Raw genomic sequence first — 57,671 nt, forward strand, 5'->3', positions numbered from 1 at the left:
CACGGCCTCCAGGCCTGGTTTACCGTCAATGGTGGTCACGCCAGCGAGCCAGGTATCGAGCACCTGTGGGTTCTTTTTCAGCCAGGCCTTCGCGGCTGCGTCAGGCTTCATCTTGTCGTCCAGGACGTTGCCCATCAGCGTGCTTTCCATGTCGAGGGTGAAGACCAGGTTTTTGAGCAGCTGACCCACGTTGCTGCATTCCTGGGCGTAACCCTTGCGGGTGTTGGTGTAGATGGTTGCCTGGCCGAAGTTGGGGCCGAAGAACTCGTCGCCACCGGTCAGGTACTTCATCTTGAAGCGTGTGTTCATCGGGTGCGGTTCCCAGCCCAGGAACACCACTGCGGTGTTGCGGCGCTGGGCGCGATCGACTTGCGAGAGCATGCCTGCCTCGCTGGACTCGACCACCTTGAAACCGGCGTCTTTCAAGCCGAAGGCGTTCTTGTCGATCATGCTCTGGATCAGACGGTTACCGTCGTTACCCGGTTCGATACCGTAGATTTTGCCGTCCAGTTCTTTCTTGAACTTGGCGATGTCGGCGAAATCCTTCAGACCTTTGTTGTACAGCTCTTCCGGTACGGCGAGGGTGTATTTTGCGTTTTCAAGGTTGGCGCGCAGGGTGTCCACGGTGCCGGCATCGCGATAGGGCTTGATGTCGTTTTCCATGGTCGGCATCCAGTTGCCGAGGAAGATGTCCATGTTCTTGCCATCGGCCAGCGACTTGTAGGTCACTGGCACGGAAATCATGGTGGTTTTGGTCTTGTAGCCCAGGGCATCGAGGACGACGCTGGTAGTGGCGGTGGTGACAGTAATGTCAGTCCAGCCGACATCGGAGAAGTTTACGGTGCTGCATTGGGCCGGTTCGGCGGCTTGCGCCAGAACCGGCAGACTAAGCATGGCGGCCAACAACAACGACGGGGAACCTTTCATGGATGGACTCCTTGGTGTTTTTTTTGGCAGTGTTCCGACTGGACCACCGCACTTATAGAGTTGCGGTTGGATGGCGTTTTGGAGACAGCTCTACCACGGCGCCTTGCAATCGAGTCGATATGATCATGTACCAGTGAAAATCTGACGCCTACAGGGTGCGTCGTAACCAGTACAGGGATGGTCGCATCCAGTGTCAGTGACGTCGTTTACAGATTTTTTCAGCCCCTTTTCCCCCTCTGCATCGCAAAAAAACGCCGAAAACATGGCGTAAAACGCCCACGGCGTTAGTGGACATGAGTGCGTCGGTTAGAGACGTCGAACGACATGACAAAAGCCTGATGATGTAGTCATCTCGGCGGATTGCAGCTTGAGCGTAGCAGCTCCGCCACCGGGCGTTTTTGCGCCTGGAGTTGGCTCATCCAGGAGTTCGGCAGTAATGGCTATCAGTGTTTTCGACCTGTTCAAAATCGGCATCGGCCCTTCCAGTTCGCACACCGTGGGACCCATGCGGGCAGCGGCTTTGTTTGTACAAGGTTTGCGTGAACGGGGTCTGCTGGAGCAGGTGCGCAGGGTCGAAGTTCAGCTCTATGGTTCGTTGTCGGCCACCGGCATCGGTCACGGCAGCGACAACGCGGTGATCATGGGCCTGATGGGCGAGTGGCCGGATGCGATCGATCCGTCGCAAATCGGCATCCGCATCGCCACCCTGCGCGAAACCGACACCCTGTTGCTCGACGGTCGCTTGTCGGTGCCGTTCATCTGGGCTCGGGACATGCGGCTGATCGACGAAAACCTGCCGTTCCATCCCAATGCCATGACCCTGATTGTCGAAGGCGATGACGGCGAGTTGCATCGCGACACCTACTATTCGGTCGGCGGCGGTTTTGTCGTCGACGAGGCCCAGGCCTCCAGCGGTGTGGTCGACCTTGACCGCACCGTGTTGCCCTATGATTTTTCCTCTGCCGCGGAGCTGCTGGAGCTGTGCAAGAAGCACAATCTGCGCGTAGCCGAACTCATGATGGCCAACGAGAAGGTCTGGCGCAGCGAAGAGGAAATCCGCAGCGGCCTGATGAAGCTCTGGCGCGCCATGCAGGATTGCGTCGATCACGGCCTCAAGCACGAAGGCATCCTGCCCGGTGGCCTGAATGTGCGCCGGCGTGCGGCCAAACTGCATCGCAGCTTGCAGGAGTTGAACAAACCCAACGTGATCGGCTCGACCCTCAGCGCCATGGAGTGGGTCAACCTGTTCGCCCTGGCGGTCAACGAAGAAAACGCCGCCGGCGGGCGCATGGTCACGGCGCCGACCAATGGCGCGGCGGGGATCATTCCCGCGGTGTTGCACTACTTTATGAAGTTCAGCGAGGACGTGACCGACGCCAACGTCGTCGACTACTTCCTCGGTGCAGCATCGGTGGGGATTCTGTGCAAGAAGAACGCCTCGATTTCCGGTGCCGAAGTCGGTTGCCAGGGTGAAGTCGGTTCGGCCTGCGCCATGGCGGCGGCAGGGTTGGCGGAAATCCTCGGTGCCACGCCGGAGCAACTGTGCAACGCGGCGGAGATCGGCCTGGAACATAACCTGGGGCTGACGTGCGATCCGGTGGGCGGTCTGGTGCAAGTGCCGTGTATCGAGCGCAACGCGATTGCCGCGGTGAAAGCGATCAATGCGGCGCAGATGGCATTGCGCGGCGATGGCCAGCACTTTATCTCGCTGGATCGGGTGATCCGCACCATGCGTGATACCGGTGCCGATATGCATGACAAATATAAAGAGACATCGCGGGGTGGGTTGGCTGTTAGCGCGGTGGAGTGCTGATACCGCGTCGCCCTTATCGCCAGCAGGCTGGCTCCCACAGGTTTTGTGGTCGATTCAAATTTACTGTGGGAGCCAGCCTGCTGGCGATAGGGCCGGACCAGTCAAAACTGCGCGTAAACTGAACACTCGATCCAAACCGCGCCACCTTTTGGCGCGTCGCTAACAGATAAATAGCCTCACCGGCGGTGAGGTATCATAGGTTCTCTGACCGCCCGTCACCCGTGCCTGCGGTGACACTCTTTCCGGGCTGCTCGCAGCCCTGTTCCCACAAGTGCTACCGATTTGCTCACACGCAACGGGGCAGAGCGCTTGTCGCCACTGATGGCACTTATAACCCCTACTCGCCGCGCGTCATATATAGACACATTCCGACGTCGTTTTTAGGAGTTATTGAACGCACATTCAAATTTAGGCATGGCAATTGCTCTGTCATTACAAAGCCCGTCTCCCACGCGAGAACGATGGCAATAACAAGAGCCTCCGCCTGAGGCCATCACCCGCTTTGTGTGAGGAGATACCGCGATGACGACGTTCAACTCCGGGGCTCAACCCCAGAACCGTGCGCCTCAATCCATCGGCTTTCTGCTGCTGGACAATTTCACGCTGATTTCCCTGGCCTCCGCAGTCGAACCTCTGCGCATGGCCAACCAGTTGTCCGGCCGCGAGCTGTATCGCTGGACCACCCTCACCGTCGATGGCGGTCAAGTCTGGGCCAGTGACGGTCTGCAGATCACCCCCGACGCCTCCATGCACAAAGCCCCTCCGATGGACACCGTGATTGTCTGCGGTGGCATCGGTATCCAGCGCACTGTTACCCGTGAACACGTTTCATGGCTGCAAAGCCAGGCGCGTCAGTCCCGCCGCCTGGGTGCCGTCTGCACCGGCAGCTGGGCCCTGGCCTGCGCCGGCCTGCTGGACGGCTTCGATTGCAGCGTGCACTGGGAATGCCTGGCGGCGATGCAGGAAGCCTTCCCGCGGGTGGCCATGAGTACCCGCCTGTTCACCCTCGACCGTAACCGTTTCACCAGTTCCGGTGGCACCGCGCCGCTGGACATGATGCTGCACCTGATCAGCCGCGATCACGGCCGTGAACTGTCCGCCGCGATCTCGGAAATGTTCGTCTACGAGCGCATCCGCAACGAACAGGATCACCAGCGCGTGCCGCTCAAGCACATGCTCGGCACCAACCAGCCGAAATTGCAGGAAATCGTCGCGCTGATGGAGGCCAATCTCGAAGAGCCGATCGATCTGGACGAACTGGCCGTGTATGTCGCCGTGTCCCGTCGTCAGCTGGAGCGGTTGTTCCAGAAGTACCTGCACTGCTCGCCTTCGCGTTACTACCTGAAGCTGCGCCTGATCCGTGCGCGGCAGCTGCTCAAGCAAACGCCGATGTCGATCATCGAAGTGGCGTCTGTGTGTGGCTTCGTATCCACGCCGCACTTCTCCAAGTGCTACCGCGAGTATTTCGGCATTCCGCCACGTGACGAGCGCGTAGGCTCCAACACCACGCAGCAAGTGGCGATGATGCCGCTGCCGCAAGCCCTGGTGCTGTCGCCGCTGTCCGGGCCGTTGTCGGCGCTGAGCCAGGCGCGTAATGAGTCGACTTTCGCTAGCGTAAGACTCTAAAACGGAGTCGACCCCATCGCGGGCAAGCCCGCTCCCACAGGTTCCGAGTCGACGCATCAAATATGTGATCGACTTAGAACCCTGTGGGAGCGGGCTTGCCCGCGATTGGATTTAACGGGCGACGTGGCTTTGTTGGTATTCCGCCAGGGCTGGCAGCAATTGCTTGTCGATAGCCTGGCGCACAGCTGGCAGGATGGTCGCGCTGCTGGTGTACATCTGCTTGACCATGGTGCGCAGCACGATGGCCCGCTCGTTGTTCAAACCTCGCACCGCGCACTCGCAAGCCTGCTCGGCTGTGGCGCCGTTCGGCACTTGAAAGCCCAATGACTTGAGCTGGCCCAACAAGTCTTCCTGATCAATCAAATCGGCGTGCATCATGACGCAAATCCTTCTTCTGGGAATGGAGTCGTGGCTCGATTCTGGTAGGGGGGCAGGGTGGCGGCAAGGGCGATTTGTCGCAATGGCCGCATTGGCTATGAAAGCGTCGTTTTCGGGCTATTTACCCGCGAGAGGAGTCGGCACACTGGACTCAGCTCGCTTCACGAAGGTTTGGTCACCCTCGCACGGCAGCTCCTCAACAGTACCTATTGCCTCGATCCTGTCACGGCTTGATCGGGGCTTTTTTTTGTCTGTGAATCAGGGATGTATCAGGTGTTTGGAATGACGCCTTCGCGAGCTCGCTCCCACAAGGATCGCGTAAAACCTGTGGGCGCGAGCCTCCTCGCGAAGAACGATGACGCGGTTTACCTTTGCAATACCAAAATGCGCGACAACAACTCATCCCGGTCGACATAGCACCCCTGGAAATGCCGGGCACCGGTAGCGGGATCGAAGGCGTTGCGGGCGTGCAGGGTACGGCGGTTGTCGAAGCACCAGAGTTCGCCGGGGTTGAGCCTTTGCATCAGCCTGAACCGGGGCTCGCGGGTCATCGCGATAAAGCGGCGATAGGCGCGATAGAGCCTGGGCATCTGCTCCACCGACGCATCGAACGGCCCGCGCAGAAAATTCGCCATGCGGATTTCCGACACTTGTCCCAAGGCGTCCAGGGCGATGATCGGTGCAAGGCAACGGTAGTCGCTATGACGGTCCTTGTTGCGAAACTCCACGGGGATCTCGCAGAGGCTTTTGAATGACTCAGGGTCCTCCCGGCGCAAGGCGTCGGCAATGGCAAAACCGTCGACAAAAATACTCTCGCCACCCTCGGCGTCATTGACCAGGCAATGCAGAAATTGCAGTCCCGGTTGCAATTCCCGGGTCGGCAAATCGCTGTGCAACGGCAGGTTGAAAGCGGTATAGGCGTTGCTGTCGGCATCGGCTTTGGATTGCACGTTGAACAGCACGCCGAAATTGCTCTCGCGGATGAAGGAAATGCGCTGCGCGATCAGCTTCAATGAACCGGGTTCGGTGGGCACGCCACGCACTTGGGTCAGGCCGGTGTCCCGCACGGCCAGCAGCCATTGCAACAGGGCATCGTTGTCGTTCATCAGTACTCGGTACTCGAACACCGGCAACTGCAAATCGCTATGCCAAAGACTGGCTTTTGGCTTGCCTGCCAGGCGCTCGGCGCGGGATTCGTCGTCATAGGCGTGGGCACGCAACCAGCCAGGGTCGAAGCGGCTGTGGTGGCCGTCTTGCCATTGGACGCAGAGGCAACCCTCAGCGTCGATGCTGGTTTTGACGGGCAGCAGGTTTTCGGGGACATCGACGATTTCCAGCACTTGCTCGCGGGTCACCGTGTAGACGCATTGCGGGCACGGACAGTTGTCCCGCAGCCATTGATGGTGGAAGGGGCTGACGCGGTGGTCGGCCCACTTCACCAGCACACGATCCGCCATCGCCTGCACGCCTTTCAGCGCGCTGATCAACGGATAAGTACGGAAGTCGGCAAAAGCAGCGGCGGTGTTCATGCGATCTCCTTGTTATTTTTTTGGCGGTAATGCGATCACTCGGCCAACATAGGCGGGGGTTGGCAGGTCGGTCTGTTCGGCGACGATGGCTTGCAATTTGCCCAGGGTCACTGCGCTGAACGGTGTGGAACTTGGCCCGGCGAGGTCGACATGCAGCAGCATTTGCTCGTTGCCCGCCAGCTCCTTCGCGTCACCCACCAGGTGCAGGCTGTGGTAGAGGTGCAAGCGTTTGCTGTCGTGGGCGATGATCTGCGTATGCACTTCGACTTCGGCATCGAGCTTCACTTCGTGCAGGTAGTTCAGGTGCAGTTCCAGGGTGAACAGCGAGTTGCCGCTGGCTTCGCGGTTGTTGCTGTCCATGCCCAGGCGATCCATCAGCGCATCGGTGGCATAGCTGAAGATCAGCAGGTAGAACGCGTCGCGCAGGTGGCCGTTGTAGTCGACCCAGTCGGGGATGATTCTGGTTTGGTAGGTGGTGAGGGTGGGCATGATGGCTGATCCAGAACAGATTGTGATTGGAATGCCGTCATCGCCAGCAGGCTGGCTCCCACATTGGAATGCATTCTCCTGTGGGAGCCAGCCTGCTGGCGATGGGGCCAGTCCTGATAGTCGATTACTCGCTAAACGCCATCCCATGTTTCTCTTTGGTGGTCTTCACCGCCTCCAGCACCGCCAGCAGGCAGTCATCGCGATAACGCTCCAGCGCCGAAATGCTGTGCTTGCCCAACTGATCGCTGGTGCCATCCACCACATCGTCGATCAGTTTGTCGGTCAGTTCCGGCGCCGGCAGGTAGGTCCACGGCAACTGCAGGGCCGGGCCGAACTGTGCCATGAAGTGACGCATGCCGGCATCGCCACCGGCCAGAGTGTAGGTCAGGAATGTGCCCATGAACGACCAGCGCAGACCGGCGCCAAAACGGATCGCGTCATCGATTTCGCCGGTGGTCGCCACGCCGTCATTGACCAGGTGCAACGCCTCGCGCCACAACGCTTCGAGCAAGCGGTCGGCGATGAATCCCGGCACTTCCTTGCGTACGTGCAGCGGGCGCATGCCGAGGGATTCGTAGACTTTCATCGCCGCCTGCACGGCTTCTGGGGCGGTGTTCTTGCCGCCGACCACTTCCACCAGAGGCAGCAGATAAACCGGGTTGAACGGGTGCCCGACCACACAGCGTTCCGGATGGGTCGAACTCTCGTAGAACTCGCTCGGCAACAGGCCTGAAGTACTGGAACCGATCAAGGCGTCGGGCTTGGCTGCGGCGCTGATTTTGCTGTGCAGTTCCAGTTTCAGTTCGAGGCGTTCAGGGGCGCTTTCCTGGATGAAATCGGCGTCGCGAACACATTCTTCGATGGTGGTGACAAAGCGCAGGCGATCCTGCGAGGCACCTGGCGCCAGGCCTTGTTTCTCCAGCGCGCCCCAGGCGTTGGCAACGCGTTTGCGCAGGGCGGCTTCAGCACCGGGCGCCGGATCCCAGGCCACCACGTCGAGGCCGTGGGCAAGGGCGCGGGACACCCAACCGCTGCCGATGACACCGCTGCCCAGGGCTGCGAAGGTTTTGATTTCGGTGATAAAGCTCATGGTGATTTCCTAAAGGATTCGGTGATGTCCTTGTGGGAGCGAGCAGGCTCGCTCCCACAGGGGTAAAGAATGAGTCGTGATTAGCCGCGCTGTTTCAGGCCCATTTTCTTGCGGCCTTCAGCCGGGGTGAGCACCCGGGCACCGAGGCGGCTGAGGATTTCGCCGGCGCGCTCGACCAGTTGGCCGTTGGTCGCCAGAACGCCCTTGTCCAGCCACAGGTTGTCTTCCAGTCCGACACGCACGTTGCCGCCGAGCAGCACGGCCTGCGCGGCCATCGGCATTTGCATGCGACCGATCCCGAAGCCGGCCCAGACCGCATCGGCTGGCAGGTTGTCGACCATGGCTTTCATGGTTGTGGTGTCAGCCGGGGCGCCCCACGGGATGCCCAGGCAGAGCTGGAACAGCGGGTTGTCGAGCAGGCCTTCCTTGATCATCTGTTTGGCGAACCACAGGTGACCGGTGTCGAAAATTTCCAGCTCGGCCTTCACGCCCAGCTCTTGAATGCGTTTGGCGCCGGCACGCAGCTGCGCCGGGGTGGACACATAAATGGTGTCGCCATCGCCGAAGTTCAGGGTGCCGCAATCGAGGGTGCAGATTTCCGGCAGCAGTTCTTCGACATGGGCCAGACGGGTCAGCGGGCCGACCAGGTCAGTGTTCGGGCCGAATTCCATCGGGTTCTCGCCCGCGCCGATTTCCAGGTCGCCGCCCATGCCGGCGGTGAGGTTGACGATGATGTCGACGTCGGCTTCGCGGATGCGTTCCATCACTTCGCGGTACAGCGCCACGTCGCGGCTGAACTTGCCGGTTTGTGGGTCGCGAACGTGGCAGTGAACCACAGTGGCGCCGGCCTTGGCGGCCTCTACGGCGGCGGCAGCGATTTGTTTCGGGGTGACCGGCACGTGTGGGCTCTTGGCGGTCGTGTCGCCAGCACCGGTGAGTGCGCAGGTGATGATGACGTCGTGGTTCATTTTTCGGTTCCTTGCAGGCGTAGTGGTCCCGTTCGCAGCCCGGTCGGGCTGCGAATCGGTGGTTCGATTGAGGGTTATTTGCTGGTCAGCTTCAGGTTTTCAGCCGCCGGCTTGCCATCGAAGGTGGTCACGCCTTCGAGCCAGCGCTGCTTGTCTTGCGGGTGATCCTTGAGCCACTGTCTGGCCGATTCGAAGGCGTCCTTGTGATCCAGCAGCGGCTGCATCATCCGGCTCTCGTCTTCGGCGGTGAAGGTCAGGTTGCTAAGCAGTCGGCCAATGTTCGGGCACTGCTCGGAATACTTCGGCGCGGTGACGGTCCAGACCGTGGCCATGCCTTCGTTCGGGCCGAGGGCGTCTTCACTGCCGGTGAGGTAAGTCATCTGCACGTTGACGTTCATCGGGTGCGGCGCCCAGCCGAAGAACACTACGGCTTCCTTGCGGCGCACTGCGCGATCCACCGCGGCGAGCATGCCGGCCTCGCTGGATTCGACCAGCTGGAACTTGCCGAGGCCAAACTGGTTCTTGGTGATCATCGCCTTGATCTGGGTGTTGGCGCCCGAGCCAGGCTCGATGCCGTAGATCTTGCCGCCCAGCTCTTTTTCGAACTTGGCAATGTCGGCGAAGGTTTTCAGACCCTTGTCGGCGAGGTAGGTCGGAACGGCAAGGGTGGCGCGGGCGTCTTTGAGGCTTGGTGCTTCAAGCACTTTGACCTGATTGGCGTCGACGAACGGGGTGATGGTCTGGGTCATCAGCGGGTTCCAGTAACCCAGGAACAGGTCCAGGCGCTGATCGCGGATGCCGGCGAAGATGATTTGCTGGGAGGCGCTGGTTTGTTTGGTGCTGTAGCCGAGGCCGTCGAGCAATACCTGGGTCATTGCACTGGTGGCGATAACGTCAGTCCAGTTCACTACGCCCATGCGCACGTTCTGGCACGACGCAGGTTCGGCTGCCATGACACTGGCGCTCAGCAAAGCGGTACCGCTGAGTGCAAGAACACAGCTGCTGATCAGTCGTTTCATCTCAGGATTCCTCGGCAGTTTCGTTGTTGTGGGTCCGGTCGTCTTTGTGCGCCGGTGATGTCACGTTACGCAGCAAATCAGCCATGAAAGCGCACTGCGGCGACCGACTCTTGCACTGCAGCGACCTGCCCTCTTGAATGCCGCCTGCAAGTGGCGTATCAACGTCGACACGCTACCCGTCCTCTGGTTATCCGGCTTTTCGTTACCTGGCTTTTCGTTACTTGCCTATCGAGTACACTCCATGTCCCAGGATTTCTATTTCTTGTTGATGCCGGGTTTCTCGGCCATTGGATTTATCTCGGCCATCGAGCCGTTGCGGGTCGCCAATCGCTTTCGCGGCGAGCTTTATCGCTGGCATGTATTGAGTGCCGATGGCGGGGCGGTGCTGGCCAGTAACGGCATGTCGGTCAACGCCGATGCGGCGCTGGAGCCGCTGAAGAAAGGCGCGACGCTATTGGTGGTCGCCGGCTTCGAACCGCTGAAGTTCGCCACCCCGGCCCTGGAGCACTGGCTGCGTCGTCTGGACAACGAAGGCGTGACCCTTGGCGCCATCGACACCGGCAGTTTCATCCTCGCCGAAGCCGGTCTGCTCGATGGCCACCGCCTGACCCTGCACTGGGAAGCCATCGATGCCTTCAAGGAGTCCTATCCGCAGCTCAGCGTCACCCAGGAACTGTTCGAGATAGACCGTCGACGCATCACCTCCGCCGGCGGTACCGCATCGATCGATTTAATGCTGGATCTGATCGCCCAGGCCCATGGCCCGGAACTGGCGATCCAGGTCAGCGAACAGTTCGTGCTGGGCCGCATCCGCCCGCGCAAAGACCACCAACGCATGGAAGTCGCCACGCGCTACGGCATCAGTAACAAGAAATTGGTGCAAGTGATCGGCGAGATGGAGCAGCACAGTGAACCGCCGCTGAGCACGCTGGAACTGGCAGAATCGATCAAAGTGACGCGCAGGCAGCTTGAACGGCTGTTTCGCCTGCATCTGAACGACACGCCGAGCAATTTCTACCTGCGGCTGAGGTTGGAAAAGGCGCAGCAGTTGTTGCGTCAGACCGATATGAGTGTGCTGGAAGTGAGTATTGCCTGCGGCTTTGAATCGCCGTCGTATTTCACCCGTAGCTATCGAGCGAAGTTCGAGCGGTGCCCGAGGGAAGACCGGCGGACCGCCAAGGTATAAAACCCCGAGAAACCTGTGGGAGCGAGCAGGCTCCCCACAGTTGATCTGCTTTGTCTGGAGGACGGGGATTACTTTTTCGATAGCGCCGAACACGCCGTTTTGTAAGCCTCATGCTGATACTTGTTCAGCGTCCCCGGCAGCTCAAAACCGTGCTTCTTGGCCTGCGCATTGATGGTCTGCGGCGACAACAATGTCACCTCGCAACTCTCCAGCAACTGGAACACACCCTCGATCTTGAACGTCGTCGGCCCACCCGCGAATTCGCCTTTCTTGCTGCGCTTTTTGATCGCGATCCGATCTATCGAATTCTCGCGAACAAACGACGCGACCTGAGCAGCAAAGACTTTGACATTGGCGGCCTCGTCGTCATCGTCCAGGGCGATTTTCTTGGTGGCGAGCGCGACGTGGCTCAGAGCCGAACCATCAAGGGCGGCCACGGCAATGATTGCTTCGCTGCCTTTGATTTCGATGCCGCAGATTTTCATGTCGATCCCTTTCACAGCCTAAAGCTCAAGTTGATTAGCGGTAATACCAAACGCCGCTGCTATTTTTTCGCGGGCGGCTTTCCGGGGCTTCGCAACGGTCTCTTGCTGGGCGAAGGCCGGTTGAGAAATGCCCATGCGTTTGGCCACTTCATCCTGTGTAAGGTTCAAGTGTTCGCGCCATGCGCGTACTGGTAGCGCGCCATCGACAATGCGGCTGACTACGTCGTGAGGGATCATCATGTTTTCCATCCTTTGCATTTACTCCTGCCCAATCGACTCCAAAAACTCCGACCGCTCATCACTGATCCGCGCCACGCAATCATTTTGCGCAATGGTGAATGCCTTACTGCCTGCCGTGGCCGGGAAGGCTTCGACGGCGCAGTCGGCGTCGCGGGTTTTCAGCCATTGTTGCTGGGCGGTCTTGAGTTTGGCGGTGATGTCGGCCAGTTGCGACGGGTTCTTGCCATAGAGCGACTGCATGCGCTCGTTCAGGCTTTTGTAATTTTCGCTCAGCAGGTCTTCGGCGGTGGTTCTGCTGAAGGCGGAGCATTCCAGGGTCTGGACGTCGTTTTCGACTTTGTCGCAGGGGTTGTCGTCGGATTCTTCCGCTGCGTGTACGCCGGTCGCAATCAGTGCCAAAGCCAGGAAGATCGATTTCATTTACGTCACCACCCCTTATTCGAGTAAAGCATCCAGTGAAGCATTCTTATGATGCGGCGAATTCTGGCCCATGCGGGCGGCCTTGAACAGGTCGCGGATTGTGCCTGGCGACGACCCTTTGTCGCGGATTGACGCTTTCGGCAAACCCCCTGTCGTTTTTGCACCCGGTTGCTCCGGTCCTCAGGCATATGCTGGCCCCAAAGCGCCGGCAGACGATTCGGCGCATGAATCGCTAATAAGGGGACAGCCTGATGAGCCCAGCCGAATTGCACGCCGACAGCATCGTTATCGACGGGTTGATTATTGCCAAGTGGAACCGCGAGCTGTTTGAAGACATGCGCAAGGGCGGTCTGACCGCGGCCAACTGCACCGTGTCGGTGTGGGAGGGCTTCCAGGCCACCGTCAACAACATCGCCGCCAGCCAGAAACTGATCCGCGAGAACAGCGACCTGGTGATTCCGGTGCGCACCACCGCCGATATCCGTAAAGCCAAAGAGCAAGGCAAGACCGGCATTCTCTTCGGCTTCCAGAATGCCCATGCCTTCGAAGACCAGATCGGCTATGTCGAGGTGTTCAAGCAGCTCGGCGTCGGTATCGTGCAGATGTGCTACAACACCCAGAACCTGGTCGGCACCGGCTGCTACGAGCGCGATGGCGGCCTGTCGGGCTTCGGTCGTGAAATCGTCGCCGAGATGAACCGTGTCGGCGTGATGTGCGACCTGTCCCACGTCGGCTCCAAGACGTCCGAAGAAGTCATCCTCGAATCGAAGAAACCGGTCTGCTACTCCCACTGCCTGCCGTCGGGTCTCAAAGAGCACCCGCGCAACAAGTCCGATGAAGAGCTTAAGTTTATTGCTGACCACGGTGGTTTCGTCGGCGTGACCATGTTCGCACCGTTCCTGGCCAAGGGCATCGATTCGACCATCGACGACTACGCCGAAGCCATTGAATACACCCTGAACATCGTCGGCGAAGACTCGATCGGTATCGGCACCGACTTCACCCAGGGTCATGGCCAGGACTTCTTCGAATACCTGACCCACGACAAGGGCTACGCCCGCCGTCTGACCAGCTTCGGCAAGATCATCAACCCGCTGGGCATCCGCACCGTGGGCGAGTTCCCGAACCTGACCGAGACCTTGCTCAAGCGTGGCCATTCCGAGCGCGTGGTGCGCAAGATCATGGGCGAGAACTGGGTGAACGTCCTGAAAGACGTCTGGGGCGAATAAGCCGCCGCACCCCTGAATCCTTTCCCCCGGCCGTCCGTGCCGGGGGCAACACCAAAATTTTTCTGGAGTTAAGTTTCCATGGCCAAGATCGCCCCGCAATTGCCTATCGAAGTCGACAGCGAAACCGGTGTCTGGACCTCCGACGCCCTGCCGATGCTGTACGTGCCGCGTCATTTCTTCGTCAACAACCACATGGGCATCGAGGAAGTGCTGGGCGCCGAAGCCTATGCCGAAATCCTCTACAAGGCCGGCTACAAGTCCGCCTGGCACTGGTGTGAAAAAGAAGCCGAATGCCATGGCCTGGAAGGCGTCGCGGTGTTCGAACACTACATGAAACGCCTGTCGCAACGCGGCTGGGGCCTGTTCAAGATCCAGGACATCGACCTGGACAAGGGGACGGCCAGCGTCAAGCTCGAGCATTCGGCGTTCGTCTACGTGTACGGCAAGGTCGGACGCAAGGTCGACTACATGTTCACCGGTTGGTTTGCCGGCGCGATGGACCAGATCCTCGCCGCTCGCGGCAGCAAGATCCGTACCGTGGCCGAGCAAGTCTACGGTGGCTCCGAAGAGGGCCACGAAGACGGCTTATTCATCGTCAAGCCGTTGTAAGTCGAGGAACCCGCCATGGCTTTCGAAGCAATGTTCCAGCCGATCCAGATCGGCAAACTGACCATCCGTAACCGCGTGCTCAGCACCGCGCACGCCGAGGTCTACGCGACCGACGGCGGCATGACCACCGACCGGTACGTCAAGTATTACGAAGAGAAGGCCAAGGGCGGGATCGGCCTGGCGATTTGCGGCGGCTCGTCCGTGGTGGCCATCGACAGCCCGCAGGAGTGGTGGAGTTCGGTGAACCTGTCCACCGACCGCATCATTCCGCATTTCCAGAATCTTGCCGACGCCATGCACAAGCACGGTGCCAAGATCATGATCCAGATTACCCACATGGGCCGTCGCTCGCGCTGGGACGGCTTCAACTGGCCAACGCTGATGTCGCCGTCGGGCGTGCGCGAGCCGGTGCACCGTGCCACCTGTAAAACCATCGAGCCGGAAGAAATCTGGCGGGTGATCGGCAACTACGCGCAAGCGGCACGCCGCGCCAAGGCCGGCGGCCTGGACGGTGTCGAACTGTCGGCAGTGCACCAGCATATGATCGACCAGTTCTGGAGCCCACGGGTCAACAAACGTACCGACGAATGGGGCGGCAGCTTCGAAGGCCGCATGAAGTTCGGTCTGGAAGTCTTGAAAGCCGTGCGCGCCGAGGTCGGTGACGATTTCTGCGTGGGCATGCGGATCTGCGGTGACGAGTTCCACCCGGATGGTCTGTCCCACGAGGACATGAAGCAGATCGCCAAGTATTACGACGACACCGGCATGCTCGATTTCATCGGCGTCGTGGGCTCGGGTTGCGACACCCACAACACCCTGGCCAACGTGATTCCGAACATGAGTTACCCGCCGGAGCCGTTCCTGCACCTGGCCGCCGGCATCAAGGAAGTGGTCAAGGTTCCGGTGCTGCACGCGCAGAACATCAAGGATCCGAACCAGGCCACCCGTATCCTGGAGGGCGGTTACGTCGACATGGTCGGCATGACCCGTGCGCACATCGCCGACCCGCACCTGATCGCCAAGATCAAGATGGGCCAGGTCGATCAGATCAAGCAATGCGTCGGCGCCAACTACTGCATCGACCGTCAGTATCAGGGTCTGGATGTGTTGTGCATCCAGAACGCGGCGACCTCCCGTGAGTACATGGGCTTGCCGCACATCATCGAAAAGACCACCGGCGTGAAGCGCAAGGTGGTGGTGGTCGGTGCCGGTCCTGCGGGGATGGAAGCCGCCCGTGTAGCCGCCGAACGTGGCCACGACGTGACCCTGTTCGAGAAAAAGGAATTCATCGGCGGGCAGATCACCACGGCGTCGAAAGCGCCGCAGCGTGACCAGATCGCCGGTATCACCCGCTGGTATCAGCTGGAACTGGCACGGTTGAAGGTCGACCTGCGCCTGGGCACCGCAGCAGACGTTCCGACCATCATGGACCTGCGTCCGGATGTGGTGGTGCTCGCCGTCGGCGGCCACCCGTTCATCGAGCAGAACGAACACTGGGGCGCGGCTGAAGGCCTGGTGGTCAGCAGCTGGGACATCCTCGATGGCAAGGTGGCGCCGGGCAAGAACGTGCTGGTCTACGACACCATTTGCGAATTCACCGGCATGTCGACCGCGGACTTCATCGCTGACAAAGGCAGCCAGGTCGAGATCGTCACCGACGACATCAAGCCAGGCGTGGCGATTGGCGGTACGTCGTTCCCGACTTACTACCGCAGCATGTACCCCAAAGAAGTGATCATGACCGGGGACATGATGCTGGAGAAGGTTTACCGCGAAGGTGACAAGCTGGTGGCGGTGCTGGAAAACGAATACACCGGCGCCAAGGAGGAGCGGGTGGTGGACCAGGTGGTCGTGGAAAACGGCGTGCGTCCGGACGAAGAAATCTACTACGCGCTGAAGGAAGGCTCGCGCAACAAAGGCCAGATCGACGTCGAAGCCTTGTTCGCGATCAAGCCGCAGCCATGCCTGGAACAGAGCGGTGATGGCTACCTGCTGTTCCGCATCGGCGACTGCGTGGCCCAGCGTAACGTGCACGCGGCGATCTACGACGCGTTGCGGTTGTGCAAAGACTTCTAACGGCTTGTGGATCACCCCTGTAGGAGCGAGCTCGCTCGCGATGGATTTGAAGGCGCCGCGTTTTTCCAGAAGACACGCGTCATCGTTAACGACCATCGCGAGCAAGCTCGCTCCTACAGGGAATCGGGCAAGGCATCCAGGTAGTTTGGCCTGCAAGACCCTGCGGTCTTTGGGAGCTCCACCATGTTGAACACCCTTCTTCCAATCCTGTTGTTCGCTGCCCTGGGCCTCGCGGTTCTGGGCGCGTTGCGGCGGGTGGCCATGTGGCGCCGGGGCCGTGCCTCGAAGGTCGACCTGATCGGCGGCCTTTTCGCCATGCCCAAGCGCTACATGGTCGACCTGCACCATGTGGTGGCGCGGGACAAATACATTGCCAACACCCACGTCGCCACGGCCGGCGGCGCAGTAGCGTCCATCGTGCTGGCGATTCTGGTGCATGGTTTCGGTCTGCATAACCGCTTCCTCGGTTATGCGCTGCTGTTGATGTCGGCGGTGATGTTCGTCGGCGCAATCTTCGTGTACCTGCGTCGGCGCAACCCACCTTCGCGCCTGTCGAAAGGCCCGTGGATGCGCCTGCCGAAAAGCCTGATGGCGTTTTCGGTGTCGTTCTTCCTGGTGACCCTGCCGGTGGCAGGCATCCTGCCGGAAAACTTCGGCGGCTGGCTGTTGGCCGTAATCCTTGGCGTCGGCGTGTTGTGGGGCGTGTCGGAGCTGTTCTTCGGCATGACCTGGGGCGGGCCGATGAAACACGCCTTCGCCGGTGCCCTGCACCTGGCCTGGCACCGTCGCGCCGAACGCTTTGGCGGTGGTCGTTCCACCGGTCTCAAACCCTTGGACCTGAACGACCTGGCCGCACCGCTGGGCGTGGAAAAACCCAAGGACTTCACCTGGAACCAATTGCTCGGCTTCGACGCCTGCGTGCAGTGTGGCAAGTGCGAAGCCGCGTGCCCGGCGTTCGCCGCCGGTCAGCCGCTGAACCCGAAAAAACTGATTCAGGACATGGTCGTCGGCCTGGCCGGTGGCACCGATGCCAAGTTCGCCGGTAGCCCTTATCCAGGCAAGCCAATTGGCGAACACGCGGGCAATCCGCATCAACCGATCGTCAACGGTCTGGTGGATGCCGAAACCCTGTGGTCGTGCACCACCTGCCGCGCTTGCGTCGAGGAATGCCCGATGATGATCGAACACGTCGATGCCATCGTCGACATGCGTCGCCATCTGACCCTGGAAAAAGGCGCGACCCCGAACAAGGGTGCCGAAGTCCTGGAAAACCTGATCGCCACCGACAATCCGGGCGGCTTCGCGCCGGGCGGGCGGATGAACTGGGCGGCGGACTTGAACCTCAACCTGATGAGCGAGAAGAAATCCGTCGACGTGCTGTTCTGGGTCGGCGACGGTGCGTTCGACATGCGCAACCAGCGCACCTTGCGTGCCTTCGTCAAAGTGCTGAAAGCGGCGAAAATTGACTTTGCCGTACTCGGTCTGGAAGAGCGCGACAGCGGTGACGTGGCCCGACGCCTGGGCGACGAAGCGACCTTCCAGCTGTTGGCCAAGCGCAACATCCAGACCCTGGCCAAATACAGCTTCAACCGCATCGTGACCTGTGACCCGCACAGTTTCCACGTGCTGAAAAACGAATACGGCGCCTTCGACGGCAACTACCTGGTGCAGCACCACAGCACCTACATGGCGGAAATCATCGAGGCTGGCGCGTTGAACCTCGGCCAGCACAAGGGCGACAGCGTGACGTATCACGACCCGTGCTACCTCGGCCGCTACAACGGCGAATACGAGGCGCCGCGTCAGGTGCTGCGCGCCCTCGGTATCGAGGTCAAGGAAATGCAACGCTCCGGTTTCCGCTCGCGCTGCTGCGGCGGTGGCGGCGGCGCGCCGATCACCGACATTCCGGGCAAACAACGTATTCCCGACATGCGCATGGAAGATATCCGCGAGACGGGCGCCGAACTGGTGGCCGTGGGGTGTCCACAATGCACCGCGATGCTCGAAGGCGTGGTCGAACCACGGCCGTTGATCAAGGACATTGCCGAACTGGTGGCTGACGCGCTGCTGGAGGACCAGGCCCCAAAGTCGTCCACCCCGGCCAAACGTGAACCTGCGGAGGTGCACTGATGAGCGACATTATCCGCCGCGACCCCCGCGCCGAATGGATCGCCCGTAACCGCCTGCACCCGCTGCACGCGGCCATGCAACCGGCGCAACACAGCTGGATGGGGCCGAACGGCGTCATCCGCAAGAATCCCCATGGCATTGGCTTCATCGGGCCGAACGGGATCAAACGTATCGACCGCAGCGGCGCGCAACAGGGCGGGTCGGCCAAGCGCTCGGCCGCCGTTGAAGTGCAATTGCCGCTGCATCAAGTGCCAGCACCGGCGTTTTACATCAGCGTGGTGCCGGACATGGTCGGTGGCCGCTTGAGCAGCCACGACAAGGACTTGCTGGGCCTGGCCCATCAACTGGCCGGAAAGGACGGCGCGGTCCTGGCCGTGGTCTTCGGCGAACACAAGGAAAGCGCGTTTGCCACCGCCGGCGTCGATCGCCTGCTGGTGCTGGAAGGCGACGAGTTCAGCGGTTATGCACCGGAACAACGGGTTCAGGGCTTGCGGGCTGTGGATAACCAGTTCAATCCACGTCACTGGTTGCTGCCGGACAGCCGTAGCGGTGGCGGCGAACTGGGTCGGCGCTTTGCCGCCGCCCTGGGCGAACGCCCGGCCACGCGGGTCTGGCAGGTCAAGGATCAGGAGTGCATCGGCCGTGCCGGTGCTGGCTTGCAAGACCTGGCGCGCCCGGTTGCGCGCTTGATTCTGGCCGCCGTCGAATGCGCCGAGCCGGTCAGCGAAACCCGTCACGAAGCTTTGCCGGTGGAGTTATCCACAGCCATCGCCCGCAGTCTCTCGCGCATCGAGGACCTGGGCGCGGTGGCGGTGGACCCTGCAGCGATTCCCATGGCCGAGGCCGAATTCATCTTCTCCGGGGGCAACGGCGTCAAGGACTGGGATCTATTCCACCAGACCGCTGCCGCGCTCGGCGCCACCGAAGGGGCATCCCGGGTGGCGGTGGACGATGGCTTCATGGCCCGTGACCGCCAGGTGGGCGCGTCCGGTACCTGGGTCACCGCACGGGTTTACGTGGCGGTGGGGATTTCCGGAGCGATCCAGCACCTGCAAGGCATCGGTGCCTGCGACAAGGTGGTGGCGATCAACCTCGACCCCGGCTGCGACATGATCAAACGGGCCGACCTGTCGGTGATCGGCGAGAGCGCCGAGATTCTTCGGGCCTTGATCGACGCGGTAGCGACCTACCGCAACGACGCCAAGCGCGATGCGGCTTAAGGGAAGGAAAGGGTTATGAGCACGAAAATCATCAGCCTGGTGTCCATCGGCGCCCACCCGACGTCCGGTCGACCCCGTCGCGCGGAACAAGATGCGCGGGCGGTGGAGCTGGGTCTGCAACTGGCTGGGGATAACTTGCAGGTGCTGCACGCCGGCGACGTTGCCGAGCCAGCGCTGCGCGCTTATCTGGGCATGGGCCTGGAACAACTCCATGTGCTGGAACAACCGGAAGGCGCCGATGCGCTGCCGGCGCTGACCGCGTATTTGCGTGATGCCGGCGCCCAGGTGGTGCTGACCGGCAGCCAGGCGGAAACCGGCGAAGGCTCGGGCATGCTGCCGTTTCTGTTGGCCGAAGGCCTGGGCTGGCCGCTGGTGGTGGGGCTGGCGCAGGTCGAATCTATCGATGGCGGTTCGGCGCTGGTGCTGCAAGCCTTGCCCCGGGGTCAACGTCGTCGGCTGAAGGTGCGCCTGCCGTTTCTGGCGACTGTGGATAACGCTGCGCCCAAGCCACGGCAGAGCGCCTACGGCCCGGCGCGGCGCGGGGTGTTGCAGGCCGATGAAGTGGAGGTCATCGATGATGAACTGCTGGCGGTCGCCACACTGCAACCGGCCAAACCACGGCCAAAACGCTTGAAAGTGATCAAAGCCAAGAGCGGTGCCGATCGTATGAAAGCCGCAACGGCGAAAGCCAGTGGCGGAGGGGGACAAGTACTCAAGGGCGTTACGGCGCAAGCTGGGGCTGATGCGATTCTGAAGTTGCTGATCGAAGAAGGCGTGGTTCGCTAATCACATAATCACCTTGTAACAATATGGGAGCGAGCAAGCCCGCTCCCATAGGGTTCCCCAGTGCATGAGGAAATAATGGCAGTTGAATTTCGTTCGGCAGTGCGCGCCGATGCGCGAGAGATTGCGCGTTTGTTCCAGATTTCATCCGAAGGCGCTGCAGATTACATCTGGAGCCAGATTGCCGAACCCGGTCAGGATCTGCTGGACGTCGGCGCCATTCGTTACGCCCGTGACGATGTGGATTTTTCATATCAGAATTGCCTGATCGCCGAGGCACACGGGCAGGTCGTGGGCATGATGCACAGTTATGTGATGCGCCACGACCCGTTCGCGGCGCCCGTGACGGACCCGGTGCTGGCGCCCTATGCCACCATGGAAATCCCCGACACCCTCTACATTTCCAGCCTGGCGCTGCATGAAGGTTGGCGTAACCAGGGGCTGGGCAAGGTGTTCCTCGCCTACGCCTATGACCGTGCCAATCAGCTGGGGCTCAATGGCCTGAGCCTGATCGACTACGCTGCCAACACCGGCGCCCGGCGTTTCTACGAGCGCCATGGTTTCCGTATCGTTGATACCTGCACGATCACGCCGCATCCAATGATTCGGGTGACGGGTGAGGCCTATCTGATGTATCGGCCCTAGGGGCCAACCCTGACCTTTAGGAGAGCGATCCACCCCTCAGACTGAGCTACATTTTACTGTGCGCTGGTCAGGGTGCAGCACGCTGTTACGGAGTTTTCAGAGGTTCAGCGCAAATCATAAAACCTGGTTTTTATGAATGGGTTGGCCATGAAGCCTGTAACGCTGTTGCTACTTCTCGCATGGGTTACGGCCGTATCTGCGGGAACGGTGGATGGTTCCCGGATGAACACGCCTGAGCGGCGCTACGAGCCCGAGCAGGACTTCTATCAATGGCTGGGGTCCGATCAGGGGCGCAAAGCCTCCCTTGCGCAAATGCGCCAACGCTGCGACCGCGTGCTGGATGCCAGGAAGAGCCTGGACTGTTCAGTATCTGTGGTCGCCCGTATGTTCGAGGTCAAGGCCGCCAATCAGTTGCCGGATTACTACCGGGCGATCAAGCGCAAGCACGCTAGGGCCATTGAGGCCGATCCGGAGCTGAAAGTATTGTTTTCAATGTTCGGCGCTCAGTCGCTATCAACCCTGAAGACAACCGGCGATTTCACGGTGAAAAGAGCCTCGCGGCGCGAGGTGCTCAGAATTCATCCGTATTCCAGCGACTATTTCATTGCCGAAGAGGTGTTGCCGTTCATCGATGTCGACGCGATCAACGGTCACTCGGCACGTTTCGTTCTCGATACCGGTGCGCCGCAAACCCGGGTCAATCAAGACACCGCGAGGCTGATGGGGATCAGGTTGTTGACCGACTCCCACTATGCCTACAGCACGTTTTATGGAGAGCGTGATCTGTCCGCCCGACTGGGCATACTCGACGCCATCAAGGTAGGCGGCAGCGAATTCAGGAACGTGCTGGTGTTTGTCAGCGATCGGGACAACTTGCTGGGACTGGACCTGATCAGCAAGCTGGGGCGGCTGAAAATCACCCGTAAAACCCTCGAACTCAATTCCGCACCGCCCGCCCGCTGTGAATCGCCGATTGTGTATAGCCGCCTGGATATCAACCAGCGACTGGTCATCGCTGCACGGCTGGATAACCGCGCTACGCAGGCGATTGTCGACACCGGTAATGTCGATTACCTGACGTCGGCTTCACCGGGGGATCAGGTCAATGTTCATAGCGCCGGCAACTGGCCCTTGAATGTTGACGAAAAGCAGCGCTATCAAACGTTCAAGGGTGTCCTGAAATTGCCGGGCACCACCCTGGCAACCACCTACAAATACTACCCGGGCTTCACTATTCCACCGTCTTGGGTGCTTGGCCGGTATGTACCGTCTGTTTTGATCGGATGGCGTGCATTCGATGACTTTGTGCTGCATCTGGATATCGAGGCGGGGCGGTCGTGTTTGAACAAGATTGGATAAGTCCGGGCGATTTTGATGTGTTTACCCACAATCCCTGTTGGCGGAGCTGTGGATAACGTGTTTGCCCATTGCTGCAGCCCAGGTTAATCGGGGGTTGCAGCCCTCAGTTCAAAAAACAACCAGCCTAAGCTCCGGTTTTTCATGGGTTTTTTCACAGGATAAGTGCAGGACTTGCCCCCAATCTCTGTTGGCGCTTCTGTGGATAAGATGTTCGCTTACCGCTACAGGCCATATAAAACGAGGGCTTCAGGCTTCTGGTTAAAAAATGATCATTTGCGTGATTTCCACCGTTAAACCTTGCGCCAGCCCGTATTTTTCGCGGCTCACAGCAGTTTTCCACAGCGGTGCAGAAGTTGCCCCCAAAGTCTGTTGGCGCTTCTGTGGATAAGGTGTTTGCCATCCGCTGCACACCTTGTATTGCTTGATGTTCAGAGGTTTGGTCAATAAATGATCAGTTGCTGATGGAATCGCTGCTTTTGAATAAGTCACGGATTTTCTTCGGTTTCTGTGGAGAAAGATTACAGTCTTTCCACAGTTGTCCCCATTTGCTGTGGGTGGAGATGTGGATAACTTGTTTGCGGAAGGCTGGGAGGCGCGGGCGGTATAGCTCTGAACGGAATAGATCATATTTCGTACAGTTCTGAAGCGGCGGGGGTGTCAGGGGGTATGTGTTGTAAGGGAGGGCGCTTTCGGGAGCAGGCTCGCTGCCACAAGGGATCTGTGAACGGCACAGATCAAATGTGGCAGCGAGCCTGCTCGCGAAGCTTTTGAACTTAGCCTTGAACCGGAACCCCTTTGAGGTACGGCGCAGGCTCGGCCCCCAGGTTGCTCAGCAGGCGCTCGCTGTACCAATCCACAAAGTTCACCACACCAAACTCATAGGTCTTGGAGTAAGGCCCTGGCTGGTAAGCGGTGGAGTTGATGCCGCGCTGGTTCTCTTCGGCCAGGCGACGGTCCTGGTCGTTGGTGGCGTCCCAGACCTGGCGCATGCGCTCCACGTCGTAATCCACGCCTTCAACGGCGTCCTTGTGGACGATCCACTTGGTGGTAACCATGGTTTCCTGGGCGCTGATCGGCCACACGGTGAACACGATGATGTGGTCGCCCATGCAGTGGTTCCAGGAGTGCGGCAGGTGCAGGATGCGCATCGAGCCCAGGTCCGGGTTTTTGATGCGGCCCATGAGTTTGGCGCAGCCCTGTTTGCCGTCCATGGTCATCGACACGGTGCCCTTGAGCAGCGGCATGCGCACGATACGGTTGCGCAGGCCGAAGCTGGCGTGGGCGTAAGGAATTTTCTCGGCTTCCCAGGCAGCGGCGGAGGCGGCGACGTGGTCCTTGAACGCCTGGTCGGCGCGTGGGTCGGTGACGTCGTCCCATTCCAGCAGGGTTTTCAGCAGTTCCGGGTGCGACGCGTTGCAGTGGTAGCACTCGCGGTTGTTTTCCAGCACCAGTTTCCAGTTGGCCTTTTCCATCAAGGTGGTGGTGATCGCCACCTTGGTGTTCTCCATGTCGTACGGTTCCATGTAATGGCTGAGCGTCGACAGGAAGTCATCGATGGCCGGCGGATTTTCCGCCAGGCTGACGAAGATGTAACCGCCAGCGGTCTTCACATTCACCGGTTTGAGGCCGTACTGCTTCATGTCGAAGTCGTCGCCCATCTCTGTGCCGGCGAACAGCAGGCGACCGTCCAGTTCATAGGTCCACTGGTGGTAGTGACAAACCAGTTTGGCGACCTTGCCCTTGTCGCTGGTGCACAGGCGCGAGCCACGGTGACGGCAGACGTTATGGAACGCATGCACCACGCCTTCAGCGCCACGGATCACGATGATCGGGTTCTTGCCAATCTGCAGCGTCAGGTAGTTGCCCTTGGTCGGGATCTCGCAGGTCATGCCGGCGATCAACCACTCCTTCTGGAAAATCTCCTGCATGTCGATATCAAACAGGCGCTCGTCAGAGTAAAACGGCTGCGGCAGCGAAAAGGTGCGCTCGCGCTCTTGCAGCATCTGGGCGGTGGCCTTGCGTGCGGGTTCCAGCGGATCGCCCAGGCTCAGGGTAGTAGTGACGTCCATCGTTTAATCCTCAAGGCCATCTGCGTGGCCGGTGAAAAGTGGCTAATCGGTGTACTGCTAATGGTTGCTACGCAAGGTGTAAAGATTGTGTCTTGGTATGGGGCGAGTGTGGGGCCGGCGCTGGCCAGAACCTTATCCATGGGCGACATGATGCAATCTGTTCCCGACGCGCAAGCCCCGGTAGTTGCGGGCTGGTCGCGATAAGCATGTGAATGTCGCAGATAGGTAAATGGGTGGTTCGCGCTATACGCAGAATCGCCAACATGAAGGCCGACAGTCGGCCGTGGAGATCAGCATGTCCAACAACTTCCTGAACCCGGTAACCACCCAGACCTGGGCCAATGGTCGGCACATCGTCCGTTGCGTCAAAGTCATCCAGGAAACCTGGGATGTGCGCACCTTTTGCTTCATGGCCGATCAGCCGATCATGTTCTTCTTTAAACCGGGGCAGTTCGTCACCCTGGAGCTGGAGATCGAAGGCCAGCCGATCATGCGTTCGTACACCATTTCCAGCTCGCCATCGGTACCGTACAGCTTCTCGGTGACCATCAAGCGCGTACCGGGCGGCAAGGTCTCGAACTGGTTGCATGACACCCTGCATGAAGGCTACGAACTGGCGGTGCACGGCCCGGTCGGGCTGTTCAACGCCATCGACTTTCCGAACCCGAAAGTGCTTTACCTCAGCGGCGGCGTGGGCATCACGCCGTGCATGTCCATGGCCCGCTGGTTCTTTGATACCAACGGCAATGTCGACATGGCATTTATCCACAGCGCCCGCTCGCCGAAAGACATCATTTATCACCGCGAGCTGGAACACATGGCGGCGCGGATCGAAAACTTCAGCCTGCACCTGATCTGTGAAAAGCATGGTTTCGGTGAACCCTGGGCCGGCTATCGCGGCTATCTGAACCACAAGATGCTGGAACTGATGGTCCCGGACTTCCTTGAGCGCGAAGTGTTCTGCTGCGGCCCGACGCCTTACATGAACGCGGTCAAGCGCCTGCTGGAAAACGCCGGCTTCAACATGAAGCATTACCACGAGGAATCCTTCGGCGCCACGCCGCCAGAGGCGATCGCCGATGCCGTGGAGAATGCCGAACAGGCCGCCGATGCGCCCGAGGTGGATGAAGCGGATCTGCATCAGGTGGAATTCACCGCGTCGGGCAAGAGCATTCGTGTGGCGCCGGGCGAGACCGTTCACGCCGCGGCAGCGAAGGCTGGCTTGTTGATACCGAAAGCGTGCGGCATGGGCATTTGCGGCACGTGCAAGGTCCTCAAGCTGGGCGGTGAAGTGGAGATGGAGCACAACGGCGGGATTACCGAAGAGGACGAGGCCGAGGGGTACATCCTGTCGTGCTGCAGCGTGCCGAAGGGGGATGTGCGGATCGAGTACTAGCAGGCTGCCAATGCCCCCTGTAGGAGCGAGCTTGCTCGCTCCTACAGGGGGAGGGTGTTCAGTCGATAAACAGGTCTGGCATCAGCTTGTCGCTGCTGTCGGGGGCGAACCGATAGTGTTCGAACTCGGTAACGCCGTTTTCCCGCAGTACTTCCTCATCGATCAGCAAACGCCCGGTCAGGCTGCGCTCGGTGCTGCTCAAAATGACGTGGGCGGCATCTGCCATGATCGCAGGCGTGCGCGCATGCTTGAACGACTCCCGTGACCCCAGCTGAAACTCGATCGCAGCGGTGGCAATCATCGTCTGTGGCCACAGCGAGTTGACGCTGATGCCGTAATTCCTGAACTCCTCGCTCATGCCCAGCGTCAGCATGCTCATGCCGTATTTGGTCACGGTATAGGGGCTGTATTGGGCGAACCATTTGACGGCCAGGTTCAGCGGTGGCGACAGGTTGAGAATGTGCCCTTTGGACTGCTTCAGGTACGGCAGCGCGGCCTGGCTGCACAGCAGCACGGCGCGGGTGTTGATCTGGTGCATGAGGTCGAAGCGCTTGAGTTCGAGGTGCTGAACCCCGGTCAACTTGATCGCCCCGGCGTTGTTGACCAGCGCATCGATGCTGCCGAAATGCTCGTTGGCCTGGGCCAGGGCCTGATGAACGGCGATTTCGTCGCGCACATCCACCTGCAGCGCCAACGCCTTGCCGCCTGCGGCTTCGACTTCCTTGGCCACGCTGTAGATGGTGCCGGGCAGTTTGGGGTGGGGTTCGGCACTTTTGGCGGCAATTACGATATTGGCGCCGTCGCGTGCTGCCCGTAGCGCGATCTCACGACCAATCCCGCGGCTGGCGCCGGTGATGAGCAGGGTTTTGCCTTGCAATGACATGCGTACGCTCCTGATTGTTGTTGTCTGTACGGCTCGCCAGACAATGTAGACCAAGACATCAGATGCGAACGATCGGGGAATTCGGCGGGGGACTTACTTGTGGGAGCGAGCCTGCTCGCTCCCACAGTGATTGCACTAGTTCTGGATAATTAGTGGGACATCACTTCGCGGATGTCTCGGGCCAACTCCCGCACACGCTCTTCTTCGGTATCCCACGAGCACATGAAGCGTGCGCCGCCGTTGCCGATGAAGGTGTAGAAGCGCCAGCCCTTGGCGGTCAGGGCGGTGATGGCCGGTTCCGACAGTTGCAGGAACACGCCGTTGGCCTGCACCGGGAACATCAGTTCCACGCCCGGGATGTCGCTGACCAGCTCGGCCAGCAACTGCGCGCAATGGTTGGCGTGGCGGGCGTATTTGAGCCAGGCGCCGTTTTCCAGAATCCCGACCCAGGGCGCGGACAGGAAGCGCATTTTCGACGCCAGTTGCCCGGCCTGTTTGCAGCGGTAGTCGAAGTCTTCGGCCAGTTTGTGGTTGAAGAACAGGATCGCCTCGCCCACGGCCATGCCGTTTTTCGTGCCGCCGAAACATAGCACGTCCACACCGGCCTTCCAGGTTAGGTCGGCGGGCGAGCAGCCGAGGAATGCGCAGGCGTTGGAGAAGCGCGCACCGTCCATGTGCAGGTTCAGGCCCAGCTCTTTACAGGTGGCACTGATGGCGCGGATTTCGTCCGGGGTGTAGACGCTGCCGACTTCGGTAGCCTGGGTCAGGGTCACGACGCGCGGTTTGGGGTAGTGAATGTCCTGGCGCTTGAGGGCGATTTCGCGGATCGATTCCGGGGTCAGCTTGCCGTTTTCGGTGCGGGCAATCAGCAGTTTCGAGCCGTTGGAGAAAAATTCCGGCGCGCCGCATTCGTCGGTTTCGACGTGGGCGGTTTCCGAGCAGATCACGCTGTGGTAACTCTGGCACAGCGACGACAGGGCCAGCGAGTTGGCGGCGGTGCCGTTGAAGGCGAAGAACACTTCGCAGTCGGTCTCGAACAGTTTGCGGAAATCGTCGGACGCGCGGGCGGTCCACTCGTCGTCGCCATAGGCGCGCTGATGGCCATGGTTGGCCTGCTCCATGGCAGCCCAGGCTTCAGGGCAAATGCCGGAATAGTTGTCGCTGGCGAATTGTTGGCTCTTATCGGTCATGGCCTGCTTCCGTGGTCGAGACGCCTATGGTGAAGCGTCTCGTGGTCAATGAGGGTGCGCACTTTACCGAAGATCGTCCGGGGAGCGCACGGGATGTCACTGTCAGAACATTACAAGGATGCCGGGCAATTATGCACGTGAGTCAACGGGACGGTGCACTGGATCTGCTCAAGTGGCTGGCATTGCTGAGCATGCTGCTCGATCACCTGCGATATGTCGGTTATTCCGCCGATTGGTTGTATGTGCCGGGCCGCCTGGCGTTCCCGTGGTTTTGCCTGGCGATGGCGGCCAATCTGGTGCGGGCGTCGGCGATGACGACAGGTAGGCAGTGGCGCTATCTGGGCTGGTTGCTGCTGTTCAGCGCGGTGAGTGAAGTTCCTTACCGGATGTACATTCCCAATCCCGACACCTTGAATGTATTGCCCACACTGGCACTCGGCCTGCTGGTAGTGCGGGGCTGGCAGGACCGGGTCCTGCCAGCGCGTCTGCTGGCCGGCGGTGCGCTCGCGCTGGCGGCGATGTTCCCGGAGCGACTGATGTTCGGGTTCTTCGGCGTGTTATTACCGCTGGCGATGCTGCTGGTGATCCGGCGACCCTGGTTTTTCGCACTGCTGCCGGGGCTGGTCTGCCTGGCGGCCAATCAATTGCAGGTACTCTATTACTCCGTTCGATTGGGTAACGGCGTGGCGATGGCGGCTGTTGCCACTTGTCTGATTGCGCCATGGCTGGGGCTGTTCCTGTTGCGACACGCCCAGGACGTAAAACCACCGCCGATGCGACGCTGGGCGTATGCGCTGTACCCCGTGCATTTCCTTGTGCTGCTGGCATTGCGACAGGTTCTCGCATAACCCCGGAAACCGAATGCAAACCTTGTGGGAGCGAGCCTGTTCGCGAAGGCGGCGGGTCAAACGACATTTGCGTTGACTGACACTCCCTCTTCGCGAGCAGGCTCGCTCCCACAGGGGATTTGCGCTGGTTCTCAGTGCGTGGCCGGCTTGCCATTTCCCGCCATGTCGTAAACGCACCTTTGCGTGGCGCCCATAGGCATTTGACCACGCCAAGCCAGTCATACCATCGCTATCAAAGGGCACTGCCGAAACACCAGTGCCTTACCGAGACGAATGGCGCACAGATGCCGCTGGGAGAGACGCGATGTTCAGCAAGCAAGACAAGATCCAGGGTTACGACGATGCACTGCTGGCGGCGATGAATGCCGAGGAGCAACGTCAGGAAGATCACATCGAGCTGATCGCGTCGGAGAACTACACCAGCAAGCGCGTGATGGAAGCGCAGGGCAGCGGCCTGACCAACAAATACGCCGAAGGCTACCCGGGCAAGCGCTACTACGGTGGCTGCGAGCACGTGGATAAGGTTGAAGCCCTGGCCATCGAGCGCGCCAAGCAACTGTTCGGCGCCGATTACGCCAACGTGCAGCCGCACTCCGGTTCCTCGGCCAACAGCGCCGTGTACCTGGCCCTGCTGCAAGCCGGCGACACCATCCTCGGCATGAGCCTGGCCCACGGCGGTCACCTGACCCACGGCGCCAAGGTGTCGTCTTCGGGCAAGTTGTACAACGCCGTGCAGTACGGCATCGACACCAACACTGGCCTGATCGATTACGACGAAGTCGAGCGCCTGGCGGTCGAACACAAACCGAAGATGATCGTTGCCGGTTTCTCGGCCTACTCCAAGACTCTCGACTTCCCGCGCTTCCGTCAGATTGCTGACAAAGTCGGTGCGCTGCTGTTCGTCGATATGGCCCACGTGGCCGGTCTGGTCGCTGCCGGTCTGTACCCGAACCCGCTGCCTTACGCCGACGTGGTCACCACCACCACCCACAAGACCCTGCGCGGTCCACGTGGTGGCCTGATCCTGGCCAAGGCCAATGAAGAGATCGAGAAGAAGCTCAACGCCGCGGTCTTCCCCGGTGCCCAGGGCGGCCCGCTGATGCACGTGATCGCCGGTAAGGCGGTGTGCTTCAAGGAAGCGCTGGAGCCTGGCTTCAAGGCTTACCAGCAGCAAGTGATCGACAACGCCCAGGCCATGGCCGGCGTCTTTATCAAACGCGGCTACGATGTAGTGTCCGGCGGTACCGATAACCACCTGTTCCTGGTCAGCCTGATCCGTCAGGGCCTGACCGGCAAAGAGGCGGACGCTGCACTCGGTCGCGCCCACATCACTGTGAACAAGAACGCTGTCCCGAACGACCCACAGTCGCCGTTCGTGACCTCCGGCCTGCGCATCGGCACCCCGGCGGTGACCACTCGCGGCTTCAAGGTTACCCAGTGCGTCACGCTGGCCGGCTGGATCTGCGACATCCTCGACAACCTCGGCGATGCCGACGTTGAAGCCAATGTCGCCCAGCAAGTATCGGCCCTGTGCGCGGACTTCCCGGTTTATCGCTGAGTGCGGTTTTGGAGTAAATGACTATGCAACGCTACTCAGGCTTCGGCCTCTTCAAACACTCCCTCAGCCACCATGAAAACTGGCAGCGGATGTGGCGCACACCGACCCCGAAAAAGGTCTACGACGTGGTCATCGTCGGCGGTGGCGGGCATGGTCTGGCGACCGCCTACTACCTGGCCAAGGAACACGGCATCACCAACGTGGCCGTGGTCGAGAAAGGTTGGCTGGGCGGCGGTAACACCGCGCGCAACACCACCATCGTTCGCTCCAACTACCTGTGGGACGAGTCGGCGCACCTTTACGAACACGCGATGAAACTGTGGGAAGGCCTGTCCCAGGACCTGAACTACAACGTGATGTTCTCCCAGCGTGGCGTCTACAACCTGTGCCACACCCTGCAGGACATCCGTGATTCCGAGCGTCGGGTCAGCGCCAACCGCCTCAATGGCGTGGATGGCGAACTGCTCGATGCCAAGCAAGTGGCTGACGAGATTCCGTACCTCGACTGCTCGAAGAACACCCGCTACCCGGTGATGGGCGCTACCGTCCAGCGTCGCGGCGGCGTGGCCCGTCACGATGCCGTGGCCTGGGGCTTTGCCCGTGCCGCCGATGCACTGGGCGTGGACCTGATCCAGCAGACCGAAGTGATCGGTTTCCGCAAGGAAAACGGCGTGTGCATCGGTGTCGAAACCAACAAGGGCTTCATCGGCGCCAAGCGCGTCGGCGTGGTCACCGCCGGTAACTCCGGGCACATGGCCAAGCTGGCCGGTTTCCGTCTGCCGATCGAATCGCACCCGCTGCAAGCGCTGGTGTCCGAGCCGATCAAGCCGATCATCGACAGCGTGATCATGTCCAACGCCGTGCACGGTTACATCAGCCAGTCCGACAAGGGCGACCTGGTGATCGGCGCCGGTATCGACGGCTACAACGGCTACGGCCAGCGTGGTTCGTACCCGGTGATCGAACACACCATCCAGGCCATCGTCGAGATGTTCCCGGTCCTGTCTCGCGTACGCATGAACCGTCAGTGGGGCGGCATCGTCGACACCACGCCGGATGCCTGCCCGATCATCTCGAAAACCCCGGTGCCGAACATGTTCTTCAACTGCGGTTGGGGTACCGGCGGCTTCAAGGCAACACCTGGCTCGGGCAACGTGTTTGCCGCAAGCCTGGCCAAGGGTGAAATGCACCCATTGGCCGCACCTTTCTCCATCGACCGTTTCCACAACGGTGCGTTGATCGATGAACACGGCGCTGCTGCGGTTGCCCACTAACAGGAGAAATCCCCATGTTGCATATCTTCTGTCCTCACTGCGGCGAACTGCGCTCCGAAGAGGAATTCCACGCATCCGGCCAGGCGCACATCCCGCGTCCACTGGACCCTAACAGCTGCACCGACGAGGAGTGGGGCGACTACATGTTCTTCCGCGACAACCCTCGCGGTCTGCACCACGAGTTGTGGGATCACGTCGCCGGTTGCCGCCAGTACTTCAACGTCACTCGCGACACCGTGACTTACGAGATTCTCGAAACCTACAAGATCGGCGCCAAGCCACAATTCACCGACAAGACCGATAGCCCGAAAGCGGCCACCACGGCTCTGGGAGAGAAGGTATGAGCCAGATCAATCGCCTGTCCAACGGCGGACGAATCGACCGCAACAAAGTCCTGAGCTTCACCTTCAACGGCCAGAGCTATAAAGGCTTTGAAGGCGACTCCCTGGCCGCTGCACTGCTGGCCAACGGCGTCGACATCATCGGTCGCAGCTTCAAGTATTCCCGTCCGCGCGGCATCTTCGCCGCCGGTGCCGAAGAGCCAAACGCGGTGCTGCAGATCGGCGCCACCGAAGCCACGCAAATCCCGAACGTACGTGCCACGCAGCAGGCGTTGTACCAGGGCCTTGTCGCCACCAGCACCAACGGCTGGCCGAGCGTGAACAACGACATGATGGGGATTCTCGGCAAGGTCGGCGGCAAGCTGATGCCACCGGGTTTCTACTACAAAACCTTCATGTATCCGCAATCGTTCTGGATGACCTACGAGAAGTACATTCGTAAGGCTGCAGGTCTTGGCCGCTCGCCGACCGAGAACGATCCGGACACCTATGACTACATGAACCAGCATTGCGACGTGCTGATCGTCGGCGCCGGCCCTGCCGGTCTGGCGGCTGCACTGGCCGCTGCGCGTAGCGGTGCCCGGGTGATCCTGGCCGATGAGCAGGAAGAGTTCGGCGGCAGCCTGCTCGACTCCCGCGAAAGCCTCGACGGCAAGCCTGCCATGGAGTGGGTCGCCAGCGTCATCGCAGAATTGAAGAACACCCCGGACGTGCTGCTGTTGCCGCGCGCCACGGTCAACGGCTACCACGACCATAACTTCCTGACCATTCACGAGCGCCTGACCGACCACCTCGGCGACCGCGCACCGATTGGCCAGGTACGTCAGCGCATTCACCGGGTTCGCGCCAAGCGCGTGGTCCTGGCGACCGGCGCTCACGAGCGTCCGCTGGTTTACGGCAACAACGACGTGCCGGGCAACATGCTGGCCGGCGCTGTGTCGACTTACGTACGCCGTTACGGCGTGGCACCGGGCAAGAAGCTCGTGCTGTCGACCAACAACGACCACGCCTATCGCGTGGCCCTGGATTGGCTCGATGCCAGCCTGCAAGTGGTCGCTATCGCCGACGCCCGCAGCAACCCTCGCGGTGCGCTGGTGGAAGAAGCACGCGCCAAAGGCATTCGCATCCTCACCGGCAGCGCCGTGATCGAGGCCCGTGGCAGCAAGCACGTAACCGCTGCCCGCGTTGCCGCGATCGATGTGAAAGGACACAAGGTCACCAGCCCTGGCGAATGGCTCGACTGCGACATCGTCGCCAGTTCCGGCGGCTACAGTCCGGTGGTTCACCTGGCTTCGCACCTGGGCGGCAAGCCGATCTGGCGTGAAGACATCCTCGGTTTCGTACCGGGCGAAGCACCGCAGAAACGTGTGTGTGTGGGTGGCATCAACGGCGTCTATGGCCTCGGCGATTCCCTGGCCGATGGTTTTGAAGGGGGCGTGCGCGCTGCCAGCGAAGCCGGTTTCGGTGCGGTCGAAGCGACCTTGCCCAAAGCCCTGGCCCGTCTGGAAGAGCCGACCCTGGCGCTGTTCCAGGTGCCGCATGAGAAAAACACCGCACGGGCGCCGAAGCAATTCGTCGACCTGCAGAACGACGTGACCGCCGCTGCCATCGAACTGGCGACCCGCGAAGGCTTCGAGTCGGTCGAACACGTCAAGCGCTACACCGCGCTGGGCTTCGGCACCGATCAGGGCAAGCTCGGCAACGTCAACGGTCTGGCCATTGCCGCCCGTTCGCTGAACGTGACTATCCCGCAGATGGGCACCACCATGTTCCGCCCGAACTACACGCCGGTCACCTTCGGCGCCGTGGCCGGTCGTCACTGTGGGCACATCTTCGAGCCGGTGCGTTACACCGCGCTGCATCAGTGGCACCTGAAAAACGGCGCCGAGTTCGAAGACGTCGGCCAGTGGAAACGTCCATGGTACTTCCCGAAATCCGGTGAAGACATGCACGCGGCGGTCAAGCGCGAATGCAAAGCCGTGCGCGACAGCGTCGGCCTGCTGGACGCCTCGACCCTGGGCAAGATCGACATCCAGGGCCCGGATACCCGCGAGTTCCTCAACCGCGTGTACACCAACGCCTGGACCAAGCTCGACGTGGGCAAGGCCCGTTACGGCCTGATGTGCAAAGAAGACGGCATGGTGTTCGACGACGGCGTGACTGCATGCCTGGCCGAGAACCATTTCGTGATGACCACCACCACCGGTGGCGCGGCTCGCGTGCTGCAATGGCTGGAGCTGTACCACCAGACCGAATGGCCGGACCTGAAGGTGTACTTCACTTCCGTGACGGATCACTGGGCGACCATGACGCTGTCCGGGCCGAACAGCCGCAAGCTGCTCAGCGAAGTCACCGACGCCGACCTGAGCAACGAAGCCTTCCCGTTCATGACCTGGAAAGAAGCCCTGGTCGGGGGTGTGCCGGCGCGGATATTCCGGATTTCGTTTACCGGTGAGCTGTCGTACGAAGTCAACGTGCAAGCCGACTACGCCATGGGCGTACTGGAAAAAATCGTCGACGCCGGCAAGAAGTACAACCTGACGCCATACGGCACCGAAACCATGCACGTCCTGCGGGCCGAGAAGGGCTTCATCATCGTCGGTCAGGACACTGACAGCTCGATGACCCCGGACGACCTGAACATGGGTTGGTGTGTGGGCCGCACCAAACCGTTCTCGTGGATCGGCTGGCGCGGGATGAACCGTGAAGACTGCGTACGTGATCAACGTAAGCAACTGGTCGGCCTGAAGCCGATCGATCCGAACAAGTGGCTGCCGGAAGGTGCGCAACTGGTGTTCAACACCAAGCAGGCGATCCCGATGACCATGGTCGGTCACGTGACCTCCAGTTACCTGCACAACTCCCTGGGCTATTCGTTTGCCATGGGCGTGGTCAAGGGCGGCCTGAACCGCATGGGTGAGCGTGTGTTCGCGCCACTGGCGGACGGCAGCGTGATCGAGGCGGAAATCGTTTCTTCGGTGTTCTTCGATCCGAAGGGCGAGCGCCAGAACGTGTGATTGCCTCGGCCCCTGTGGTGAGCCTGCCGACGCTTTCGCGAGCAGGCTCGCTCCCACAGGAGATCGCGTAACCCTTGTGGGAGCGAGCCTGCTCGCGAAGGCGACAGACCAGCTTCCACAGGGCCAACAGAATTCAGGAAAGGTGCTTTATGACCGCAGCCAATGTTTACCAACAACGCCCAACCTCCGGGGCCAAGGCCGAGTCGTCGCTGCATCATGCCGACCTCGCCAGCCTGGTGGGCAAGGGTCGCAAGAACGCCGGCGTGACCGTGCGCGAGAAAAAACTCCTCGGCCATCTGACCATCCGTGGCGATGGCCACGATGCCGCGTTCGCCGCGGGCGTGCACAAGGCCCTGGGTATCGAATTGCCCGGCGCGCTGACTGTTATCGTCAAAGGTGAAACCAGCCTGCAATGGATGGGGCCGGATGAGTGGCTGCTGATCGTCCCGACCGGCGAAGAATTCGCTGCCGAGAAGAAATTGCGCGAAGCGCTGGGCGACCTGCACATCCAGATCGTCAACGTCAGCGGTGGCCAGCAGCTCCTCGAGCTGAGCGGCCCGAGCGTGCGCCAGGTGCTGATGAAGTCCACCAGCTATGACGTGCACCCCAACAACTTCCCGGTGGGCAAGGCGGTCGGCACGGTGTTCGCCAAGTCGCAACTGATGATTCGCCACACCGCAGAAGACACCTGGGAACTGCTGATCCGTCGCAGCTTCTCGGACTACTGGTGGTTGTGGTTGCAGGATGCGTCGGCCGAATACGGCCTGAGCGTTCAGGCCTGATTACACCGCCCCTGTAGGAGCGAGCTTGCTCGTGATGGACGACAACGATAACGCGTGCTTCCTGGATGAACGCGTCGTCCTTGAATTCATCGCGAGCATGCTCGCTCCTACAGGGGGAGCAGCTTCGTTTACAGATTTTTCAGGAGTCACCGCACTATGAGCCGCGCCCCAGACACATGGATTCTGACCGCCGACTGCCCCAGCGTGCTCGGCACGGTGGACGCGGTGACCCGCTTTCTGTTCGAGCAGGGCTGCTACGTCACCGAACACCACTCCTTCGATGACCGCCTCTCGGGGCGTTTCTTCATTCGTGTGGAGTTCCGCCAGCCTGACGGTTTTGACGAGCAGTCATTCCGCGCAGGCCTTGCCGAGCGCGGTGAAGCTTTCGGCATGATTTTCGAGCTGACCCCGCCCCATCACCGCCCGAAAGTGGTGATCATGGTGTCCAAGGCCGATCACTGCCTCAACGACTTGCTCTATCGCCAGCGCATCGGCCAATTGTCCATGGACGTGGTCGCGGTGGTTTCCAACCACCCGGACCTCAAGCCGCTGGCTGACTGGCACCAGATTCCGTACTACCACTTCCCCCTGGACCCAAACGACAAGCCGTCGCAGGAGCGTCAGGTATTACAGGTGATCGAAGAGTCCGGCGCCGAACTGGTGATCCTTGCCCGCTACATGCAGGTCCTGTCACCGGAGCTGTGCCGCAAACTCGACGGCAAGGCGATCAACATCCATCACTCCCTTCTGCCGGGCTTCAAGGGCGCGAAGCCCTACCACCAGGCCTATAACAAGGGCGTGAAACTGGTCGGCGCCACGGCGCACTACATCAACAACGATCTGGATGAAGGTCCGATCATCGCCCAGGGTGTCGAGGTGGTGGATCACAGCCATTACCCGGAAGATTTGATCGCCAAGGGGCGGGATATCGAAGGCCTGACCCTGGCCCGGGCCGTGGGTTATCACATTGAGAGAAGAGTGTTTTTGAACGCCAATCGCACGGTCGTTCTTTAGATCGCCATCGCGGGCAAGCCCGCTCCCACAGGGGGCGGGATGAACACAAGATTTGTGAACGACACAAAGTCTGTGGGAGCTGGCTTGCCAGCGATGAGGCCCTGACAGGCAACACAAGAAACAGCATCTGTACCCGAGCACTTAACGCGTTGCCTGCCTGGGCAGCGCGGTTCCATAAAAACAACAGCGAGGTGAAAGCATGTCTGGCAATCGTGGTGTGGTGTATCTCGGCGCTGGCAAGGTCGAAGTACAGAAAATCGACTATCCGAAAATGCAGGACCCGCGCGGCAGGAAGATTGAACACGCCGTCATCCTGCGTGTGGTGTCCACCAACATCTGTGGTTCCGACCAGCACATGGTGCGTGGTCGTACCACTGCTCAAACCGGCCTGGTCCTGGGTCACGAAATCACCGGTGAAGTGATCGAAAAGGGCCGCGACGTCGAAAACCTGCAAATCGGCGATCTGGTGTCCGTACCGTTCAACGTGGCTTGCGGGCGCTGCCGTTCCTGCAAGGAAATGCACACCGGCGTGTGCCTGAGCGTCAACCCGGCGCGTCCGGGCGGTGCTTATGGTTATGTCGACATGGGCGACTGGACCGGTGGCCAGGCGGAATACGCGATGGTGCCGTACGCCGACTTCAACCTGCTCAAGCTGCCTGATCGCGATCGCGCGATGGCAAAAATCCGCGACCTGACCTGCCTCTCCGACATCCTGCCGACCGGTTATCACGGTGCCGTGACTGCCGGTGTCGGCCCTGGCAGCACCGTGTACATTGCTGGTGCCGGCCCGGTCGGTCTGGCCGCTGCGGCTTCCGCTCGTCTGTTGGGCGCAGCGGTAGTGATCGTCGGTGACGTCAACACCGTGCGCCTGGCCCACGCCAAGGCCCAGGGCTTTGAAATCGCCGACCTGTCCCTCGACACCCCGCTGCACGAGCAAATCGCCGCGCTGCTGGGTGAACCGGAAGTGGATTGCGCCATCGACGCCGTAGGCTTCGAAGCCCGCGGCCACGGTCACGACGGCGTCAAGCACGAAGCTCCGGCTACCGTACTCAACTCGTTGATGGGCGTGGTACGCGTAGCCGGAAAAATCGGCATCCCGGGCCTCTACGTGACCGAAGATCCAGGTGCTGTAGACGCCGCTGCGAAAATGGGCAGCCTGAGCATCCGCTTCGGCCTCGGCTGGGCCAAATCCCACAGCTTCCACACCGGCCAGACCCCGGTGATGAAGTACAACCGCCAACTGATGCAGGCGATCATGTGGGACCGCATCAACATCGCCGAAGTGGTGGGTGTGCAGGTGATCAGCCTGGATCAGGCGCCTGAGGGGTATGGCGAGTTTGATGCGGGCGTGCCGAAGAAGTTTGTGATTGATCCGCATAAGTTGTTTAGTGCGGCGTAACAAATTTTACAATATGTGGGGGCGACTTGTTGTCGCCCTTTTTTATTGGGAAAATCTGACTGATAGAAAGTTGTGTTTGAAGTAGGCGCGTGCCTGAGTTTTTGGATCGTATGGGTTGTGTTTGAAGATGGATAATTTTATATCGGGGTAATCTTCATTGTAGAATTGGTTTGCATTTGTTTTGAATTTTTCGTAGTACGCATCTATCTGTTCTCGTGGGTCAAATGTATTTTGCCAGCTTTGAACGGTTCCTATATATCCTTTGGTTGGTTTATTGGTGAGTTTGTTGATGTTTGCTGCAAATGAATTAACTCCACCGTTTCCCGAGTAGCAGGCTAACATTCGTACGCTATCAAATTGTTTGAAGTCTATGCCTTGGGCCTGCGCCTCTGAGTAAAGGCGCGCTGCATCCCACAGCTCTCCATTGACTCCTATTTTAGAACTTTGGCCGGGAGATGGTTTATTGCCGTGAGCGAAGAAGTTTAGACGTCGGTTTCCTTTGTAAATATCCTCGAAGCTGACGGCACCCTCACCTATCCTGTGGATGTTTTTCATGGGGCCACTCCGAGGTACATGTGTAGCATTGTTCGGTGGGGTTGGTTTGTTCATTTTAGAGATTGTATTTAGTTTTAATTTTATTGTGGCCCAACTATGCCCTGTCGGATCCTGACGATTTACCGGACACCCGTCGCAATACGCATACGCGTTCAGCCCGCCCTTCCCGAACGGGCTCCAACTGTCCGGGCTATTAAAACGCATCAGTTTCGGGTTATATGCCCGATAACCATTTCCCAACAAATAACACCTTGTCACCGGATCTAGCCGTTCGCCGTTGAAGCCGAGCAGGCTGAGCAAACCATTATCTAATGTGTGATGACCGTAGGGTGTGTAGGCGAGAGAGTTGGATCGTATCGCATCAGACACATTCAACACCGAACGCTGTTGGTCAGTGGCGAGCAGAGATGTCTCTATCGCAAAGCCGCTCTTATGCTGTTGCTGCGCCAATAGTCACTCTTCGTGTTGCATGATCGAACGCTGCTCCACGCCTTGAATCTCAGTAGCCAGACGATCTTTCATGTAAAAACGTTGGGTGCTGGATTCCGCTAGGGGGGTGCAACCGACCAGTCGATCAAGTGCGTCGTAGCGGTAACTACAGAGGGACTTGAGGTTCGGTTGCATAATCAGAGTTCTCTGAGCGGACGATCGTTTAAGAGTTTCACTGTGGCGCAATCCTTAAACACTGCCTACTAGCAGAACTGATAGGGTCGCCACCTCCCGCTCGCCACAAATGCGTGAGCAGGTAAAAAAATGCCCTTAGTACCCAGGAACATGCCCACGCATCCCCGGTCAAACCGGCAGCTTTTGCGCCCATCAACCGGGCGTTTTTCATGGCACAAGAGGATGTCCGAATGAAGATTTCACGCGGTTTTGCACTGGCATCGCTCATGACCCTGGTGGCCAACCCGGTCTTTGCCCAGTTCAGCCTGAGCGATGCGGCCAATGCCATTTCCGGGATGAAAGGTGAAAACGCAGCCACGCAGGCCACGCAGGCTGCGCCGACTTCGGAGACCGCAGACCTGCTGGGCGCTCTTAGCCAGTTGAACGTGACCCCGCAGCAAGCCTTCGGCGGTGCCGGGGCGATGCTCGGATTGGCGAAAAACCAGTTGAGTTCGACCGACTACTCGGAGCTGGCCAAAAGCGTGCCGGGCCTCGACATTTTGTCCGGTGGCGGGGAGCTGGGCGCTCTCGCCGGATTACTCGGGGCTACCGGCCAGGCCGCCGGGCTGAATAACGCGTTGGGCAACGTCAAAAGCTCCGACGACCTGAACAACGCCTTCAGTACCCTGGGCATGGACAGCGGCATGGTTGGCCTGTTTGCCCCGGTGATCCTGCAATACCTCGGTCAACAGGGCGTCGGTGGTTCGCTGCTGCAGAGCCTGGGCGGCATCTGGGGCACTGGCTCTGGAATTGACACCGACAGTTGATCAGCGGCTTCCGGCGCGCAATGCGTCGATGCGCCGGTCTTTCTCGGTCCAGAGCTGATTGACCCAGTCCTGGACCGTTTCACGAAACGCCGGATCGTTTTCGTAATCGCCCTGCCACAGTGCCGGGTCGAGTTCGCGGGTCTGGATGTCGATGATGATCCTCGGCACATTGCCGCTGAGCAAATCCCAGAACCCCGGAATCCTTTGCTGCGGATAGACCACCGTCACATCGAGGATGGCATCGAGCTGTTCGCCCATCGCCGCCAGTACGAACGCCACACCGCCGGCCTTGGGCTTGAGCAAATGGGTGAAGGGTGACTGCTGCTGACGGCGTTTGGCTTCGGTGAAGCGGCTGCCTTCCAGATAGTTGACCACGGTCACTGGCTGACGCTTGAACAACTCGCAGGCCTGTTTGGTGATCTCCAGGTCCTTGCCGGCCAGCTCCGGGTTCTTCGCCAGAAAGGCCTTGGTGTAGCGCTTCATGAACGGGTAATCCAGCGCCCACCATGCCAGACCCAGGAAAGGCACCCAGATCAGCTCCTTCTTGAGGAAGAATTTGAAGAACGGCGTGCGCCGGTTCAGCGTCTGGATCAGCGCCGGAATATCGACCCAGGATTGATGGTTGCTGATCACCAGGTACGAGGTGTCGGTGCGAAGATCGTCACCGCCGCGAATGTCCCACTGGGTGGGGATGCACAGGCGGAAGATCAGCTTGTCGATCTCGGCCCAGGTCTCGGCAATCCACATCACCGCCCATGACGCGTAATCGCGAAAACGACCGGGCAGGAGCAGCTTGAGCAGGGCAAACACCATCAACGGCCCGAACAGGACCAGGGTGTTGAGCAACAGTAGCAGGGTGACGAAACAGCCGGTGAGCAGGCGGCGCATAGGCAACTCTTGAAAGCATGTGGGCGCGCCATGATAAGCAGCTTCGGGCGGCAGGCCAAATCGGCGGATGACGAATGTTTCACCTTTGCGGCGGTAGGCTGGAGTAACGCTATCGGGTTCAGATACTCGGGTGACTGTGCCGACCTCTTCGCGAGCAGAAGAACGAACGAATAGCTGGCGGGCTGTCTAAAATTCCGCTGCCCATCTCTCAAGGACAACGATCACGTGAAATCCCTCCTCGCACTGCTGTCCCTCATCGCCCTGCCGGCCTTGGCCGCCGAGCCGACCCTCTACGGGCGCTACGAATACATTGCGCTGCCGGAAATCGGCGGTGAAGTGCTCAAGGCCAAAATGGACACTGGCGCTTTGACCGCGTCGCTGTCGGCCAAGGACATCGAAACCTTCACCCGCGATGGCGAGGATTGGGTGCGTTTCCGTCTGGCTACCAAGGATGCGAGCAACAAGGTGTACGAACACAAAGTTGCGCGGATCAGCAAGATCAAGACCCGCTCCGAAGAGGACGAGGATGAGGAAGTGGCCGCGCCTACCAAGCGGCCGGTGGTTGATCTGGAATTGTGCCTGGGTAACGTCAAGCGCACGGTTGAGGTGAACCTGACCGATCGCAGCAGTTTCAATTATCCGCTGCTGATCGGAGCGAAGGCGTTGCGCGAGTTTGGGGCGGCGGTGAATCCGGCAAGAAGGTTTACGGCGGATAAGCCGGATTGTTAAAAGCCACTCATTTATGGCCTCCTGTTCTAATTGTTCTTTGTTTTGCTGGGGTAGGAAACTCTAAACGCTCTGAATCCATTGCATAATATAGCTTTGCATGCGGACCTCTTGGATTCGCAGCGAATTGAGTAGTGAAAAAGCCGCCATCTGTGCCAGATTGTTTAGAAAGATAGAATCTGTCTAAGTCATCATTGAAGTCTTCTGAAATGTGGCCCAGTGATTTCGTTCGGCGATTCAACAATTGGTTTCTTGTTATGTCGGAAGCATCAAGGTTTCTAACGCTTGTTGGCTGTCCCGTTGAAGCTGTCTTTGATTCTTTTGTTGTGGCTGTGGCTGTGGCTGTGGCTGTGGCTTGTGATTTGAATTCGGCACTGGGATTTTTGGAAGTCAAATGGGGCGGCGTAGATACACCCGCCGAGCTCGACGCATTGGGGTTGCTACTGGCACCATTTTTTGATGTGGTCTTCGGGGGCTTGGCTGCGCTTACCCTGATATTTTTACGAAGAAAAGATCTTAAACCCTCCAACATATGGCCCGTTGGATCTGATCGATTAACCGGGTCCCCCCCACAATAGGAATACGCATTCAACCCCCCCTTCCCAAACGGACTCCAACTATCCGGACTGTTGAACCGCATCAACACCGGATTGAACTGCCGATACCCATTCCCCAAATGATAATGCCCAGTCAGCGGGTCGGGCGGTTCGCCATTAAATCCAAGCAGGCTGCACCAGCCGTTTTCCCGTGGGCGATGACCATAGGGTGTGTAAGCGATGGGATGGGGTCGATTCGTGTGGAGAGCATTCAGCACTGAGCGCTGTTGATCGGTTGCCAGCAGGATTGTTTTGAATGAATGAGTAGGCATTGGTTAATCCCTGCACTAGATTCCAAGTAAGGGGCATCAGACTCAGTCCTTTTTCGGCCTTTGCCTACTATCACAACTGCTAGGTCCTACAGACCACGTCACTGATTTACCCTTGCCGATTGACGCCGAATCCTCCGTGGTTCACCGTTCGCCCACTCACCTGACGGGCTCGGACGCCATGCCTCATATCCTGATTGTCGAAGACGAAGCGGCGATTGCCGACACCCTGATTTTTGCCTTGCAAGGCGAGGGGTTCACCACCTCCTGGCTGAGCCTTGGTGCGACCGCGCTTGAGCATCAGCGCCAGACGCCGGCGGATCTGATCATCCTCGACATCGGTCTGCCGGACATCAGCGGTTTCGAAACTTGCAAGCTGCTACGGCGTTTCAGTGATGTGCCGGTGATGTTTCTCAGTGCTCGCGATGGCGAAATCGACCGTGTGGTGGGGCTGGAGATCGGTGCCGATGATTACGTGGTCAAGCCGTTCAGCCCTCGGGAAGTGGCGGCGCGGGTCCGGGCGATTCTCAAACGCATGGCCCCGCGTGCGATAGAAGAGCCGGCGTCGACGCTGTTTCGGATCGACAGCGAGCGGGTGCAGATCAGCTATCGCGGTCAGCTGCTGACCCTCACACGTCATGAGTTCCGCCTGCTGCAATGTCTGCTGGAGCAGCCCGAACGCGTGTTCAGTCGCGAGCAACTACTCGATGCGCTGGGCGTGGCCGCCGATGCCGGTTACGAGCGCAGCATCGACAGCCACATCAAAAGCGTGCGCGCCAAACTGCGGCAGGTGAAGGCCGATGCCGAGCCGATCCAGACCCATCGCGGCCTCGGCTACAGCTACAACCCGGGGCACAGCTGATGCCGTTGGGGATGCGGATTTTCCTGGTCTATGTGTTGTTCATCGGCCTGACCGGCTACTTCGTGCTCAACACCGTGATGGAAGAGATCCGCCCCGGGGTGCGCCAGTCCACCGAAGAAACCCTGGTTGATACCGCCAACCTGATGGCCGAGATCCTGCGCGATGACTTCAAGGCCGGCACCCTTAATCAGAATCGCTGGCCGGAACTGCTCAAGGCCTACGGTGAGCGGCAGCCGAAGGCGAATATCTGGGGCTTGCCGAAGAACCAAGTCAACCATCGCATCTACGTCACCGACGCAAAGGGCATCGTGGTGCTCGATTCCAGCGGCGCGGCAGTGGGCCAGGATTATTCGCGCTGGAATGACGTTTACCTGACCCTGCGCGGTGAGTATGGAGCCCGCTCCAGCCGTAGCGATCCTGATGATGCAAACTCATCGGTCATGCATGTCGGCGCACCGATTCGCGATAACGGACGGATCATCGGCGTGGTCACGGTGGCCAAACCCAACAGCTCGTTGCAGCCCTATGTGGATCGTACCGAGCGCCGATTGCTGGCTTATGGCGCCGGGTTGATCGCGCTCGGCCTGCTGTTCGGCGCGCTGTTGTCCTGGTGGCTGAGCCGGGCGCTGCGGCGATTGACCGCTTATGCCCAGGCAGTGAGTGAGGGGCAACGGGTCGAGGTGCCGCATTATCGCGGCGGTGAGCTGGAACAACTGGCGACGGCGGTGGAGCAGATGCGCACGCAGTTGGAAGGCAAGGCTTACGTCGAGCGCTATGTGCACACCTTGACCCATGAACTGAAGAGCCCGCTGGCGGCGATTCGCGGTGCGGCGGAGTTGCTGCAAGGCGAGATGCCGTTGGATCAGCGGCAGCGTTTTGTCGACAACATCGACAACGAAAGCGCGCGGATGCAGCAGTTGATCGAGCGGTTGTTGAACCTGGCGCAGGTTGAACAGCGCCAGGGGCTGGAGGAACGCGTAGAAGTGCCATTGGCGGCGTTGGTGGCTGAATTGCTGAACGCTCAAGCGGCGCGTATCGAAGGCAAGGCACTGCGTGTGGAACAAAGGATTCCATCGACCGTGACGTTGACCGGCGAACCATTTCTGTTGCGTCAGGCGCTGGGCAATCTGCTGGAGAATGCGCTGGATTTCACCCCGGCCAAGGGTGTGTTGCGGTTCAGCGCCGAACGGATGGGCGAGCAGATCGAGTTCACGCTGTTCAATCAGGCCGAGGCGATTCCCGACTATGCATTGCCGCGATTGACCGAGCGTTTCTACTCACTGCCCCGACCGGACAGTGGGCGCAAAAGCACCGGGCTCGGGCTTAACTTTGTCGAGGAAGTGGTCAAGTTGCATGGTGGGGAGATGAGCATTGGCAATGTTGAGGGCGGAGTGGAAGTCAGGTTGCGCCTGGCTTAGGACCGAGTCGCGGCCATTCGCGAGCAGTCTCCACACAATCTCCATATTCCCCCCATAAAGCCCACACACACCGATTACAGACTCTCCCCATCCAAAACAGGGAGAGTCCCATGAACCGCAGCCTGACCCTAAAACTCGGGGCCATCGCCCTACTGATTCTGTTGTTGCTGATTCCGCTGTTGATGATCAACGGCGTGATCCAGGACCGCCAGCAACTGCGCGATGGCGTACTCGAAGACATCGCCCGCAGCTCCAGCTACAGCCAGCAATTGAGCGGGCCGTTGATGGTGGTGCCGTACCGTAAAGTGGTGCGTACCTGGAAGCTCAACGAGAAAACCAACCAGCGCTATCAGGAGATCGGCGAAGAGCGCGGCCGGTTGTATTTCCTGCCAGAGCGCTTTGAACTCGACGGCCAGGTGCAGACCGAATTGCGTGCCCGGGGGATTTATCAGGCGCGTCTGTTCCATGCCGACAACCGCATCAGTGGCCATTTTTCGTTGCCGGCACAACTGGGCATCAAGGAAGACTTCGCCGACTATCAATTCGACCAGCCGTTTCTTGCGGTCGGCATCAGCGATATTCGCGGCATCGAAAATGCCTTGAAACTCGAACTGAACGACCAGAAACTGGACTTCGTTCCGGGCAGTCAGGTCGGCTGGCTGGGCGAGGGTGTCCATGTGACGCTGCCGGTGTTGGATGCGAAGCAAAACACTGAGTTGGCTTTCGGTTTCGACCTGAAGCTGCAGGGCACTGGCCAGTTGCAGATCCTGCCGGTGGGCAAGACCAGCAACGTCTCGCTGACCGCCAACTGGCCGCATCCGAGCTTCATCGGCAACTACCTGCCTGCCCAGCGTGACATCACCGATCAGGGTTTTACCGCCAACTGGCAAACCTCGTTTTTCTCCACAAACCTGCAAGAAGCCTTGAATGGTTGCGTCGCCCGCAGCAGTTGCGAGGCGTTTCATGGCCGCAGCTTTGGCGTGAGCTTCATTGACCCCGTGGACCAGTACCTGAAAAGCGATCGCGCCATCAAATATGCGCTGCTGTTCATCGTCCTGACGTTCGCCGGTTTCTTCCTGTTCGAAGTGCTGAAAAGCCTGGCGGTGCACCCGGTGCAATACGCGTTGGTGGGCGTGGCACTGGCGTTCTTCTATCTGTTGTTGCTGTCGCTGTCCGAACACATCGGTTTTGCCTTGGCGTATTTGCTGTCGGCTAGCGGTTGTGTGTTGTTGATCGGGTTCTATGTCTGCCACGTGCTGCGCAGCGTGCGCCATGGCTTGAGTTTTTCGGCGGGGTTGGCGGCGTTGTATGGCCTGCTTTATGGCTTGCTGAGTGCCGAGGATTACGCGTTGTTGATGGGGTCGTTGTTGCTGTTCGGGTTGTTGGGTGTGTTCATGGTGCTGACGCGCAAGCTGGATTGGTATGGGGTTGGGCAGAAGGTGGCCAAGCCGCTGGAGTTTGATCTTGGAGCGCTGGAATGAGTGGGTGGGTGGGGTTGCGTGAGGATCGACGGGAAGGGGAGGTGTTGGCGACGCTGATTTTGCAGTGGCTACCAGATAAACCGTGCTGGTGCTTTCGCGAGCAGGCTCGCTCCCACGAGGGATCTTCTCTAAACGCACAATACATTCGAACCGAAGATCGAGTGTGCGAGCGAGATCAAAAACCGGCTCGTCGTGTTATTGCGAACAAACCGGGTTGCTGAGGGCACGGCATTTGTTTCGCGAGCAATGTTTGAGCGGGTACCTATCATCGTTGGCGAATATTAGTCATTTCCAAGGACTCATATGGGGGTGGAGGTGATACTGGCCTGGCACTCGGTAATTGGTTGAATGGGTAGGGGGGTGGTAAGTCGATCCTGTTGTTTGCGGGATTTAGCGCATTCGCTGCTTGGCGCGAAGTAGGCTGACTACGACCTAGAGATGATAATTCACTTGAAATTGAAGATCTCGCTGAATATGTAGAACCACTTGAAATAGAAGATCTCGCCGAATATGTAGAGCCACTTGAAATTGAAGCCCTGTTTGCGTACCGACTTTGTGAAATGCGTGCCACAGGGTGCAAACCTGGCCTGCGGCCCGGTACAGAGGCAAAAGCCAAACCTCCTAGCGTCATGCCGACTCCTAAAGCGGTCAGTGCAAGACCAACAAAAAACAGCGGAGCTGAAGATTCATTCTTCTTAATAAGCACTGAGCCTCCAGCAATGGCGCCAACGCCCAAGACAGTCAAAAGAACTCCAAAAAATGCATGCCCATTTGGATCTCTGTTGTTAACTGGATCGCCCGCGCAATACGCATAAGCATTCAACCCACCCTCCCTAAACGGGCTGTACCGGGTACTTTCTGGACGGTTAAACCGCATCAACACTGGATTAAATTGCCGAAACCCATTTCCCAAATGGATGTGCCCGGTGACCGGATCCGGCTGTTCGCCGGTGTACCCCGGCAAACCGGGCAATCCATTCTTTGGGTTATGACCGTACGGCGTGTATGCGAAGGCGCGAAGTGATGTTGTGGTGAGCGTGTGCAATACCGAGCGCTGTTGATCAGTCGCCAGCAGGGTTGTATCGCATTTACCACTTTGGGACTGCTGTTGCGCCAATAACTGATCTTCATGCTGGAAGATATGGGTCCGCTTCGCGCCTTGAATTTCGGTTACCAATCGGTCGTTGCAGTAAAAGCGCCTGGTGTCAGATTCAGAGTGTGGTGTCCTGTGCGCTAAGCGGTCCAGCGCGTCGTAGTGGTAGTTGCACTTTGAGGTTTCACGCGGTGAGATAGGCATGGGCTGAACTCCGAACAAGGTTCCTACATTCAGACCCTGAGCATCGGAGCTTTTTCAGCTGCTGCCTACTATCAGAACTGCTAGTTTTTTCCCCTTGCCAAATTCAAATCTTCGGTCTCGTCGCCAACATCGAAGGCCGCTGACTCACCTCGAAATACCACGCCGCCAATTGCGGATTCTCCGTGCGCCAGTCCAGGTTGGGATGGCGCAGATCCAGATACCCCAACGCACAGGCCACACTGATTGCCGCCACGTCGAAATGGCTGGTCAGTTCGGCAATCGCGTCTTTTTCCAGCAGCGCCACGGCGCGGCGGATTTTGTCGCGCTGGCCGTCGAGCCAGGCGTCCCAGTGTTTTTCCGGGGCGCGCAGGGCGACTTCGTAGCGCACCATCACGGCCGCGTCCATGACTCCGTCGGCCAGGGAGGCCAGGGTCAGGCGCCGCCAGCGTGCGGAGCCTTCTCGGGGGATCAGCGGGTTGCCGACGTGCTGGTGGTCGAGGTAGTCGAGGATGACGCGGCTGTCGTGAATGACACTGCCGTCGGCCAGGCGCAGGGCCGGGATCTTGCTCAGGGGGTTATCGTCGATCAGTGCCTTGTCCGGATCGACCGGCGTGAGTACGCAGTTTTGCAGGGCCACGCGGTCCTGTTGACCGGTTTCGTGCAGCAGCACCATGACTTTGCGAACGAAGGGGGAGAGCGGGTTGTGGTACAGGGTCATGCTCGGGGCGGACATGGCAACGTCTCGGTCAGTGGCAGTGTCGGGGCAGCATAGCGCGTGGGCCTCTGTAGGAGCGAGCTTGCTCGCGAGGGTCGCCAACGATGACGCTGGAGTCCTGACACCCCGAGGCGCTCTCGGGTGCATCGCGAGCAAGCTCGCTCCTACAGGAAGCGGGTGATCAGTGGCGTTGCAGCAGGCCGCGTAAGGCGAGAGCGGCTGGAATGCCCAACCCCAACCAGCTCAGCGCATCCCACACCCCATCGCCAAGCAACGCGGCAAACAACCCCGCTGCGCTGAACAGGGCGATGACGGTGGGCGTGGCGAAGACCTTCCAGAAGTTCGACTGCCGGGGTTTCATGCCACGCTCTCCGCTTTTTCCAGCACCGGTCTGGCGGCCTTGCGCCGCACCACCCACAGGTAAACCCCGCTGCCGAGCACAATGATGGTCAGCACATCCAGGGTCGCCCAGAGGATTTGCATCGGCATGCCGCCGTAGTCACCGAAATGCAGTGGCTGCGACATGCCCATGGCGTCCATGTACCACGGGCGCTCCGCCACGGCGGTGACCCGCAGGGTGCTGGCGTCGATCAGAACCGGTGTCAGCAGGTGTGACGTCAGGTGCGTGCTGCCTTTCATGAACACGGCGTAGTGGTGTTCGCTGGAAAAACGGGTGCCGGGGAAGGCAATGAAATCAGGCTGCATGCCCGGTGCAACCTCCTTGGCGATGTCGAGCAAACGCGTGGCGGGCGCCAGTTGCGTCAGCGGCGGTGAATCGCGGTACGGCGCAACCATCGCACTGAGGCTGTCATTGCGCCATGCGGCGATGAGCAGGTCGGCGCAGGCACTGATCACGCCGGTCACGCCGACCACCAAAGCCCAGGTCAAGGTCACGACGCCGATCAGATTGTGCAGGTCGAGCCAGCGCAGGCGGGTGGATTTGTCCTGGCGCACAGTGGCGAATGTCAAGCGGCGCATGAACGGCAGGTACAGCACGGTGCCGGACACGATCGCGATCACGAACAGCAGGCCCATGAACGCCAGCAACAGCTTGCCCGGCAGCCCCGCGAACATGTCCACGTGCAGGCGCAGCATGACCATCATGAAGCCGCCATTGGCCGACGGCATCTCCAGCGCTTCACCGGTGCGGGCGTCGAGCATGAAGGTGTGGGACGAGTTTGGTTCGGTGCCGGCGGTGGGCGCCATGATCGCGATCGCGGCGTTCGGCTCGTCTTCGTCGAAACCGAAATACTGCATGACTTCGCCCGGGCGATGTTTTTCAGCTGCCAGCACAAGCTGCTGCAAATTCAGCAGCGGGGTGTCCGCCGGGATTTGCTTCAACTCGGCGGCATCGCCCAGCAAGTGGTCGATCTCGTGGTGGAAGATCAGCGGCAGGCCGGTCAGTGCCAGCAACAGCAAAAACACGGTGCAGATCAGGCTGGTCCAGGTGTGGACGAAGGACCAGCGGCGAATTGTTTTACTTTTCATTTCATGGCCTTCAGAAATACCAAAGCCGTCCTTGCTGGACGGCCTGGGTACTGGGCGTGTCAGATCAAGCCGTTACCACTTGTAGGTGGCACTGGCCACGACACTGCGTTGGTCGCCGTAGTAGCAATAGAAACCGTCGCAGGTGGAAATGTAATCCTTGTCGAACAGGTTGGTTGCGTTCAGCGCCAGCGAAGCCCCTTTCAAGCTGTTGTCCAGACGACCCAGGTTGTAGTGGACCGCCGCATCGAACACGGTGTAGGCGTCAGCCTTGCCCAGCCAGGTATTGCCCTGGTCGCCGTAGGTGTTGCCTGTGTAACGCGCGCCGGCGCCGATGCCAAAACCGTCCAGCACGCCGTTGTGCCAGGTGTAGTCGGCCCACAGCGAAGCCTGTTGGTTAGGCATCAATTGCAGGCGATTGCCTTTGAAATCGCCTTTTTGCACTTCGGACTTGGCCAGGGTGTAAGCGGCGATGACCTTGAGGTTCTCGGTCACGTCGGACACTGCTTCCAGCTCCAGGCCTTTGACTTTCACTTCACCGGTCTGGCTGGTGATCGAGACGTTATCCGAGTTGGTGGTGGTGACGGAGACGTTTTTCTGGGTCAGGTCATACACAGCGGCGCTCAGCAACGTGTTGCTGCCCGGTGGCTGGTACTTGATGCCCAGCTCCCATTGTTCGCCTTCGGTCGGCTTGAACGAATCGGTCGGCGAGGCCGTGGCGTTGCTGGTCGGTTGGAACGATTCTGCATACGACAGGTACGGGACGAAGCCGTTATCGAACACGTAGCTGATCGCTGCGTTGCCGCTGAAGTTGGTGTCGCGCTCGGTGTTGGTGGCATCGCCCTTGTTGAAGAATTTGGTGCCGGTGTGAACCCAGTCCTCGCGACCACCCAGGGTCAGGCGCCATTGGTCGAGGGCCATCTGGTCCTGGATGTACAAGCCGGTCTGGTAGGTCTTCTGATCGTAGTCATAGAACGCCGACGAGCGCGGTGGACGAACGATGGGTTGACCATAAATCGGGTTGTTGACGTTGGTGGGCGGAGCGCTGCCGAAAATCGACGTGTAATTGGTGTTGCTGCGCTGATGATCGAGACCGATCAGCAGGGTGTGACGAATTTCGCCCGTATCGAAGTCGGCCTGGAAGTTGTTGTCCACGGCGAACTGGCTGATGTCTTCGTCGACGCTGGTGGTCGAGCGGCCCACATTGCCTTCGTCGTCGACCAGGGTGAACGGGTATGCGCCGACGGTGATGCCCTGGAAGGACAGGTCGGACTTGGTATAGCGCAGGTTCTGGCGGAACTGCCAGACATCGTTGAGGCGATGTTCGAAGGCGTAGCCCAGCGCGTAGTAGGTGCGGTCGTAGTATTCCCAGTCCGGGTCGCCCAGGTTCTTGTGGTGGGAAACATCACCGAACGGCATGTTGATCTTGGTGCCCTGGATCGGCAGGAACTGGCTGGTGATGCCGGTATCGTCACGGGTGAATTGCGTGAGCAAGGTGAACCTGGTGTCTTCGTCGATGTTCCAGGTCACGCTCGGCGCAATGTTGTAGCGCTTGTTGTCGACGTGATCGATCTGGGTGCCGCTGTCGCGCACCACACCGCTCAGGCTGTAGAGGAATTGACCTTCATCGTCGATCTTGCCGGTGCTGGCGAAGTTGATCTGGCGATGATTGTCGCTGCCGTATTGCAGCTGGATTTCGTTGCTCGATTCAGCACTGGGACGACGGCTGACCATGTCCAGCAGGCCGCCCGGCGGAGTCTGGCCGTAGATCGACGAGGCCGGGCCGCGCAGCAGGGCGAGACGGTCGAGGTTCCAGGTTTCCTGTTTCGGGTTGGCGTACACACCTTTAGGCAGCGGCAGGCCATCGAGGAATTGGGTCGGTTCGAAGCCGCGCACACGTATCCAGTCGGCGCGGGTGTCGCTGCCGTAGCTGCTGGCGGTGATGCCGGGCATATAGCGCACGGCGTCGTCGAGGCTATGCACGCTGCGGTCGTCCATTTGCTCGCGGGTGGCAATCGAGATCGAACGGGGGACTTCGACCAGTGCAGTGTCGGTCTTGGTGCCGGCGGCCGTGCGCTTGGCCACATACCCTTCTACCGGGCCCCAGGCGCTTTCGGTGTTTTCCACGCCGATCACGCTGGTGGCCGGCAGGGCCATCGCGCCCTCGGGTACAGCTACGAGGGTGTAGGTGCCGCCGCTCTGTTCCAGCTGCAGGCCGGTACCGCGCAAGGCTTCTTGCAGGGCGCCGGCGGCATCGAACTGGCCTTTGACCGGGGCAGACGTCTTGCCCGCGGCCAGCGATGGATTCAACGACAGTGCCAGACCGGCCTGGCTGGCGATCTGGTTCAGGGTGCTGGCCAATGGCGCGGCGGGCAAGTTGTAGGCGCGAACGCTAGATGCCTGTTCAGCGGCGATCAGTTGGCTGCTGGCCAAAGGGTTGCAAAGGGCAATGGCAATCGCCAGCAAACTGGGGCGCAACAAGGTGTCTAGCGAACGGGACATACAGCGGCTCCTGAAAGTGAATACTTCTCAATTGCCTAGGTGCCGGACGAGATTTGAAAAGTGATAGGGCTGGATGAAAATAATATCGATTCATCAATCCGTGGTGAGGCTGATGGCCCTATCGCGGGTAAGCCACGCTCCCACAGGATTTGTATCGAGCGTTAATTCTGTGCACGACACAAAGCCCTGTGGGAGCGTGGCTTGCCCGCGATTGCGCCGGTCCAGACACCATAAAATCAGGGCTTGGCCTCAGTCTTCGCCGCCACCGTCACCCACCACTGCGTACGCTGTTCGATCTGCACCGGCAAGGTCGGCAGCAGGGCGCTCAGGGCCAGGTCGGTGTCTTTGAGCGGGAAGCTGCCGGTGATCCGCAAGTCGGCCACCTCCGGGGCCACTCCCAAATGTCCTTGGCGATAGCGAGCGAGCTCGTGCACCAGGTCTTCCAGGCGTGCGTTGTCCACCACCAACATGCCGCGGGTCCAGGCATCGGCGCCCTGGTTGAGCGCGGCAACCGGTCCCAGGCCGTCGTTGCGGATCAGCACTTGCTGGCCTTCGCGCAGAATTTGCTCGTCAGGGCTCGCTTGCGGATGGGCAGCCACCGCGGACTGCAACACGCTCAGGCGCGTGCCTTGTTCTTCGCGCTTGACCAGGAACCGCGTACCCAGCGCGCGCATGCTGCCTTCACGGGTTTCGACGATGAACGGCCGGGCGTCGCCGTGACCGGTCTCGACGAGGATTTCCCCTTCCTGCAGGACGATCAGCCGTTGCTTGGCATCGAAGCGCACGTCCACGGCACTGTGGGTATTGAGGTTGATCAGCGTACCGTCGGTCAGGCGAATGGTGCGTTGCTCGCCAGTGGCGGTGCGTTGGTCGGCCAGCCAATAGTCGACCGGCAGGTAACGATCACCGGCAAACAACACCAGGCCTATCACCGCGACGACACTGGCCAGACCGCTGCCGAGCCTGCGCACCCGTCGGCGAATGCCTTCGCGCGATTGCAGCAGGGCGTTGCGGGCCGGGCCGCTGGCGACGCTGAAGCGTTGATCGAGCATGCCCAACTGACGCCAGGCCCGCGCGTGTTCTTCGTGGGCGGCGTGCCATTTGGCGAATTCTTCGCGCTCCACCGGGTTGGCCGAATCCAGCGACAATTGCCAGGCGATCGCCGCATCCAGGACTTGCGCCGATACCGGTTTGGAACTGACCGGGCTCATGTCGGCTCCCCGTACAACGCGATGTAGCACTGCCGGATGCCCTGGGCCAAGTACTGGCGCACGCGGGGCACCGACACACCGAGGCGTTCGGCGATTTGCGCGTGGCCCAGGCCGTCGAGCCGGTTGTAGAGAAACGCCGCTCGGGCCTTGCTCGACAGCTTGCCGAGCAGGCGATCGATGTTTTTCAGGTCTTCGAGGATCATTTGCTGCTCTTCCACCGACGGTTGCTCGGCTTCGGGAATCAGCATCAATTCGGTGAGGTAGGCCTGTTCCAACGCGGCGCGGCGGAAATAATCAAACAGCAGACCCTTGGCAATCGCCACCAGAAACGCCCGGGGGTCGCGGGGTTCTTTCAACTCTTCACGGCCCAGCAAGCGCACGAAGGTGTCCTGGCTCAGGTCTTCGGCCCGTTGCGGGCAGGCGACATTGCGACGAAGCCAGGCCAATAGCCAACTGCGATGGTCGCGATATAGCGCACCGACGAGCTCACTTTGAGGGCTTGGGACTGACGACACGCAGCATCACCGATTGGGAAGTGTTAACTAACGAGAATTGTTCGCGATTGTGTCAGAGGCGAGGAAGGTAAGCAATTGGCGCTGGTCGGGTGGCTTTTGAGGGGAGGTAGGCAGTTGGACCGCGTTATCGTTCTTCGCGAGCAGGCTCGCTCCCACAGGGATTGCGCATGACCCTGTGGGAGCGGGCTTGCCCGCGAAGAGGCCGGTACAGGCACAAGAGATTTAGAAGGACGGCGTCTGCTGCCGCCGTTTCCATTGATTCAACCGCTGCTGCAAATTCAACGGGCTATGCACCTGCTGCTGCCGTGCCCGGCTGAACAGGATCAGCGCCAGTTCGGCAGTGGCCAGGGCATCGGCGCTGGCGTTGTGGCGCTCGAAGACCTCCAGTTTGAACCAGTCGATCCACTCATCCAGCCCCGCCTCGCGGATGTTGGCCTGCGGGCACAGCAGCGGTGCGATGTCGGCCACATCCAGAAAGGCATGCTGCAACTTGTAGCCCAGGTAGTCTTTCAGGGCGCGCCCGAGCATGTGCTGGTCGAAGGGCGCATGAAAGGCCAGCAACGGACTGTCGCCGACGAACTCCATGAACTCGAGCAACGCTTGCGCCGGTTCGCTGCCGGCGGCAATTGCACTGGGCGCCAGGCCGTGAATCAAAACGCTGGGGCCGAGTTTGAGTTCGGCGCATTGCAGGGTGCGTTCGAACTGCTGACTGAAATCGATCGCGCCATCCTCGATCACCACCGCGCCGATGGAGAGTACCCGATCCTTGTTCAGGTTCAGCCCGGTGGTTTCCAGATCGAGCACCACCCAGCGTTGTTCGCGCAGGCTGCATTCGCTCAGCGCGGTCGCCGTCGGCAAGCGTTGCAGACGCTGTTGCAGTTCCCCGGACAAAATCGGGCCGGCCGGGCGCAGCCATGAAAACAGGTTCATAGCTGGTAGCTCATAGTTGATACCGCAGGGTCAGGCTGCTTTGCAGGCGTTGCGCCTGGCGCAGGGATTCACGCAGGATTCGCCGGTCCAGATGATTGAGGCTATCCGGATCGACCCGATTGGAGTAGGGCAGATTCTCCCGGGTCTGTAGCTGATGTTGTTGCATGCGGGTTTGCTGGATGAAGTGATAGGCCTCTTCGTACGCCGCGCCGTCCAGTGGCTCGATGACCTCTTTATCGACCAGTTGGCGAAAACGCTCCAGGGTATTGTTGGTCTCGATGCCATGCGCCAGGGCCAGCAATCGGGCGCCGTCGACAAAGGGCGTCAGGCCCTGGATCTTCAGGTCCAGGGTGGCTTTCTCGCCATTCTTGCGCGCCAGCACGAACTCGCGGAAACGGCCTACGGGTGGGCGATTGCGCAATGCATTCTCGGCCATCATGCGCTGAAACAGGCGGTTGTCGCCGACCTGATCGAGAATCCCGCGACGCAACTGCTCACAGCCTTGCTCGCTGCCCCAGACCACGCGCAAATCGAAATAGATGCTCGAACCCAGCAAGTTTTCCGGCGTCGCCTCGCGGATAAACGCGGCAAAGCGACGTGCCCATTCGACCCGGGACAGACACAGCTCGGGATTGCCGGCCATGATGTTGCCCTTGCACAGTGTGAAGCCGCACAGCGCCAGGCTTTGGTTGATCTGGTGCGCGATGGGCAGCAATTTGCCACGGATTTCCGCTGCATGGGCCGCGTCCCGGGCTTCGAACAGAATGCCGTTGTCCTGATCGGTGTGCAGCGTCTGTTCGCGGCGACCTTCGCTGCCGAAACACAGCCAGCTGAACGGCACACCGGGGTCGCCTTTTTCGGCCAGGGTCAGTTCGATCACCCGACACACGGTGTGGTCGTTGAGCAGGGTGATGATGTGGGTGATCTGCGTCGAAGACGCACCGTGGGCCAGCATCCGCTCCACCAATTGGCCGATTTCACCACGTAGCGCCACCAGGTTTTCCACGCGCGGGGCATTGCGAATGGTACGGGCCAGGTGCACCAGGTCGACCCGTTGCAGGGAAAACAGATCCCGTTCAGAGACCACACCGCACAAGCGCTGATCCTTGACCAGGCAGACGTGGGCGATATGTCGCTCGGTCATGGCAATCGCTGCATCGAACGCGCTGTGATCCGGGGTCAGGTAAAACGGCGACTGGGTCATATGCCGCTCGATGGCCTCGGCGAAATCACCGGTGCCGTTCGCCACCACCTGGCGCAAATCACGCAGGGTGAAAATCCCCAGTGGCGCCTTGTGTTCATCGACCACCACGATGCTGCCGACCTGCTGCTCATGCATCAGGGTCACGGCTTCACGCAGCGGCGTGGCCGGGCCGCATGTCACCGGATGGCGCATGGCCAACTCACCCAGGCGAGTGTTGAGCGAGTATTGGGTGCCGAGGGTTTCCACAGCTTTTTGCTGGACTTGCTGGTTGACCTGATCCAGCAGGCTGCTCACGCCGCGTAGGGCAAAGTCGCGAAAGGTGTGGGAAATGGCGAATAGCTTGATGAACGCCAGCTTGTTGAGTTGTAGGCAAAAGGTGTCTTCAGCTGCGAGATGTTCGGTGCGGGTCGCACGTTCACCCAGCAGCGCGGCGAGAGGGAAGCATTCGCCGGTGGTGATTTCGAAGGTGGTTTCGGTGCCGCCCTTGGCCGAATGCGGACGTTCGCCCACGACCCGACCCTGCTTGACGATGTAAAAGTACTCAACCGGGCCATCGGCGGGCTTGATGATGCTCTCGCCGGGGCCATAAAAACGCAGCTGACATTGCTCGACCAGATACGCCAGGTGGGCGTGTTCCATCTGGTTGAAGGGCGGGAAGCGCTGAAGGAATTGCAAAGTGCCCTGGATGTTCTGCAACACCGCGGTTTTCCCTGCCTGTATGAAGGCGTCCGCTTTACTCATAACCATTACCGCAGTCTTTTTGGATTTGTTGTTGTCGGATGACTCACCCATGGTCGACCCCTGCGGTCAGGGTGCCCATTGGACGTAAGTCTAGGTAGGCAATCTGTGTGATTGAGTGTCGGAAAAGCCTTACGCATTTGCGAGAAAAATCGCTCTATTCTGCTATTGGAAAAGTATCCGACGAAGTGCACATTGAAGCTCTGCTTAGTGATGTCTCACCACTGTGTCAGGGAATTGAATTGAACATGTAGAGAGCGCCATGTCCGACCACGATATTTTGAGTGACGCCGAGCGCGAAGCGCTCAGTGCCGTCATGCAGGAACCCGACCTGCCACCGCAGCGGGTGCTGATCGTTGACGACGATAAAGACGCTCGGGAGCTGCTGTCAGAGATTCTGGCGCTGGACGGCATTCGTTGCATGACGGCGGCCAGCGGTGAAACCGCGCTCAAGATGCTCGAAGAGAAACCCTCGATCGGCCTGGTGATCACCGATCTGCGGATGGGGCATGTCGATGGCCTGGATCTGATTCGCCAGGTGCGGGAGTCGGTACGGGCGGCGATGCCGATCATCATCGTCTCGGGTGACGCCGACGTGAAAGACGCCATCGCCGCGATGCATTTGAGCGTGGTGGATTTTCTGCTCAAGCCCATCGATTCCGGCAAGTTGCTGGGGTTGGTCAAGCATGAGTTGGGGATGGGGCCCTGATCCAGGGTTTGTGTTTCCTGTTCAATTGCTTTCGCGGGCAAGCGCTGCTGTTTCCAAGCGACAAAAAAAGCCCTGGTCTTTCGATCAGGGCTTTTTCATGTCCGGCATCAGCGCTCAGTTACAGGCCATTGGCAGCCTTGAACTCGCG

At 59.8% G+C, this 57,671-nt stretch carries 52 protein-coding genes and 1 pseudogene (2 of these 53 cut by a window edge); 26 read left to right on the plus strand and 27 right to left on the minus strand.

Annotated elements, in window-relative coordinates; genetic code table 11:
• Positions 1-927, minus strand: the 5' portion of a protein-coding gene (locus tag FFS64_RS08350) for a choline ABC transporter substrate-binding protein (protein ID WP_095195958.1). 21 nt of this gene lie to the left of the window's left edge; the window shows 927 of its 948 coding nt (coding positions 1-927); its start codon is at positions 925-927; the stop codon falls past the left edge of the window.
• A gap of 436 nt (positions 928-1,363) precedes the next feature.
• Here FFS64_RS08350 and FFS64_RS08355 point away from each other — a divergent pair, with 436 nt between their 5' ends.
• Entirely contained in the window at positions 1,364-2,740 is a 1,377-nt protein-coding gene (locus FFS64_RS08355) for an L-serine ammonia-lyase (protein ID WP_137804974.1), read from the plus strand.
• A gap of 522 nt (positions 2,741-3,262) precedes the next feature.
• Positions 3,263-4,366, plus strand: coding sequence for a GlxA family transcriptional regulator (locus FFS64_RS08360; RefSeq protein WP_007975492.1), 1,104 nt, complete (start codon positions 3,263-3,265; stop codon positions 4,364-4,366).
• A gap of 111 nt (positions 4,367-4,477) precedes the next feature.
• Here FFS64_RS08360 and FFS64_RS08365 read toward each other — a convergent pair whose 3' ends face one another.
• From FFS64_RS08365 to FFS64_RS08390, 6 genes are all read right to left on the minus strand, one after another.
• Positions 4,478-4,744 (minus strand): hypothetical protein, encoded by a 267-nt coding sequence (locus FFS64_RS08365; protein ID WP_137804975.1) that lies wholly within the window; start codon positions 4,742-4,744, stop codon positions 4,478-4,480.
• Positions 4,745-5,109: 365 nt separating this feature from the next.
• The gene (locus FFS64_RS08370) at positions 5,110-6,273 is read right to left on the minus strand and encodes a gamma-butyrobetaine dioxygenase (protein WP_137804976.1); all 1,164 of its coding nucleotides are present in this window, start codon (positions 6,271-6,273) and stop codon (positions 5,110-5,112) included.
• A gap of 12 nt (positions 6,274-6,285) precedes the next feature.
• Entirely contained in the window at positions 6,286-6,762 is a 477-nt protein-coding gene (locus FFS64_RS08375; RefSeq protein ID WP_137804977.1) for a thioesterase family protein, read from the minus strand.
• Positions 6,763-6,886: 124 nt separating this feature from the next.
• Entirely contained in the window at positions 6,887-7,852 is a 966-nt protein-coding gene (locus FFS64_RS08380) for an L-carnitine dehydrogenase (RefSeq protein WP_137804978.1), read from the minus strand.
• A gap of 80 nt (positions 7,853-7,932) precedes the next feature.
• A complete protein-coding gene (locus tag FFS64_RS08385) occupies positions 7,933-8,820 on the minus strand; it encodes a 3-keto-5-aminohexanoate cleavage protein (protein WP_095195952.1) in 888 nt (295 codons plus the stop codon).
• A gap of 74 nt (positions 8,821-8,894) precedes the next feature.
• Positions 8,895-9,839 (minus strand): choline ABC transporter substrate-binding protein, encoded by a 945-nt coding sequence (locus FFS64_RS08390; RefSeq protein ID WP_137804979.1) that lies wholly within the window; start codon positions 9,837-9,839, stop codon positions 8,895-8,897.
• A gap of 241 nt (positions 9,840-10,080) precedes the next feature.
• Between FFS64_RS08390 and FFS64_RS08395 the strand changes: the two genes are divergently transcribed.
• Entirely contained in the window at positions 10,081-11,025 is a 945-nt protein-coding gene (locus tag FFS64_RS08395; protein ID WP_137804980.1) for a GlxA family transcriptional regulator, read from the plus strand.
• 68 nt (positions 11,026-11,093) lie between these two features.
• Here FFS64_RS08395 and FFS64_RS08400 read toward each other — a convergent pair whose 3' ends face one another.
• From FFS64_RS08400 to FFS64_RS08410, 3 genes and pseudogenes are all read right to left on the minus strand, one after another.
• Complete coding sequence (locus FFS64_RS08400) at positions 11,094-11,510, minus strand: DUF3010 family protein (RefSeq protein WP_137805080.1); 417 nt, start codon at positions 11,508-11,510, stop codon at positions 11,094-11,096.
• 18 nt (positions 11,511-11,528) lie between these two features.
• Positions 11,529-11,750, minus strand: a pseudogene (locus tag FFS64_RS08405) (helix-turn-helix domain-containing protein); the annotation flags it as partial.
• 18 nt (positions 11,751-11,768) lie between these two features.
• Positions 11,769-12,170: a lysozyme inhibitor LprI family protein gene (locus FFS64_RS08410; protein ID WP_137804982.1), complete on the minus strand. Its 402-nt coding sequence runs from the start codon at positions 12,168-12,170 to the stop codon at positions 11,769-11,771.
• Between the two features lie 251 nt (positions 12,171-12,421).
• On the opposite strand from FFS64_RS08410, the gene FFS64_RS08420 reads away from it, so the two are divergent.
• The 8 genes from FFS64_RS08420 (at position 12,422) to FFS64_RS08455 (ending at position 22,221) form a co-directional block, all read left to right on the plus strand.
• Complete coding sequence (locus FFS64_RS08420; RefSeq protein WP_008019494.1) at positions 12,422-13,399, plus strand: dipeptidase; 978 nt, start codon at positions 12,422-12,424, stop codon at positions 13,397-13,399.
• A 78-nt stretch (positions 13,400-13,477) separates the two neighbouring features.
• A complete protein-coding gene (locus FFS64_RS08425) occupies positions 13,478-14,008 on the plus strand; it encodes a DUF5943 domain-containing protein (protein WP_007975505.1) in 531 nt (176 codons plus the stop codon).
• 15 nt (positions 14,009-14,023) lie between these two features.
• Positions 14,024-16,084: a dimethylglycine demethylation protein DgcA gene (gene dgcA / locus FFS64_RS08430; protein WP_137804984.1), complete on the plus strand. Its 2,061-nt coding sequence runs from the start codon at positions 14,024-14,026 to the stop codon at positions 16,082-16,084.
• 183 nt (positions 16,085-16,267) lie between these two features.
• On the plus strand, positions 16,268-18,214 hold the full coding sequence (gene dgcB, locus FFS64_RS08435) for a dimethylglycine demethylation protein DgcB (RefSeq protein WP_137804985.1): 1,947 nt from the start codon (positions 16,268-16,270) through the stop codon (positions 18,212-18,214).
• Positions 18,214-19,434, plus strand: coding sequence for an electron transfer flavoprotein subunit alpha/FixB family protein (locus FFS64_RS08440; RefSeq protein ID WP_137804986.1), 1,221 nt, complete (start codon positions 18,214-18,216; stop codon positions 19,432-19,434). The genes dgcB and FFS64_RS08440 overlap by 1 nt, the downstream gene beginning before the upstream one ends.
• Positions 19,435-19,449: 15 nt before the next feature.
• Positions 19,450-20,220, plus strand: a complete 771-nt coding sequence (locus FFS64_RS08445; RefSeq protein ID WP_137804987.1) for an electron transfer flavoprotein subunit beta — start codon at positions 19,450-19,452, stop codon at positions 20,218-20,220.
• Positions 20,221-20,295: 75 nt separating this feature from the next.
• The gene (locus FFS64_RS08450; protein WP_137804988.1) at positions 20,296-20,862 is read left to right on the plus strand and encodes a GNAT family N-acetyltransferase; all 567 of its coding nucleotides are present in this window, start codon (positions 20,296-20,298) and stop codon (positions 20,860-20,862) included.
• Between the two features lie 222 nt (positions 20,863-21,084).
• Positions 21,085-22,221 carry a retropepsin-like aspartic protease gene (locus FFS64_RS08455; protein ID WP_256660421.1) on the plus strand — a complete coding sequence of 379 codons (1,137 nt, stop codon included), beginning with the start codon at positions 21,085-21,087 and terminating at the stop codon, positions 22,219-22,221.
• Positions 22,222-22,479: 258 nt separating this feature from the next.
• Here the strand turns inward: FFS64_RS08455 and FFS64_RS08460 are convergent, their stop codons facing one another.
• Together FFS64_RS08460 and gbcA are read right to left on the minus strand one after the other, a co-directional pair.
• Positions 22,480-22,710 (minus strand): hypothetical protein, encoded by a 231-nt coding sequence (locus tag FFS64_RS08460; RefSeq protein WP_137804990.1) that lies wholly within the window; start codon positions 22,708-22,710, stop codon positions 22,480-22,482.
• 284 nt (positions 22,711-22,994) lie between these two features.
• Positions 22,995-24,290: a glycine-betaine demethylase subunit GbcA gene (gbcA, locus tag FFS64_RS08465; protein WP_137804991.1), complete on the minus strand. Its 1,296-nt coding sequence runs from the start codon at positions 24,288-24,290 to the stop codon at positions 22,995-22,997.
• A gap of 295 nt (positions 24,291-24,585) precedes the next feature.
• Between gbcA and gbcB the strand changes: the two genes are divergently transcribed.
• On the plus strand, positions 24,586-25,686 hold the full coding sequence (gene gbcB, locus FFS64_RS08475) for a glycine-betaine demethylase subunit GbcB (protein WP_137804992.1): 1,101 nt from the start codon (positions 24,586-24,588) through the stop codon (positions 25,684-25,686).
• Between the two features lie 58 nt (positions 25,687-25,744).
• Here the strand turns inward: gbcB and FFS64_RS08480 are convergent, their stop codons facing one another.
• On the minus strand, positions 25,745-26,569 hold the full coding sequence (locus FFS64_RS08480) for an NAD(P)-dependent oxidoreductase (protein ID WP_137804993.1): 825 nt from the start codon (positions 26,567-26,569) through the stop codon (positions 25,745-25,747).
• A 149-nt stretch (positions 26,570-26,718) separates the two neighbouring features.
• Positions 26,719-27,759 carry a low specificity L-threonine aldolase gene (locus tag FFS64_RS08485; RefSeq protein ID WP_137804994.1) on the minus strand — a complete coding sequence of 347 codons (1,041 nt, stop codon included), beginning with the start codon at positions 27,757-27,759 and terminating at the stop codon, positions 26,719-26,721.
• A 131-nt stretch (positions 27,760-27,890) separates the two neighbouring features.
• On the opposite strand from FFS64_RS08485, the gene FFS64_RS08490 reads away from it, so the two are divergent.
• The 8 genes from FFS64_RS08490 to fdhA all read left to right on the plus strand — a co-directional run bounded on the left by FFS64_RS08490 (position 27,891) and on the right by fdhA (position 37,992).
• Positions 27,891-28,607, plus strand: a complete 717-nt coding sequence (locus FFS64_RS08490; RefSeq protein ID WP_256660422.1) for a TraX family protein — start codon at positions 27,891-27,893, stop codon at positions 28,605-28,607.
• Between the two features lie 304 nt (positions 28,608-28,911).
• Positions 28,912-30,165: a serine hydroxymethyltransferase gene (gene glyA / locus FFS64_RS08495; RefSeq protein ID WP_137804996.1), complete on the plus strand. Its 1,254-nt coding sequence runs from the start codon at positions 28,912-28,914 to the stop codon at positions 30,163-30,165.
• 23 nt (positions 30,166-30,188) lie between these two features.
• Positions 30,189-31,439, plus strand: a complete 1,251-nt coding sequence (locus tag FFS64_RS08500; RefSeq protein ID WP_007980419.1) for a sarcosine oxidase subunit beta — start codon at positions 30,189-30,191, stop codon at positions 31,437-31,439.
• 14 nt (positions 31,440-31,453) lie between these two features.
• A complete protein-coding gene (locus FFS64_RS08505; RefSeq protein WP_095195932.1) occupies positions 31,454-31,783 on the plus strand; it encodes a sarcosine oxidase subunit delta in 330 nt (109 codons plus the stop codon).
• A complete protein-coding gene (locus FFS64_RS08510; RefSeq protein ID WP_137804997.1) occupies positions 31,780-34,797 on the plus strand; it encodes a sarcosine oxidase subunit alpha in 3,018 nt (1,005 codons plus the stop codon). The genes FFS64_RS08505 and FFS64_RS08510 overlap by 4 nt, the downstream gene beginning before the upstream one ends.
• Before the next feature lie 149 nt (positions 34,798-34,946).
• The gene (locus tag FFS64_RS08515) at positions 34,947-35,579 is read left to right on the plus strand and encodes a sarcosine oxidase subunit gamma (protein WP_137804998.1); all 633 of its coding nucleotides are present in this window, start codon (positions 34,947-34,949) and stop codon (positions 35,577-35,579) included.
• Between the two features lie 156 nt (positions 35,580-35,735).
• Positions 35,736-36,593 (plus strand): formyltetrahydrofolate deformylase, encoded by an 858-nt coding sequence (gene purU / locus FFS64_RS08520; RefSeq protein WP_137804999.1) that lies wholly within the window; start codon positions 35,736-35,738, stop codon positions 36,591-36,593.
• Positions 36,594-36,792: 199 nt separating this feature from the next.
• Positions 36,793-37,992: a formaldehyde dehydrogenase, glutathione-independent gene (gene fdhA, locus FFS64_RS08525; RefSeq protein WP_008057129.1), complete on the plus strand. Its 1,200-nt coding sequence runs from the start codon at positions 36,793-36,795 to the stop codon at positions 37,990-37,992.
• 42 nt (positions 37,993-38,034) lie between these two features.
• Here fdhA and FFS64_RS32170 read toward each other — a convergent pair whose 3' ends face one another.
• Positions 38,035-38,997 carry an RHS repeat-associated core domain-containing protein gene (locus tag FFS64_RS32170; protein ID WP_372242169.1) on the minus strand — a complete coding sequence of 321 codons (963 nt, stop codon included), beginning with the start codon at positions 38,995-38,997 and terminating at the stop codon, positions 38,035-38,037.
• 404 nt (positions 38,998-39,401) lie between these two features.
• Here FFS64_RS32170 and FFS64_RS08535 point away from each other — a divergent pair, with 404 nt between their 5' ends.
• Positions 39,402-39,977, plus strand: a complete 576-nt coding sequence (locus FFS64_RS08535; RefSeq protein WP_137805000.1) for a DUF2780 domain-containing protein — start codon at positions 39,402-39,404, stop codon at positions 39,975-39,977.
• Here the strand turns inward: FFS64_RS08535 and FFS64_RS08540 are convergent, their stop codons facing one another.
• Complete coding sequence (locus FFS64_RS08540; RefSeq protein WP_137805001.1) at positions 39,978-40,865, minus strand: acyltransferase; 888 nt, start codon at positions 40,863-40,865, stop codon at positions 39,978-39,980.
• A 225-nt stretch (positions 40,866-41,090) separates the two neighbouring features.
• On the opposite strand from FFS64_RS08540, the gene FFS64_RS08545 reads away from it, so the two are divergent.
• Complete coding sequence (locus FFS64_RS08545) at positions 41,091-41,594, plus strand: ATP-dependent zinc protease (protein ID WP_137805002.1); 504 nt, start codon at positions 41,091-41,093, stop codon at positions 41,592-41,594.
• 7 nt (positions 41,595-41,601) lie between these two features.
• Here FFS64_RS08545 and FFS64_RS31645 read toward each other — a convergent pair whose 3' ends face one another.
• Complete coding sequence (locus FFS64_RS31645; protein ID WP_256660423.1) at positions 41,602-42,459, minus strand: RHS repeat-associated core domain-containing protein; 858 nt, start codon at positions 42,457-42,459, stop codon at positions 41,602-41,604.
• A gap of 178 nt (positions 42,460-42,637) precedes the next feature.
• Here FFS64_RS31645 and creB point away from each other — a divergent pair, with 178 nt between their 5' ends.
• From creB to creD, 3 genes are all read left to right on the plus strand, one after another.
• Positions 42,638-43,318 carry a two-component system response regulator CreB gene (creB, locus tag FFS64_RS08555; RefSeq protein ID WP_137805003.1) on the plus strand — a complete coding sequence of 227 codons (681 nt, stop codon included), beginning with the start codon at positions 42,638-42,640 and terminating at the stop codon, positions 43,316-43,318.
• Entirely contained in the window at positions 43,318-44,736 is a 1,419-nt protein-coding gene (creC, locus tag FFS64_RS08560) for a two-component system sensor histidine kinase CreC (RefSeq protein ID WP_137805004.1), read from the plus strand. Before creB ends, creC begins: the two co-directional genes overlap by 1 nt.
• 110 nt (positions 44,737-44,846) lie before the next feature.
• Positions 44,847-46,217 (plus strand): cell envelope integrity protein CreD, encoded by a 1,371-nt coding sequence (creD, locus tag FFS64_RS08565; RefSeq protein ID WP_137805005.1) that lies wholly within the window; start codon positions 44,847-44,849, stop codon positions 46,215-46,217.
• Positions 46,218-46,482: 265 nt separating this feature from the next.
• Here the strand turns inward: creD and FFS64_RS08575 are convergent, their stop codons facing one another.
• From FFS64_RS08575 to FFS64_RS08615, 9 genes are all read right to left on the minus strand, one after another.
• Positions 46,483-47,514, minus strand: a complete 1,032-nt coding sequence (locus FFS64_RS08575) for an RHS repeat-associated core domain-containing protein (RefSeq protein WP_137805007.1) — start codon at positions 47,512-47,514, stop codon at positions 46,483-46,485.
• A gap of 103 nt (positions 47,515-47,617) precedes the next feature.
• Positions 47,618-48,247 carry a glutathione S-transferase gene (locus tag FFS64_RS08580; protein WP_137805008.1) on the minus strand — a complete coding sequence of 210 codons (630 nt, stop codon included), beginning with the start codon at positions 48,245-48,247 and terminating at the stop codon, positions 47,618-47,620.
• A 163-nt stretch (positions 48,248-48,410) separates the two neighbouring features.
• Complete coding sequence (locus FFS64_RS08585) at positions 48,411-48,590, minus strand: hypothetical protein (protein ID WP_137805009.1); 180 nt, start codon at positions 48,588-48,590, stop codon at positions 48,411-48,413.
• Positions 48,587-49,717, minus strand: a complete 1,131-nt coding sequence (locus tag FFS64_RS08590) for a PepSY domain-containing protein (protein WP_137805010.1) — start codon at positions 49,715-49,717, stop codon at positions 48,587-48,589. Before FFS64_RS08590 ends, FFS64_RS08585 begins: the two co-directional genes overlap by 4 nt.
• Before the next feature lie 72 nt (positions 49,718-49,789).
• On the minus strand, positions 49,790-52,216 hold the full coding sequence (locus FFS64_RS08595; protein WP_137805011.1) for a TonB-dependent siderophore receptor: 2,427 nt from the start codon (positions 52,214-52,216) through the stop codon (positions 49,790-49,792).
• 236 nt (positions 52,217-52,452) lie between these two features.
• The gene (locus tag FFS64_RS08600; protein WP_137805012.1) at positions 52,453-53,427 is read right to left on the minus strand and encodes a FecR domain-containing protein; all 975 of its coding nucleotides are present in this window, start codon (positions 53,425-53,427) and stop codon (positions 52,453-52,455) included.
• A complete protein-coding gene (locus tag FFS64_RS08605) occupies positions 53,424-53,942 on the minus strand; it encodes an RNA polymerase sigma factor (RefSeq protein ID WP_137805013.1) in 519 nt (172 codons plus the stop codon). Before FFS64_RS08605 ends, FFS64_RS08600 begins: the two co-directional genes overlap by 4 nt.
• Positions 53,943-54,164: 222 nt before the next feature.
• Entirely contained in the window at positions 54,165-54,872 is a 708-nt protein-coding gene (locus FFS64_RS08610; protein WP_137805014.1) for a PolC-type DNA polymerase III, read from the minus strand.
• A gap of 10 nt (positions 54,873-54,882) precedes the next feature.
• Entirely contained in the window at positions 54,883-56,823 is a 1,941-nt protein-coding gene (locus FFS64_RS08615) for a putative nucleotidyltransferase substrate binding domain-containing protein (protein WP_137805015.1), read from the minus strand.
• 253 nt (positions 56,824-57,076) lie between these two features.
• On the opposite strand from FFS64_RS08615, the gene FFS64_RS08620 reads away from it, so the two are divergent.
• Positions 57,077-57,523: a response regulator gene (locus tag FFS64_RS08620; protein ID WP_137805016.1), complete on the plus strand. Its 447-nt coding sequence runs from the start codon at positions 57,077-57,079 to the stop codon at positions 57,521-57,523.
• Positions 57,524-57,641: 118 nt separating this feature from the next.
• Here the strand turns inward: FFS64_RS08620 and FFS64_RS08625 are convergent, their stop codons facing one another.
• A protein-coding gene (locus FFS64_RS08625; RefSeq protein WP_137805017.1) for a malate synthase G crosses the window boundary here: on the minus strand, positions 57,642-57,671 show its 3' portion. 2,160 nt of this gene lie beyond the right edge of the window; the window shows 30 of its 2,190 coding nt (coding positions 2,161-2,190); its start codon lies beyond the right edge, outside the window; its stop codon occupies positions 57,642-57,644.

It is taken from the genome of Pseudomonas sp. G(2018), assembly GCF_005502415.1.
GTDB lineage: Bacteria > Pseudomonadota > Gammaproteobacteria > Pseudomonadales > Pseudomonadaceae > Aquipseudomonas.

Bases quoted from the DNA above. Each gene is read 5' to 3' on its own strand.
- FFS64_RS08355 (WP_137804974.1), top strand. From the start codon at position 1,364: ATGGCTATCAGTGTTTTCGACCTGTTCAAAATCGGCATCGGCCCTTCC.
- FFS64_RS08360 (WP_007975492.1), top strand. From the start codon at position 3,263: ATGACGACGTTCAACTCCGGGGCTCAACCCCAGAACCGTGCGCCTCAA.
- FFS64_RS08365 (WP_137804975.1), bottom strand. From the start codon at position 4,744: ATGATGCACGCCGATTTGATTGATCAGGAAGACTTGTTGGGCCAGCTC.
- FFS64_RS08370 (WP_137804976.1), bottom strand. From the start codon at position 6,273: ATGAACACCGCCGCTGCTTTTGCCGACTTCCGTACTTATCCGTTGATC.
- FFS64_RS08375 (WP_137804977.1), bottom strand. From the start codon at position 6,762: ATGCCCACCCTCACCACCTACCAAACCAGAATCATCCCCGACTGGGTC.
- FFS64_RS08380 (WP_137804978.1), bottom strand. From the start codon at position 7,852: ATGAGCTTTATCACCGAAATCAAAACCTTCGCAGCCCTGGGCAGCGGT.
- FFS64_RS08385 (WP_095195952.1), bottom strand. From the start codon at position 8,820: ATGAACCACGACGTCATCATCACCTGCGCACTCACCGGTGCTGGCGAC.
- FFS64_RS08390 (WP_137804979.1), bottom strand. From the start codon at position 9,839: ATGAAACGACTGATCAGCAGCTGTGTTCTTGCACTCAGCGGTACCGCT.
- FFS64_RS08395 (WP_137804980.1), top strand. From the start codon at position 10,081: ATGTCCCAGGATTTCTATTTCTTGTTGATGCCGGGTTTCTCGGCCATT.
- FFS64_RS08400 (WP_137805080.1), bottom strand. From the start codon at position 11,510: ATGAAAATCTGCGGCATCGAAATCAAAGGCAGCGAAGCAATCATTGCC.
- FFS64_RS08410 (WP_137804982.1), bottom strand. From the start codon at position 12,170: ATGAAATCGATCTTCCTGGCTTTGGCACTGATTGCGACCGGCGTACAC.
- FFS64_RS08420 (WP_008019494.1), top strand. From the start codon at position 12,422: ATGAGCCCAGCCGAATTGCACGCCGACAGCATCGTTATCGACGGGTTG.
- FFS64_RS08425 (WP_007975505.1), top strand. From the start codon at position 13,478: ATGGCCAAGATCGCCCCGCAATTGCCTATCGAAGTCGACAGCGAAACC.
- dgcA (WP_137804984.1), top strand. From the start codon at position 14,024: ATGGCTTTCGAAGCAATGTTCCAGCCGATCCAGATCGGCAAACTGACC.
- dgcB (WP_137804985.1), top strand. From the start codon at position 16,268: ATGTTGAACACCCTTCTTCCAATCCTGTTGTTCGCTGCCCTGGGCCTC.
- FFS64_RS08440 (WP_137804986.1), top strand. From the start codon at position 18,214: ATGAGCGACATTATCCGCCGCGACCCCCGCGCCGAATGGATCGCCCGT.
- FFS64_RS08445 (WP_137804987.1), top strand. From the start codon at position 19,450: ATGAGCACGAAAATCATCAGCCTGGTGTCCATCGGCGCCCACCCGACG.
- FFS64_RS08450 (WP_137804988.1), top strand. From the start codon at position 20,296: ATGGCAGTTGAATTTCGTTCGGCAGTGCGCGCCGATGCGCGAGAGATT.
- FFS64_RS08455 (WP_256660421.1), top strand. From the start codon at position 21,085: ATGAACACGCCTGAGCGGCGCTACGAGCCCGAGCAGGACTTCTATCAA.
- gbcA (WP_137804991.1), bottom strand. From the start codon at position 24,290: ATGGACGTCACTACTACCCTGAGCCTGGGCGATCCGCTGGAACCCGCA.
- gbcB (WP_137804992.1), top strand. From the start codon at position 24,586: ATGTCCAACAACTTCCTGAACCCGGTAACCACCCAGACCTGGGCCAAT.
- FFS64_RS08480 (WP_137804993.1), bottom strand. From the start codon at position 26,569: ATGTCATTGCAAGGCAAAACCCTGCTCATCACCGGCGCCAGCCGCGGG.
- FFS64_RS08485 (WP_137804994.1), bottom strand. From the start codon at position 27,759: ATGACCGATAAGAGCCAACAATTCGCCAGCGACAACTATTCCGGCATT.
- FFS64_RS08490 (WP_256660422.1), top strand. From the start codon at position 27,891: ATGCACGTGAGTCAACGGGACGGTGCACTGGATCTGCTCAAGTGGCTG.
- glyA (WP_137804996.1), top strand. From the start codon at position 28,912: ATGTTCAGCAAGCAAGACAAGATCCAGGGTTACGACGATGCACTGCTG.
- FFS64_RS08500 (WP_007980419.1), top strand. From the start codon at position 30,189: ATGCAACGCTACTCAGGCTTCGGCCTCTTCAAACACTCCCTCAGCCAC.
- FFS64_RS08505 (WP_095195932.1), top strand. From the start codon at position 31,454: ATGTTGCATATCTTCTGTCCTCACTGCGGCGAACTGCGCTCCGAAGAG.
- FFS64_RS08510 (WP_137804997.1), top strand. From the start codon at position 31,780: ATGAGCCAGATCAATCGCCTGTCCAACGGCGGACGAATCGACCGCAAC.
- FFS64_RS08515 (WP_137804998.1), top strand. From the start codon at position 34,947: ATGACCGCAGCCAATGTTTACCAACAACGCCCAACCTCCGGGGCCAAG.
- purU (WP_137804999.1), top strand. From the start codon at position 35,736: ATGAGCCGCGCCCCAGACACATGGATTCTGACCGCCGACTGCCCCAGC.
- fdhA (WP_008057129.1), top strand. From the start codon at position 36,793: ATGTCTGGCAATCGTGGTGTGGTGTATCTCGGCGCTGGCAAGGTCGAA.
- FFS64_RS08535 (WP_137805000.1), top strand. From the start codon at position 39,402: ATGAAGATTTCACGCGGTTTTGCACTGGCATCGCTCATGACCCTGGTG.
- FFS64_RS08540 (WP_137805001.1), bottom strand. From the start codon at position 40,865: ATGCGCCGCCTGCTCACCGGCTGTTTCGTCACCCTGCTACTGTTGCTC.
- FFS64_RS31645 (WP_256660423.1), bottom strand. From the start codon at position 42,459: ATGCCTACTCATTCATTCAAAACAATCCTGCTGGCAACCGATCAACAG.
- creB (WP_137805003.1), top strand. From the start codon at position 42,638: ATGCCTCATATCCTGATTGTCGAAGACGAAGCGGCGATTGCCGACACC.
- creC (WP_137805004.1), top strand. From the start codon at position 43,318: ATGCCGTTGGGGATGCGGATTTTCCTGGTCTATGTGTTGTTCATCGGC.
- creD (WP_137805005.1), top strand. From the start codon at position 44,847: ATGAACCGCAGCCTGACCCTAAAACTCGGGGCCATCGCCCTACTGATT.
- FFS64_RS08575 (WP_137805007.1), bottom strand. From the start codon at position 47,514: ATGCCTATCTCACCGCGTGAAACCTCAAAGTGCAACTACCACTACGAC.
- FFS64_RS08580 (WP_137805008.1), bottom strand. From the start codon at position 48,247: ATGTCCGCCCCGAGCATGACCCTGTACCACAACCCGCTCTCCCCCTTC.
- FFS64_RS08585 (WP_137805009.1), bottom strand. From the start codon at position 48,590: ATGAAACCCCGGCAGTCGAACTTCTGGAAGGTCTTCGCCACGCCCACC.
- FFS64_RS08590 (WP_137805010.1), bottom strand. From the start codon at position 49,717: ATGAAAAGTAAAACAATTCGCCGCTGGTCCTTCGTCCACACCTGGACC.
- FFS64_RS08595 (WP_137805011.1), bottom strand. From the start codon at position 52,216: ATGTCCCGTTCGCTAGACACCTTGTTGCGCCCCAGTTTGCTGGCGATT.
- FFS64_RS08600 (WP_137805012.1), bottom strand. From the start codon at position 53,427: ATGAGCCCGGTCAGTTCCAAACCGGTATCGGCGCAAGTCCTGGATGCG.
- FFS64_RS08610 (WP_137805014.1), bottom strand. From the start codon at position 54,872: ATGAACCTGTTTTCATGGCTGCGCCCGGCCGGCCCGATTTTGTCCGGG.
- FFS64_RS08615 (WP_137805015.1), bottom strand. From the start codon at position 56,823: ATGGTTATGAGTAAAGCGGACGCCTTCATACAGGCAGGGAAAACCGCG.
- FFS64_RS08620 (WP_137805016.1), top strand. From the start codon at position 57,077: ATGTCCGACCACGATATTTTGAGTGACGCCGAGCGCGAAGCGCTCAGT.